Origin of the sequence: Mycobacterium sp. ENV421 (genome assembly GCF_002887815.1) — a bacterium.
Classification (GTDB): domain Bacteria; phylum Actinomycetota; class Actinomycetes; order Mycobacteriales; family Mycobacteriaceae; genus Mycobacterium.
Window position 1 is genome coordinate 1 of sequence record NZ_PDHO01000022.1, and the last position, 57,671, is coordinate 57,671.

Below are 57,671 nucleotides of genomic sequence, written 5' to 3' on the forward strand. Positions count from 1 at the left end.
CAGTGGTGGTCTTGACCGTCACCGGCCGATACCCGTTGCGTGAGCCGCCGTTAGCGTCGGGACAGTCCGCGGCGCGTTGGTAGCGTTCGCGACCGAGGAACTCGGTGACCTCGGCCTCCAGGGCCGCCTGCATCAACAGTTGAGCGCCCAGACGGGCGACTTCTTCGAGGGTCTCCGAAAGATCCCGATCCTCGGCAAACAGAGCGTCGATCTTGGTGCGGATGCGATCGGTAGCTGATACTCGAACAGGCACGGGCGTGACTCCTTCTTCGCAGACTTGCAGGTCGTGAAGCGGAACCTACGCCCGTGCTCCCCATTTACACCGGATCCCGGACACGACCGACGTGGACCCGGCGGGCGGAACTGGCTACGCCCTCTTGCAGCGCCAGCTGAGCGAGGCGAATGCCAAGGTGGCTGCGTTGATTACCGCCGTGGAGTCTGGCGTGGCCGTTGAGGATCTAACTGCTGCGTTGCGTCAACGTATCGCCGAGCGCGACGAGCTGAGGGCACGCCTTGAGGGAGCGGAGCGGCCCCGCGCCATGTCTGCCGCCCAGATCAGTGAGTTAGTCGAGGAGTTAGGCGGACTGTCAGCGGTCCTCGGCGCGGCAACCGGAGCTGAGCGCGCCGAGGTGTACGCAAGCTTGGGCCTGCGCCTCGACTACGACCCGCATCTTCGACGAGTCACGGCGACTGCCGACTTAAGTCGTGTCGCCGGATGTGTCCGAGGGGGGACTTGAACCCCCACGCCCGTTAATAGGGCACTAGCACCTCAAGCTAGCGCGTCTGCCATTCCGCCACTCGGACCTTCCCCTGAAGACCAGCCCAGGGGCGCTTAAGGCTAACGGATCAGTGACCCGAGTCCCAAATGAGGGCCTCACGGTTCGAATCCCTCGCCGAGCGTGACGCCAGGGTGACGTACGCCGCCGAACCGCGCCCTGGCGTTACGTTGGGCGCGTCAGCGACTCACGCGCTCGGCAGCCGGCCGGCGATCTGGCCGGCGATCGCGCTGGCCGCCGCCGTCGGCCCGTCCAGGCTGCATGCCTCCACATCGACCGCGACATTGCTGTGCACCGTCAAGGCGCGCTGACAGGCCCACCGCTGCGGGCTCTGCTGTACCCGTGACACCGCGAGCACGTCGCGGTCGGTGCTGGTCTGTCCCACCGACCACACCTGCGGGGGTCCGATCGGCTGGGCGTAGTTCAGCTCGCGGTTCGAGCACTCCGCCCAGCCGCGCTGCGACGCGGCGAAGAAGTCCGACGCCGCCTGCGCACTGGGGAACGACACCACCGCCTGGACGGCGTAGTGCTCCCACGCCGGGGCCGTCGGCGCCTCGCGCAGCACCTGACCGTGCACCGCCGTCGACCCGCTGCTCGAGTACACCCCCTGCTGGGCGGCGCCGGCGATGGCCAGGCAGTTCACGTCGGCGAAGTGGGCGCTGTCGTTCCACGCTTTGCTCACGTCGGTGGTGACGACGACATCGTCGCTGGCCAGTGCCGCGCCGACATCGGGTGCCGACAGCAGGAGCGCCGGCAGGGCGTCCGGGCTGGTCAGCGGCGCACGGTCGGCCGGCTGCGCAATGCCTGCAGTGACAGCAGAGCAGCCGCTGACCGACAGGCACAGCAGCGCCGCGATTGCGGGCAGGCGGGGAGTCATCCGCTAAATCAAACCCTAAATCGGCGTGTTGCGCGAGTGGTTCTTGGGAAACATGTGGTAGAGGACGACCTCCGCGCCCCCGGTCACCCGGCGCCAGTGGTAGGAAAGGGGACTGTGACACAAGCCGTCGACGAGGTGGTTGATCTCGTCAGTTCCCTGATCCGGTTCGACACCTCCAACACCGGCGATTTGGCGACCACCAAGGGCGAGGCGGAATGTGCCCTGTGGGTGGCCGAGCAACTCAGCGCGGTCGGCTACGCCACGGAGTACGTCGAATCCGGAGCGCCGGGCCGCGGCAACGTCTTCGCCCGCCTGCCCGGCGCCGACCGCAGCCGCGGCGCACTACTGATCCACGGCCATCTCGACGTGGTGCCCGCCGAGCCCGCGGACTGGAGCGTGCACCCCTTTTCCGGGGCCATCGCCGACGGGTACGTGTGGGGCCGCGGTGCGGTCGACATGAAAGACATGTGCGGCATGATGATCGCGGTCGCCAGGCACTTCAAACGGGCCGGCATCGTGCCACCCCGGGACCTGGTGTTCGCGTTCGTCGCCGACGAGGAGCACGGCGGGACCTACGGCGCGCAGTGGCTGGTGAACAACCGGCCCGACCTGTTCGAGGGCATCACCGAAGCCATCGGTGAGGTGGGCGGCTTCTCGCTCACCGTGCCCCACAAGGACGGCGGGGAACGCCGGCTGTACCTCATCGAGACCGCGGAGAAGGGCCTGTCCTGGATGCGGCTCACCGCCCGCGGGCGCGCCGGGCACGGCTCGATGGTGCACGACGACAACGCCGTCACCGCGGTCGCCGAGGCCGTCGCCCGTCTGGGGCGGCACCAATTCCCGCTGGTGCTCACCGATTCCGTGCAGCAATTCCTCACCGCGGTCGCCGAGGAGACCGGCTACAGCTTTGATCTGGACTCGCCGGATCTGGACGGCACGATCGCCAAACTCGGCGGCATCTCGCGCATCGTCGGCGCGACCCTGCGCGACACCGCCAACCCCACCATGCTCAAGGCCGGGTACAAGGCCAACGTCATCCCGCAGACGGCCGAGGCGGTCATCGACTGCCGGGTGTTGCCCGGCCGCAAGGAAGCCTTCGAGCGGGAGATCGACGAGCTGATCGGCCCGGACGTCACCCGCGAGTGGGAACGGGACCTACCGTCGTATGAGACCACGTTCGACGGTGACCTCGTCGACGCGATGAACGACGCGCTGCTGGCCGTCGACCCGGAAGCGCGCACCGTGCCATACATGCTCTCCGGTGGAACGGATGCGAAAGCCTTTGCCCGACTGGGCATTCGGTGCTTCGGCTTCATCCCGTTGCGGCTGCCGCCCGAGCTGGACTTCGCGGCACTGTTCCACGGCGTCGACGAGCGGGTACCCGTGGACGCGCTGCACTTCGGCACCCAGGTGCTCGAACACTTCTTGAAGAACTGCTGACAACCGAAAGGAAGCCCGTCACATGGCATTTCCCTACAACCCCTACGAATTCCTGCCCCAGCTGCCCAGTTTCACCCTCACCAGCACCGACTTCGCCGACGGTGAGCCGTGGAAGAACGCTCAGGTCAGCGGCATCATGGGCGCCGGTGGTGAGGACGTCTCGCCGCAGCTGAGCTGGTCGGGATTCCCCGAGGAGACGCGCAGCTTCGCCGTCACCGTCTACGACCCGGACGCTCCGACCGCCTCCGGCTTCTGGCACTGGGCGGTGGCCAACCTCCCGGCGACCGTCACCGACCTGCCGTCCGGTGTCGGGGACGGTTCGGTGCTTCCCGGTGACGCCCTGACACTCGTCAACGACGCCGGCATCCGCCGCTTCCTGGGCGCCGCCCCGCCGCAGGGGCACGGTTACCACCGCTACTACGTGGCCGTGCACGCGGTGAAGGTGGAGAAGCTCGAGCTCACCGAGGACGCCAGCCCGGCCTACCTCGGGTTCAATCTGTTCATGAATTCCATTGCGCGCGCGGTCATTCACGGCACGTACGAGCAGAAGTAAGCTCCGCGCGGCGCTGGCAGTCGTCGCGTTGGTAGCCGGCTGCAGCACGGCGGTCGAGGGCAAGCCCCAGGCGACGACGCCGGCACTGGGTCCACCGGTGCCGGTGGCGTGGTCGCCGTGCCGCACAGCCGGCGCCGAGTGCGGCGACGTCGAGGTGCCCGTCGACTACGCCGAGACAGGCGGCGCCATCGCGCAGTTGGCGCTCATCCGGTTTCCGGCGACCGGCCAGAAGATCGGTTCGCTGGTCGTCAATCCCGGCGGTCCCGGCGGGTCAGGTGTCGACGCGGCAATCAAACTGGTCAATTCGCTACCGCCGCAGGTACGTCAGCACTTCGACTTCGTCGGATTCGACCCTCGTGGAGTGGGCTCCTCGACTCCGGCGCTGTGGTGTAACTCCGACGCGGACAACGACGCGGCCCGGACCGACCCGCAAGTGGACTACAGCCCCTCGGGCGTCGCCCACATCGAGGACACCCGCAAACAGTTCGCCCAGCGCTGTGTGGACAAGACGGGCACGAAATTCCTGGCCAACGTCGGTACCGTCAACGTCGCCCGGGACCTCGATCGCATCCGGGTTGCCCTCGGCGACGAGAAACTGACCTACCTCGGGTACTCGTATGGCACCGAGATCGGTGCAACCTATGCCGAGGCCTATCCCGACAAGGTGCGGGCGATGATTCTCGACGGTGCGGTGGACCCCGACGCCGATCCGATCCAGGCCGCCGTCGATCAGGCCGCGGCGTTCCAGAAGGCATTCAACGATTTCGCGGCGGACTGCGCCGGCGACGGCGGCTGCCCGCTCGGCGCCGACCCCGCCAAGGCCGTTGACGTCTACCACGAGCTGGTGGATCCGCTGGTCGCCGCCCCCGCGGGGACCGATGATCCGCGGGGGCTGGGTTACAGCGACGCGTTGACCGGGACGATGATGGCGCTGTACTCACCGAAGATGTGGACGACTCTGAGTCGCGGCCTGGCCGAACTGGCTCAGGGGCGTGGCGACATCCTGCTCACGCTGGCCGACGCGTACCTGGGCCGTGACGACCAGGGTCACTACCCGAACACCAACGACGTTCAGACCGCGGTGAATTGCGTCGACGTGGCACCCAACACCGACCGGGCCAAAGCCGCCGACAAGGACCGGCAGCTGCGACAGGTGGCACCGTTCGGTACCTACGGGCCGTTCACCGGCAACGCGCCCCTCGACGTGTGTGCGTTCTGGCCGGTGCCGCCGTCCAGTGGGCCGCACACGGTGTCCGCGCCGGGCCTTCCGCCCGTGCTGGTGGTCTCCACCACCGGCGATCCGGCCACGCCCTATCAAGCCGGCGTCGAGCTCGCCAGACAGCTCGGGGGAGTGCTGCTGACGTTCGACGGCACCCAACACACCACGGTGTTTCGGGGCGAACCCTGTGTCGATTCCTATGCGGCGGCGTACCTGATCGACCTCACCCTTCCACCAAGGGACGCCCGGTGCTGACAGTGGACAGACTCTTCGCCACGGTGGCAGCCGCCGCGGTCGTCGCCGGATGTGGTTCTGGCGCAACCACTACGCCCCCGGCCAGTAGCCAGAGGGCCGCGACGTACGACGCTTACCGGCAGAGCTACACCGTGCCGTGGGTCGGGTCGCCGGACTTCGCGAACCTGCGAACCACACTCAAGGTCGACGCGTCGGTCAACGGTGGCCCGGTGTCGCCGTTCACGGTGGACACCGGATCGGTGGGCGTGGTGGTACCGGCCTCGGAAGTGCCGAATATTCCGGCCGACTCGCCGCCCGGCAGCCTCACCTACAACTCGAGCGGGTTGGAGCTGACCGGAGTGTGGGTGCCGGCATCGGTGTCGTTCCCGCAGGCCGTCGACGCCACCGGTGCCGGCGTGGCAGCGCAGGCAGCAGTGCCGGTGCTGGCGGTGACCAGCTCGAGATGCCGTGGCGGCGGCGTGAATTCGGGCCGCTGCACGGCGGCGATCCCGCACATGCTGGGCGTCGGATTCGGTCGCGGAAACACCGCCCGCGCCGCGCCCACCCATAACCCGTTCCTGAACCTCACCGCGATGACGGCAGGGACGATGCGGCGCGGGTACCTGATCGGCCGGGCCGGCCTGTCGCTGGGCCTGACCGCTGCCAACGTCACCGGATCGTGGACCATGCAGCGGCTGACCAGTGCCGGCTCCCCGGTGGAGGGGCCCCACAACGACTGGCTGACCCCGACGGGCGGCTTCCAATCAGGCTCAGGGCCAATGCATTCCGGCAAGGTTCTGGTCGACACCGGTCTGCTGGACATGATCGTGGAGGCCGACGATCTGCCGTCGAGTGGGACCATGCCGGTCGGCACCGCGATGACGATCACCGTGGGCGATCTGAGCTACAGCTTCGCGGTCGGCGACGGCGGACCGCAGACGCCGACCGTGGTGCACCGCGCGCCCGCCCGAAACGGCACGTTCGTGAACACCGGGCTGCGGGCACTGGGCCACTACGACCTGCTCTACGACGCGGACGGCGGAATCTTGGGATTGCGCCCGGAGTGAGCCGACCCGACGGCCTCCGCCAGCGATGAGAAGCCGCCGGCGCGCAGTCGGGCGGCGATGCCGTCGTGAATCTCCTTGGCCCACAAGCCGCCGCCGTAGATGAACCCGGTGTAGCCCTGCAGCAGGGACGCTCCGGAGGTGATGCGCTCCCAGGCGTCGTCGGCGGTTTCGATGCCGCCCACACTGATCAGCACCAGGTCGTTGCCGACCCGGCTGTACAACCGCCGCAGGATCGCCAGGGACCGGCGCGCCACCGGCGGTCCGGAAATGCCGCCCGGGCCCAGCTCGTCGACGCCGGGAGTGCGCAGGCCGGCTCGCGAGACCGTGGTGTTGGTGGCGACGATGCCGGCCAGCCCCAGCTCGACGGCCAGATCGGCGACCGCGTCGACGTCCTCGTCGGACAGGTCCGGCGCGATCTTGACCAGGACGGGGGCCGAGGTCTCGGACAGCACCGCCGACAGGATCGGGCGCAGCGATTCGACGGCCTGCAGGTCACGCAGTCCGGGCGTGTTCGGGGAGCTGACGTTGACCACCAGGTAGTCGGCCAGCGGGCCGAGTAGCCGCGCGCTGGCGCGGTAATCGTCGGCGGCCAGCTCGGGCGGGGTGATCTTCGACTTGCCGATGTTGACCCCGATCGGCGAGTCGGGCCGGTAGCGGGCCAGCTGCAGAGCCAACTGTCCGGCGCCGTGGTTGTTGAAGCCCATCCGGTTGAGCAGGGCCCGGTCCTCGGGAAGGCGGAACAGCCGCGGCAACGGATTGCCCGGCTGAGCACTCGCGGTCACCGTGCCGACCTCCGCGTAGCCGAATCCCAGCGCGTCCCAGGTCTTCAGCCCGAGGCCGTCCTTGTCGAACCCGGCGGCCAAGCCCATCGGACCGGGGAACCGCACCCCGAACACGGTGCTGGCCAACACCGGATCGCGGGGTGCGAGCCTGCGGCGCAACGGTCCGCGGGTGGCGTTGGTGGCCGTGACGGCGCGTAGCGAGCCGAACACGAACGTGTGGATGCGTTCGGCCGGCACCAGGAAGAATGCCCGCCGCAGCGCGTCGTACATCACAGCTCGGGCTGATCGGTGATCTGGCCGTTGATTCGAGACTTCTTGCGTCGCAAGAGGATTCGACGGCTGCCGTCGGTGTAGAGGCGCACCCGGGTCAACTCCCAGCCTCGGTACTCGGCTTCGATCGACAGTCGGGTCGACGCGCTGATGCGGGTGACGTCGGGCGGCAACCGCAGCGGAATCCACTCGTAGTCATCGGAGAGTTCGACTTCCCAACTCGCCGGCATCCGGCCGCGGTACGCCGCGCTCACCGGGCGCCCGCCGCATTGCGGATCACCTGCACACCCGCGCCGGCGCCCGACACCACATAGAGCGTGTCGGAGTTGTCGTCGAAAGCCAGCGAGTTCGGTTGCTGCACGGTCGGGTAACGCACTTTCTCCACAGGAATACCAGTCGTCAAATCGTAACCAACAACCATGTTCGACGCGGTCTGCGAAACCCAGGCCAGATTGCGTGATCCGGCCAGCCCGTACGGCGCATCCGGCACCGGGTAGGCCTGCCGCTCGATCAGCGGATCGACACCGAACACCAGCAGTTGTCCGCCGCGGGTGTCGGTCACCAGGACGCGGCCCAGCGGGTCGGCCACCATCGTGGTGGCGCCCAAGCCGGCGCGCAGGGCCTGCTGGGTGCGGCCCTCGGCGTTCAATGAGGTCACCGAGGTCTGACCGCGGTCGAGAACCACGGCATTGTTGCCCTCGGCGACCACGGCGTCCACCCGCGCGAAGATCTTCACCTTCTCGGCGACCGCGGTGTCCGATCCCAGGGTGTAGGCGGTCCCGTCGGCACTGCCGAGCACCAGCCGACCGTCCGCGCGGCGGGCGATCGCGGTGAAGTCGGTGTCGGTCTCCTCGTTGATCGACACCGGACTGGCCGTGCCCGCGGCCAGATCGACGGTGACATAGCCACCTCGGGTGGACAGGAACGCCGAGCCCTGTCCGTCGCCGGTGATCGCGGTGGCCGGACCGGGCAGGGTGAGCTCGCGCGGAACGCCGCTGGAGTTGAACATCGTCAGTGTCGCGGCGGCCTGGGGGTCGGCGCCCGGGGTCAAAACAGCCAGTGACCCGGTGCGATCGTCGAAGATCGCGGCGTCGGGATTTCCGCCGAGCGGCAGGATCTCACCGGCGGGGCGGGTGGCCGGCGGCGGGGACGCCGCGGGAGCGGCCGGCTCGATCGTCGGAGGCGGCGCTGCCAGCGGGTTGGTCGAGCAACCGGCCATGACGGTGGCGCAGGCCAATAAGATGGCGGTTGACCTGCGCAAACCGGCGCGGTTTACGATTTTTGCCAACGGGTAGCCCCCGGTTGTGTTCAAGATCGAGCGACCGAATCGCCCACTGTCGATCAGGAAGTCTAGGCGGGCGGGAGGAAGACAAAATGGTCAGATTGTCTTCTCAAGTCCCGTAACTCGCGTTATGGTGATTTCATGACGCTGGCCGTGACTCGGGATTCCGATAGGCGAGAGTTCGCTATCGAGGACATCTCCACTGGTGTGTTCGCCAGTGGTTTCGGCCATCTCGGGGACGGTCGCAGTTTCTCGTTCCAGGTCCGTCGGGGGCAGCTCCTCGTGGAGGTCTATCACCCGCGGCTGGCCGGTCCGGTGCCGCTCGAGGAGGACGTGGTCGCCACGGCGGCCCGCAGCCTCACCGACTTCGATATCGACGACGAGCGCAGCCTGACCGCCGCCGTGCGGGACGCGGTCGCACACGCTGCGCCGGTAGCCCGCCCTTCACGCTGAACCAGCAGCTCTATCCAGTACGGTCGGCGACGTGAGTGTCGCGTCGATGTCGTGGTTGCAGGTCGTGGTCCTGTCGATCGTCCAGGGTCTGACCGAGTTCTTGCCGATCTCGTCGTCGAGCCACCTCGCGATCGTGTCGAGGGTCTTCTTCTCCGCCGACGCCGGTGCGTCGTTCACGGCGGTGTCCCAGCTGGGCACCGAAGCCGCCGTGGTCATCTACTTCGCCCGCGACATCTGGCGGATACTCAAGGCCTGGTTCAACGGGCTCTTCGTCAAGGCTCACCGGGACAACATCGATTACCGGATGGGCTGGTACGTCATCATCGGCACGCTGCCGATCGTGGCGATCGGCCTGGCGTTCAAGGAAGCGATCCGCGGTGAGGTTCGCAATCTCTGGGTGATCGCCACCGCGATGCTGGTCTTCTCGGCCGTGATCGCCGCTGCCGAGTACTTCGGGAAGCAGACCCGCCACCTGGAGCAATTGACGTGGAAGGACGGCCTGACAGTCGGCGTGGCGCAGTGCCTGGCCCTGGTGCCGGGGGTGTCCCGGTCCGGTTCGACGATCAGTGCCGGCCTGTTCCTCGGACTTGATCGTCCGCTCGCTGCGAGATTTGGCTTCCTGCTTGGCATTCCGGCTGTGCTGGCCTCCGGCATCTTCTCGCTTCCCGATGCTTTCCATCCGGTGACCGAAGGAATGAGCGCCACGGGGCCGCAATTGCTGGTGTCGGTGGTCATCACGTTCGTCGTCGGCTACGTGGCGATCGCCTGGCTGCTGCGCTTCGTCGCCAACCACGCCATGTACTGGTTCGTTGGCTACCGGGTGGTGCTGGCACTCGTCGTGATGGCGCTGCTGGCGTCGGGTGTGGTGGCGGCCTCTTGACCGTCATCCTGCTACGCCACGGCCGCTCGACGTCCAACACCGCGCACACGCTGGCCGGCCGGACCGAGGGGGTCGAACTCGACGACAAAGGGCAGGACCAGGCCGGCGCGCTCGTCGACCGGGTCAAGGGCCTGCCGATCAAGGCGCTCGTCCGGTCCCCGCTGCTGCGGTGCCGCCTCACTCTGGAGCCGCTGGCCGCCGAGCTGGGCATCGAGCCGATGGTCGACGACCGCCTCGCCGAGGTGGACTACGGGCAGTGGACCGGCCGGGCGCTGAAGGATCTGGTGAAAGAGCCGCTGTGGGCGGTGGTTCAGCAGCAGCCCAGCGCGGCTGTCTTCCCCGACGGGGAGGGCCTGGCACAGGTTCAGGCCCGCGCGGTGGCCGCGGTACGCGAGCATGACCGCCGCCTCGCCGACGAGCACGGTCACGACGTGCTGTGGATCGCCTGTACGCACGGCGATGTGATCAAGGCTGTCGTCGCGGACGCACTCGGTGCCCATCTGGACAGCTTCCAGCGGATCACCGCCGACCCGGCGTCGATGAGTGTCATCCGTTACACGCCGTTCCGCCCATTTGTCGTGCACGTCAACCACACCGGCGCCGAACTCGCGTCGGCGCTCAGCGCGCCGCCGCCCGCCGAGGGCGACAAGACCGCCGGGGACGCCGTCGTCGGTGGGACCACCGACTGACCCGGCTGCCGCCGATTACGGCTGGCTGCTTTCAGCCGGTATTTTGGACATAACATGGCCCGCGCAATTCACGTCTTCCGCACACCCGACCGCTTCGTCGCCGGGACCGTTGGGCAGCCCGGAAATCGCACGTTCTATCTCCAGGCCGTCCACGACACCCGGGTCATCTCCGTGATCCTGGAGAAACAACAGGTCGCGGTGTTGGCCGAACGTATCGGCGCGCTGCTGGTCGAGATCAACCGCCGGTTCGGCACCCCGCTGCCGCCGGAGAAGGACGTCGACGACCTGAGCCCGCTCGTCACACCGGTCGACGCGGAGTTCCGGGTCGGCACGATGGGCCTCGGGTGGGATTCCGAGGCGCAGACCGTCGTCGTCGAACTGCTGGCCGTCAGCGACGTCGAGTTCGACGCGTCGGTGGTGCTCGACGACGCCGAGGAGGGCCCGGACGCGGTGCGGGTGTTCCTCACGCCCGAGTCGGCCCGCCAGTTCGCCTCCCGCTCGACCCGGGTCATCTCGGCCGGCCGTCCGCCCTGCCCACTGTGCGACGAACCGCTGGATCCGGAAGGTCACATCTGCGTGCGCACCAACGGATATCGGCGCGGGGCGTTCGGCGAGACCGACGACGACTTCGACTCGTGACAGCCGCCGACGAGGCCTCGGCCCGCGACGCGCTGCGCTGCGGTGAGCTGACCATCCTCGGGCGGATCCGCTCGGCAAGTAATGCCACCTTCCTGTGCGAGGCCACCGGGCCCGCGGGGCCCGACCATCCGGTGCACTGCGTCTACAAGCCGGTCTCCGGCGAGCAACCATTGTGGGATTTCCCGGACGGCACCCTGGCCGGCCGGGAAGTGGGCTCGTATCTGGTCTCGGCCGCACTCGGCTGGAACATCGTGCCGTACACCATCATTCGGGACGGCCCGGCCGGTCCGGGGATGGTGCAGCTGTGGGTCGACCAGCCCGGCGACAGCGACGACGCCGAATCCGAAGGACCTGACCTGGTCGACATCTGCCCGCCGGGATCCATTCCGCCTGGCTATCTTTCGGTGCTGCGCGCATACGACTACGCGGGCAACGACGTCACGCTGGTGCACGCCGACGACACGCGGCTGCGGCGGATGGCGGTGTTCGACGTGATCGTCAACAACGCCGACCGCAAGGGCGGCCACATTCTGGCCGGCATCGACGGCCGGGTGTACGGCGTCGACCACGGGGTGTCACTGCATGTTCAGGACAAGCTGCGCACCGTGCTCTGGGGCTGGGCCGGAAAGCCGATCGACGACGAGACGCTGGCGGCGATCGCCGGACTCGGCGAGCAGCTGGCCGGCCCGCTCGCCGACCAGCTACGCGAGCTCGTCACCCCGGCGGAGGTGGCGGCGTTGCGGCGGCGGGTCCGGATGCTGGTCGCCGAGCCCGTCATGCCCGCACCCGATCGGCACCGGCCGATTCCCTGGCCGGCCTTCTGAGCCCTGGTCCCGCGGGACGACCGACGGGACTGATCATGATTCGGCAATACTGACTCAGGTGAGCATGACCGACGCGGCGCTGGCCGCCGACCTCGCCGAGGAGGCGGGCCGGCTACTGCTGTCGGTACGTGACGAGGTCGGTTTCGACTTCCCGCCCGCACTCGGAGACGCCGGCGACGTGCGCGCCAATGCCCTGATTCTGCGCAGGCTGCGTGCCGAGCGTCCCGGTGACGCCGTGCTGTCGGAAGAGGCCTACGACGACCTCAAGCGGCTTCAGGCCGACCGGGTGTGGATCATCGACCCGCTCGACGGCACCCGCGAATTCTCCATGCCCCGCCGCACCGACTGGGCGGTCCACGTGGCCCTCTGGCAGCGCACCGGCGGACCGGACGGCACCATCACCGATGCCGCCGTCGCGCTGCCTGCGATGAGCGAGGTGTATCGCTCGGACACCGTGACCGCCCCGCCGCCACCGCCGCCCGGCCCGATTCGGATCACCGCCAGCTCGAACCGCCCGCCCGCGGTGCTGTGGCGGCTGCGGGACCGCCTCGACATCGAGTTTCTGCGGATCGGATCGGCCGGCGCCAAGGCGATGGCGGTGGTGCGCGGCGACGCCGACGCCTACATCCACGCCGGCGGTCAGTGGGAGTGGGACTCGGCCGCACCCGCCGGGGTGGTGCAGGCCGCCGGTCTGCACGCCACCCGCATCGATGGGTCGCCGCTGCGCTACAACCGGCCGGACCCCTACCTGCCCGATCTGCTGATGTGCCGGGCCGACGTCGCCGACCTGCTGCTCGACGCCATGTGGCTGGCGAGTTAGGGAATCAAACCTGTCGCCGCGTTGTCTGAAGTAACGCGAGACAGCCGGTCACCACACCACCTGAGAGCGCCGTGAACAGCGAACCCCCTAGAGTCGAGGCCATGCAGTCCTGGTCGGCCGTCGACATCCCACAGCTGCCCGGTCGTGGGCCGGCCCTGCGGTTGTACGACACCGCCGACGGCCAGGTCCGTCCGACGTCGCCGGGGGAGACCGCGACGATGTACGTCTGCGGCATCACGCCCTACGACGCGACGCACCTGGGCCACGCCGCGACGTACCTGACGTTCGATCTGGTCTACCGGGTCTGGCGCGACGGCGGCCATCAGGTTCATTACGTGCAGAACATCACCGACGTCGACGACCCGCTGTTCGAACGGGCCAATCGCGACGGCGTGGACTGGCGGGAGCTGGGCGCGCGGGAGATTCAGTTGTTCCGCGAGGACATGGCCGCGTTGCGGGTACTGCCGCCGCGCGACTATGTCGCCGCCACCGACGCGATCGGCGAAGTGGTCGAGTTGGTGGAGAAGATGCTGGCGTCCGGGGCGGCGTATGTGGTCGACGACGACGAGTTCCCGGATATCTATTACCGCGCCGACGCCACCACCCAGTTCGGTTATGAATCGGGCTACGACCGCGACACGATGATGCGGCTGTTCGCCGAACGCGGCGGCGACCCGGATCGGGCGGGCAAAGCCGACCCGCTCGACGCACTGCTCTGGCGTGCAGCCCGCCCGGACGAGCCGAGCTGGCCCGCGCCGTTCGGCGCCGGACGGCCGGGGTGGCACGTGGAGTGTTCGGCGATTGCTCTGAGCCGCATCGGTTTCGGCTTCGACGTGCAGGGTGGCGGCAGCGACCTGATCTTCCCGCACCACGAGTTCTCCGCCGCGCACGGTGAATGCGTGATCGGAGAGCGCCGGTTCGCGCGGCACTACGTGCACGCCGGGATGATCGGCTGGGACGGGCACAAGATGTCCAAGAGCCGCGGCAACCTGGTGCTGGTGTCCCGGCTGCGCGCGCAGGGGGTGGACCCGGCGGCCATCCGCCTTGGCCTGCTGGCGGGACACTATCGCAGCGACCGGTCCTGGAGCGACACGGTGCTCGACGATGCCAACACCCGCCTGCACCGGTGGCGGTCAGCTGCGGCTTTGCCCGCCGGCCCGGATGCCGCCGACGTCATCGGACGGCTGCGGCAGTACCTGGCTGATGACCTCGACACGCCCAAAGCCCTTGCCGCCATTGATGGTTGGGTCACCGACGCACTGGAATACGGTGGCCATGACGACAGCGCGCCGACCGCGGTTGCGGCCGCGGTCGACGCGCTGCTGGGCGTGTCGCTCTAGTTCCTACAGAGCGACGGCGCCGTAGCTGCCCACCTGCGAGCTGAGGAATCGCAGCTGATCGGTGGCCGACCCGAGGGTCTGGTCGATAGCGGTGAGCCGTGCGGCGTAGTGGGCCACCGGGTATTCGGCGGTCACGCCGATACCTCCGTGCATCTGGATCGACTCCTGGGCGATGTGCTTACCCGACCGTCCGATCTGCAGCTTGGCCCGGGCCGCGACCATGGGATCCAGCCGGCCGTCGCTGATGCACATCGCGGCGTAGTAGTTCATGCTGCGAGCCAGCTCGAGCGACACGTACATGTCGGCGGCACGCTGGGTGAGCGTCTGGAACGTCTTGAGCGGCACGCCGAACTGCTTGCGTGCGTTCAGATACTCCGTGGTCATCCGCAGCGATTCATCCATGGCGCCAACGGCTTCGGCGCACAGGGCCGAGGAGTAGCGGATCAGCGTTGCGTGGATGCGTTCGCTGGCATCGCCGCCGTCGCCGAGCGGCTGCGCCGGGGCGTCGGTGAAGTCGATCTCGGCGCCGCGCTGCCCGTCGAAGGTCCGGTATCCGCGGCGGGTGGTTGACGCGGCGTCGACGAGGAACGCGCCGATGCCACCGTCGGGCAGGGCGGCGGTGACGACCAGCGCATCGGCGCTGTCGCCGGCCAGGACCGGGTTCTTGCGGCCGGTGATGGTCCAGGAGTCACCGGTTTTGGTTGCGCGCGTCGACAATTCGTCAAGGCCGCGCAGGCCCTTCTCGGTGTGCGCCAACGCGAGCAGCCGCTCACCGGCGGCGACGTCGTCGAGCTGAGCGCGCTGAGAGTCGCTGCCCAGTTCGGCGATCAGGCCGCCCGGGATCAGCGCGGCCGCGGCCACCGGCTCGGGTGCCAGACGGCGGCCGAGCTCGGTCATCACGACGATGATCTCGATCTGGCCGGCTTCCTCGGGCTCGAAACCCAGTCCGAGGATGCCGATCTCGGCCAGCTGACGCCACACGTCGCGGCTCCAGCCGAGCTCGGAGTCGACGGTTTTGTTGCGGGTCTCGATGTCGTAGGTGCGGGAGAACACCTCGCGCGCGGTGTCGCGGAGCAGTTCTTGTTCGTCGGTCAAATCAAAGTTCATGGCTGGCCGTCCCTCACAGTCCCAGGATCGTCGAGGAGATGATGGTGCGCTGGACCTCGTTGCTTCCGCCGTAGATCGAGGTCTTGCGGTAGTTCAGATACTTCGGCGCGGCGTGCTGCGCCCAGAGCGGGGATTCGATATCGGCGCCGCCGTCGAACGGCAGCGCATCCGGTCCGGCCACCTCCACGGCCAGCTCGGTGACGGCCTGCTGCAACTGGCTGCCGCGCAGCTTCAGAATCGACGACGCCGGGTTCGGTTTGCCGGTGCCCTCGTCGCCGCTGACCCGCAGCTGCGTGAGTTCCAGTGCCAGCAGCTCGTTTTCGATCTCGGCGACCTTGGCGGCGAACAACGGATCGTCGAGCAGGCTGCCCGCGCCGACCTTGGTCTGGGCGGCGTTCTCCTTGACGTCGGCGAGCCACAGCTTGGTGGTGCCGATCCGGGCGATGCCGGTGCGCTCGTTGGACAGCAGGAACTTGGCGTAGCTCCAGCCCTGGTTCTCCTCGCCGACAAGCTGATTGGCGGGCACCCGGACGTCTTCGAAGAACACCTCGTTGACCTCGTAGCTGCCGTCGATCAGCTTGATCGGCCGCAGCGTGATGCCGGGGGTGTTCATCTCGACGAGGATGAAGGAGATGCCGGCCTGCTTCTTCGGGGCATCCGGGTTGGTGCGGGCCAGCACGAAGATCCAGTCGGCGTACTGGCCGAGCGTCGTCCAGGTCTTCTGGCCGTTGATGACGTAGTCGTCGCCGTCGCGCACCGCGACGGTCCGCAGCCCGGCCAGGTCGGAGCCGGCTTCGGGCTCGGAAAAGCCTTGGCACCACCAGATGTCGAGGTTCGCCGTCGGCGGCAGGAAGCGTTCCTTGATCTCCTGCGAACCGAAGTGCGCGATCACGGGCCCGACCATGCTGGCGTTGAAGGCCAGCGGCTCGGGAACGCACGCCATGCGCATCTCGTCGGCCCAGATCTGGCGCTGCAGCGGGGTCCAGTCCTTGCCGCCCCACTCCACCGGCCAGTTGGGCACACCCAACCCGGCCTTGTTCAGGATGCGCTGGGTCGTGATCGCGTCATCGGGGAAGTTCAGGCTGTCCGTGCGAGCCCGTTCGCGGATGTCGGCGGGGACTTGGGTGGTGAAGAACTCGCGGAGTTCATCGCGGAACTTTGCGTCCTCGTCACTGAGTGCCAGCTTCACGAGCGCAACCTCGATTCTTGTTACTCGGCAGTATCTATTGCTCGATCCATTGCACGGTAGCGCAGCCCTACCAACTGGTCGGCAGGAGACCTCCCGGCGCCGCTGTGGGCGCCCGCCTGATACTGTCAGGACAGTCGTACAGGGCGATCGTCCTAATTCTGCGCGAGAGGTGGTCGACGGTGGTGAGTTCCCCAGCGTCAGAACGGGGCCGTGAGGTGCGTCAGCGGCTGCTGGCCGGGGCGGTCGAACTCATCGCCGAGCGTGGCTGGACCGCGGTGAGTACCCGCACGCTGGCCGAGCGGGCCGGCGTCACCCCGTCGGTGGTGCACTACCACTTCCCGTCCATGCAGGCACTGCTGCGCGAGGCGGTGACGACGGGGATGCGTGCGGCGGTGAGTGAACTCGACGCGTATCTGGACGGCGCCGGCGGCGCCGGAGATCTGGTCGAGGCCATGTTGGCGTCGGTGGCCTCGTATTCGGGCACCGATCCGACGTCGATGTTGTTCATCGAGGCCTATCTCGCCGCCACCCGCGATGACACGCTGCGCGATGACATCGCCGATGCACTGCATGGCCTGCGGGTCAGCCTCGGTCGCCGGCTGGCCGACCGCGGGGTTGCGGATCCGGACGGCACCGCCGCGGTGCTGCTCGCCGCCCTCGACGGAGTCCTGCTGCATCGGGGTCTCGGCGGCGGGGTGGGTGGGCCGGCTGCGGCGGCCATCCTGCGCCGGTTGGTCACCTGACCGGCGGACGCACGCGGCCCCGACCCGAACAGAAAAGCTCAACCACATGAAAGGAGATGCCCATGAAGGTGGCGATTTGTGGAGCGGGAATGGCCGGGCTGGCGCTGGCCAACCGGATCCGGGCGATGGGCGCGGAGGTGGTTCTCTTCGAACGCGCACCGGCACCCCGCACGCAGGGCTACATGATCGATTTCTTCGGACCGGGGTTCGACGCCGCCGAGGCGATGGGGCTGGTGCCCGCGATCGATGAGATCGCCTATCCGGTGGACGAGGTGAGCCTGGTCGACGAGCGGGGGCGTCGTCGGGCGGGATTGCCCTACCGGCAGTTCGCCGCCGCTGTCGGCGGACGGCTGCGCAGTGTGATGCGCCCGGATTTGGAGCACGTACTTCGCAACAGCCTCGACGACGGTGTGGACATTCGGTTCGGTTGTGCCGTCGTGGGTTTCGACGATCACGGCGACGGCGTGACGGTGCATCTCGAGGACGGCACCAGCCTGGCGGCCGACCTCCTGGTCGGTGCCGACGGGATTCACTCGACGGTACGGCGGCTGGCGTTCGGCGACGAGGCGAAGTTCGTGCGCTACCTCGGCTTCCATACCGCGGCGTTCGTGTTCGACGACCCACAGTGCCGGGAGGTGACGGCGGGCCGCTTCGTCCTGACCGACACCGTGGGCGAGCAGATGGGTTTCTACACGCTGCGCGACGGGCGCATCGCCGCGTTCGCGGTGCACCGCCAGGCCGATCCGGCATTGCCCGACGATGTGCGCTCGGCGGTTCGGCGCGCCTACCGACACCTGGGCTGGCTGGCTCCCCGTGCCCTCGACCGGTGCCCACCGGCCGAGGACATCTACTACGACCAGGTCGCCCAGATCCAGCTGCCACGCTGGAGTCGGGGCCGGGTGGTGCTGCTGGGTGACGCCTGCTACGCGGTGTCGCTGCTGGCCGGCCAGGGCGCCTCGTTGGGCATCGCCGGAGCGTATGTGCTGGCCGACCGGCTGCAGCGGTCACCGTCGATCGAGCAGGCGCTCGCCGATTACGAGCGGTTGTGGCGACCGGTCGCCGAGGAGAAGCAGGCCAGCGGCCGCCGGGCGGCCCGCTGGTTTCTGCCCAAGTCGGCGCTCGGGCTGTGGGTGCGCCGCACCGCGCTCGCGGCGGCCGCCCGGCTGCCGCTGGCGAATCGCTACGTCGGCGCCGCTCTGGCCGGCAAATCCAGCGGGCTGATCTCCCAGCTCCGCCGTAAAGACCACTCCTGGCAGGAGGTTGTCAAGTGAGGCAATGGAATCCGGGGCGGCTCACCCGCGCGCTGTTCCGGGCGCCCACCTGGCTCTACGGCCGCGGCCTCGGCTGGCTGCTGACCGGCCGGCTGATGTGCCTGACCCATGTCGGCCGGCGGTCGGGCCGGCATTACCGCACCGTGCTCGAAGTCGTCGGCCGACGAGGCGAGGAGATCTACGTGGTCTCGGGCTTCGGCTCATCCTCTGACTGGTATCGCAACGTCACGGCCAACCCGCCGGTCGAGGTGATCAACGGTCGGCGCCGGTTCACGCCGGTGTGCCGGACATTGGAGCCGGCCGAAGCGGCGTCGGTGATCGCCGACTACGAACGGCGCAACCGGCTGATCACGCCGGTGGTCCGCAAGGGACTGTCCAAACTGGTGGGCTGGGATTACGACGGCACGCCGACCGCGCGCGAACGTCTGGTCCACGAGGTTCCGCTGCTGGGCTTCCGCCCGGCGTGAGGTCGGGCTAGCTGCGAAAACCCGGACCGCGCCGGCGCAAGTACCGCTCGAACTCGGCGGCCAGCGCGTCGCCGTCGACCTTGGAGAGCGCCTCGTTGACGTCGACCTCGGCGTCGCCGCGCTGTTCCAGGGAGGCCACGTACTCGGCGATCTCCTCGTCCTCGGCGGTCATCTCGGTGACGGCCTGCTCCCACTCCTCGGCCTGCGCGGGCAGATCGCCCAACGGCACCTCGATGTCGAGCACATCCTCGACGCGCCGCAGCAGCGCGACGGTGGCCTTCGGATTGGGCGGTTGCGACACGTAGTGCGGCACCGCGGCCCAGAACGTCACCGCCGGGATGCCGGCCGCCACGCAGGCATCCTGGAACACGCCGGCGATCCCCGTCGGGCCCTCGTAGCGGGTTTCCTCGAGACCGAAGAACTTCGCGGATTCGGGGGAGTAGGCCGCTCCGGAGACCGGAACGGGCCGGGTGTGCGGGGTGTCGGCCAGCAGCGCGCCCAGGATCACCACGGTGTCCACGTTCAGCTTGTCGGCGATCGCGAGCAACTCGGCGCAGAACGTGCGCCACCGCATGTTGGGTTCCACGCCGTGCATCAGCACGATGTCGCGGTCCGAGCCGGGCGGGCGGCAGTGTGAGATTTGCATCGACGGCCACACCAGTTCGCGGGTCACGCCGTCCACCTGCCGGATCACCGGACGATTCACCTGATAGTCGTAATATGCCTCGTCGTCGATCTCGACGATCGTGTCGGCCTCCCAGATCGCGTCCAAGTGCTCGAGCGCGTCGCTGGCGGCATCGCCGGCGTCGTTCCAGCCCTCGAAAGCCGCGACGATGATCGTGTTCTGCAATTCGGGCAGATCCGGGCCTTTCGCGCCGCTGAAATTCGACGGGGTCACAACTTCAGCCTAAGGGTTGCTCGGCTTCGATGAGCCTTCTCGGACCGACTACCCTGGTGTCGTGGCGTGTGCTAGTAGACGCGTCATCGGCACGTGGTTGCGGGCCCGGGCGTCCTCGGTGCGAAATACGTTCGGCTGCAATCTGGTTAACCCGACGGGTTAGGCGTCCAGAAGTCGATTGCAGGACGACGTAGACTTTTCACCGTCGAGAGGCGTTGCAACGGGTCCGGCCGGCTGCCGGTATCCGCCACGCTCGGCAGAGTTAAGGACGCCTTCCGTCATGGAAGGAACGTTTGTGAGCACCCCTGAGTCGAACGGCTTCATGCCGAACATCCGCCCGGACTGCACTGATGCGTTGGCAGCGGCCATGCGCGAGCGGATCCTGGTGATCGACGGTGCGATGGGAACGGCGATTCAGCGTGACCGACCGGATGAGGCCGGGTATCGCGGCGAGCGGTTCAAGGACTGGCCGAGCGACCTGGTCGGCAACAACGACCTGCTCACCCTGACCCAGCCGCACATCATCGAGGGCATCCACCGCGAGTACCTCGACGCCGGCGCCGACATCCTGGAGACCAACACGTTCAACGCGAACGCGGTCTCGCTGTCCGACTACGGCATGGCGGAGCTGGGCTACGAGCTGAATTACGCCGGTGCGGCGCTGGCCCGCACGGCCTGCGACGAGTTCAGCACGCCCGACAAGCCGCGCTACGTCGCGGGTGCGCTGGGTCCGACGACCCGGACCGCGTCGATCTCCCCGGACGTCAATGACCCCGGCGCCCGCAACGTCTCCTACGACCAGCTGGTCGCCGCCTACCTCGACGCCGCCAACGGGCTGGTCGACGGCGGTGCCGACATCCTCATCGTCGAGACGATCTTCGACACTCTCAACGCCAAGGCGGCGATCTTCGCCATCGAGACGCTGTTCGAGGAGCGCGGCCGCCGCTGGCCGGTGATCATCTCGGGCACCATCACCGACGCGTCCGGGCGGACGTTGTCCGGTCAGGTCACCGAGGCGTTCTGGAACTCGATCCGGCATGCCAAGCCGCTCGCGGTTGGTCTCAACTGCGCCCTCGGCGCACCCGAGATGAGGCCGTACCTCGCCGAGATCTCGCGCATCGCGGACACCTTCGTGTCCTGCTATCCGAATGCCGGTCTGCCCAACGCCTTCGGCGAGTACGACGAATCCCCGAAGCGTCAGGCCGGATACGTCGAAGAATTCGCCGACGCCGGTCTGGTCAACATGGTCGGCGGCTGCTGCGGAACGACACCGGCGCACATCGCCGAGATCGCGAAGGTCGTCGAAGGCAAGACGCCCCGTGAGGTACCGCAGATCGCGGTCGCCACCCGGCTGGCCGGCCTGGAACCGCTCAACATCACCGACGAATCGCTGTTCGTGAACATCGGTGAGCGCACCAACATCACCGGCTCGGCCCGGTTCCGCAACCTCATCAAAGCCGAGGACTACGACACCGCGTTGTCGGTGGCGCTGCAGCAGGTCGAGGTCGGTGCGCAGGTCATCGACATCAACATGGACGAAGGCATGATCGACGGCGTCGCCGCGATGGACCGGTTCACCAAACTGATCGCCGCCGAACCCGACATCAGCCGCGTCCCGGTGATGATCGACTCCTCCAAGTGGGAGGTCATCGAGGCCGGCCTGAAGAACGTGCAGGGCAAGCCGATCGTCAACTCGATCTCCATGAAGGAGGGCGAGGAGAAGTTCATCCGCGAGGCCCGGCTGTGCCGCAAGTACGGTGCCGCCGTCGTGGTGATGGCCTTCGACGAACAAGGGCAGGCCGACAACCTGGAACGCCGCAAGGAGATCTGCGGGCGCGCCTACCGGGTCCTGACCGAAGAGGTCGGCTTCCCGGCCGAGGACATCATCTTCGACCCGAACTGCTTCGCCCTGGCGACCGGCATCGAGGAGCACGCCACCTACGGCATCGACTTCATCGAGGCCTGCGCCTGGATCAAGGAGAACCTGCCGGGAGTGCACATCTCCGGCGGCATCTCGAACGTGTCGTTCTCGTTCCGGGGCAACAACCCGGTCCGCGAGGCGATCCACGCGGTGTTCCTGTTCCACGCCATCAAGGCCGGCCTGGACATGGGCATCGTCAACGCCGGCGCACTGGTGCCGTACGACTCGATCGACCCCGAGCTTCGCGACCGCATCGAGGATGTCGTGCTGAACCGTCGCGAGGACGCGGCCGAACGCCTCCTCGAGATCGCCGAGCGGTTCAACAGTTCGGAGAAAGCTGACGATCCGGCCGCGGCCGAATGGCGGTCTCTGCCGGTCCGCGAGCGGATCACGCATGCTCTGGTGAAGGGCATCGACGCGCACGTCGACGACGACACCGAGGAGTTGCGGGCCGACATCGCCGCCGCGGGCGGTCGCCCGATCGAGGTGATCGAAGGTCCGCTGATGGACGGCATGAACGTCGTCGGTGACCTGTTCGGTTCCGGCAAGATGTTCCTGCCCCAGGTGGTGAAGTCGGCCCGGGTGATGAAGAAGGCCGTCGCCTACCTGCTGCCGTTCATCGAGAAGGAAAAAGAAGAGTCCGGCGCCGCGGCCGGTAAGGACACCAACGGCACGATCATCATGGCCACCGTGAAGGGCGACGTCCACGACATCGGCAAGAACATCGTCGGGGTTGTGCTGCAGTGCAACAACTTCGAGGTGATCGACCTCGGTGTGATGGTGCCCGCGGCCAAGATCCTGGAGGCGGCCAAGGAGCACGACGCCGACATCATCGGGCTGTCCGGTCTGATCACCCCGTCCCTGGACGAGATGGCCAACTTCGCCGTCGAGATGGAACGCCAAGGCCTGCAGATCCCGCTGCTGATCGGTGGCGCGACAACCTCGCGCGCCCATACGGCCGTGAAGATCTCACCGCGCCGCAGCGGCCCGGTGGTGTGGGTGAAGGACGCGTCCCGCTCGGTGCCGGTCGCCGCCGCGCTGCTCGACGACAAGCAGCGGCCGGCTCTGCTGGAGGCCACCGAGAAGGACTACGCGTCACTGCGGGAACGGCACGCGCAGAAGAACGAGCGGCCGATGCTCACCCTGGAGAAGGCCCGCGCCAACCGGACGCCGATCGAGTGGGACGGCTACACACCGCCGGTGCCGGCCCAGGGCCTCGGCGTGCGGGAGTTTCTCGACTACGACCTCGCGGAGCTCCGCGAATTCATCGACTGGCAGCCGTTTTTCAACGCCTGGGAGATGAAGGGCCGGTTCCCCGACATCCTGAACAACCCGGCCTCCGGCGAGGCGGCTCGCAAGCTGTACGACGACGCCCAGCAGATGCTCGACACCGCGATCAAGGAGAAGTGGCTGACCGCCAACGGGGTGATCGGCTTCTTCCCCGCGAACGCCGTCGGCGACGACATCGAGGTGTACACCGACGAGACCCGCACCGAGGTGTTGACCAGGTTGCACAACCTGCGCCAGCAGGGCGAGCACCGCGACGGCATCCCCAACCGGAGCCTCGGCGATTTCGTCGCGCCCAAAGACACCGGCCTGGCGGACTACGTCGGCGCCTTCGCCGTCACGTCAGGGCTCGGCGGCGGCGAGAAGATCGCGGAGTTCAAGGCCGCGCTCGACGACTACAGCGCGATCCTGCTGGAGTCGATCGCCGACCGGCTGGCGGAGGCGTTCGCCGAACGCATGCATCAGCGGGTCCGCAAGGAGTTCTGGGGTTATCAGCCCGACGAGCAGCTGGACAACGACGCGCTGATCGGCGAGAAGTACGTCGGAATCCGTCCCGCGCCCGGCTATCCCGCCTGCCCGGAGCACACCGAGAAGATGACGCTCTGGGAGCTGATGGACGTCAAGGAGCGCACCGGTATCGAGCTGACCGAGTCGATGGCGATGTGGCCTGGCGCCGCGGTCAGCGGCTGGTACTTCTCGCACCCGCAGTCGCAGTACTTCGTGGTCGGCCGGCTGGCCCAGGATCAGGTTGCCGACTACGCCAAGCGCAAGGGCTGGACCCTGGCCGAGGCCGAGCGCTGGCTGGCGCCGAACCTCGGCTACAACCCGGAGGACTAGGTCCTAGCGCCGGAAGTACAGGCTGCCCCGGAACTGCAGCAGCACAGCGACGGTCGCGGTCCAGCCGGTCTGGTGGCTGGCGCCGAGGCCGCGGCCGGTGTCGCCGTCGAAGTACTCGTGGAACGGGATCAGGTCGCGCCAGTGCGGGTCGCTCTGGAAGTACTCGTTGGTCCCGAACACTGCTCGCCGGCCGTTCTCGTCGCGGACCAGGAGGCCGGTGAGCTGGCGAGCCAACCGGTCGGCCACCACGTGCAGGGTGACCTCGTCGGCCGACCCCGCGGGATCGGGAACGCGATACGTTTCGCCGAGGAACCGGGCGTAGGAGTTCAGCGCCTGGACGACGAGGAAATTGGTCGGCAGCCAGACCGGGCCGCGCCAGTTCGAGTTGCCGCCGAACATCCGGCTGCGTGATTCGGCAGGCTGATAGTCCACGACGTAGTCGGCGCCGTCGACGTGGTAGGTGTATGGGTGGTCCCGGTGATACCGCGACAGTGACCGGATTCCGTTGGGGGACAGGAACTGCTCGGGGTCGAGGAGCCGTCGCAGGATATGGGTGAGCCGGTCCTCGTGGATGACGCCGATCATCAGATGCGTGCCGTCGCCGCCACTCATCACCAGTTTGACGTCGTCGTCGGTGTGCTCGTAGGTCTTGGCCAGCGCTTCGAGACAATGCCGCAGGGTCGAGGTCACCTCGGTCGCGCTGGTCGGGATGGCGATCGCGGCGAACAGTGGAACGATCGCCTGAATCGAGAACACCTCCAGCGATCTGCTTGTTCCGTCCGGCATTTCGATGACGTCGTGATAGAAGTTCGTCTCGTCGTTCCAGAAGCTGACCCGGTAGGTGCCCTTCTCCAGCGAATTGGCCACCAGCCAGGCGTCCCACACCCACCGGCTGAACATGTCGGTGTAGCTCGGATCCGTTTGGGACAGTTCGATCGCCATCTCCAACAGATGGAAGACCAGCGCCGCCATCCACGCGGTGCCGTCGACCTGGGCGAGTTCGCCGCCGGTGGGCAGCGGCTCGTCGCGGTCGAACACCCCGATGTTGTCCATGCCGAGGAACCCACCGCCGAACACGCCGCGGTTGGTCTCGTCCTTCTGATTCAGCCACCACATCGCGTTGAGGGTGGCTGATCGGTACGCGGTGGCCAGGAAATCGAAATCGCCCACACCGCTGCGGAGCTGATCGAGTTGGTAGACCTGCCACGCCGCCCAGGCATGCACCGGGGGATTGGTGTCACCGAACTTCCATTCGTAGGCCGGGATCTGGCCGTGCGGATGTTGTGCGGTGGAGCCGTGCAGGACGAGTACCTGTGCCTTGGCGAACTCGGGATCGATGAGCGCCACGGCGACACAGTGAAAGGCCAAGTCCCAGGCGGCGAACCACGGGTACTCCCAGGCGTCGGGCATCAGGATGACAGCGCTGACCGCGAAGTGCTGCCAGTCGTGGTTGCGTGCGCTCCAGCGTTCGCGCGGCGGTGGCGGCTGCTCCGGGTCGCCCTTGAGCCAGCGCCGCACCGCGTAGTTGTAGAACTGTTTGCACCACAGCAGCCCTGCGAAGGCTTGTCGCTGGACCAACCGCTCGTCGTCGCTCAGGTCCGGTGCCGCCACCGCGTGATAGAACTCGTCGGCCTCACGCTTGCGGTCCGCCAGCACGGCATCGGCGTACCCGGGCGGGCGAACAGCATCCGTGGTAGCGAAACACACTGTGACGGTGCAGCTTTCACCGGGCTGCAAAGTAGCGGAGACGATCGCGGCGACCTTGCTGCCCTCGGCGGGGTCGACGGCTCCGGCGATGCCGTCCACCAAATAGTCGTTGATGCCGTCTTTGGTGGTGGCCGATGCGTTGGGCGAGGAGAACAGCAGGCGGTTGTTGGTCTCGTTCTCGCAGAACACCAGTCGCGGAGTGTCGGTGCAGGAGCTGGTGACCGTGTACCACCGCTGCCCGAGCCTGCGGTGCCAGGTGCGCGCCGCCCCGTCGCCGCAGGCGGTGATCCGTGGCCTGTCCTGGTCGGGATCCCAGGACCAGGTGTTGCGGTACCACAGCTGCGGCAGCACGTGGATCGGCGCGGCGTCCGGTCCGCGGTTGGTCACCGTGATGCGGCAGAAGACGTCCTCGGGACCGTCCTTGGCGTAGGCCACCTCGACGTCGAAATAGCGCTGCCGCAGCCATTGTTCGCGCAGTGCCTCGAACAGTTCGTACTCGTCGTCCGCCGGCCCGCGCTGCTGGTTCGTGCGCAGCAGGTCGTCATAAGGGAATGCGGCCTGCGGGTATTTGTAGACCAGCGACGCATAGGCGTGGGTGGGCAGGTTGTCGGTGTAGAACCAGTAGTCCTTGACGTCCTCGCCGTGGTTGCCCTCCTCGTTGGCCACCCCGTAGGGCCGCTCCTTGAGGATGCGGTCGTGACCGTTCCACAGCGCTACGCCCAGACAGATGGTCTGCTCGTCATCGCACCAGCCCGCCAGGCCGTCGTCGCTCCACCGGTACGCCCGGCTGCGGGCGTGATCGAACGGAAAGTAGGCCCAGGCATCGCCGTCGGCGCTGTAGTCCTCTCGCACGCTGCCCCAGGCGCGTTCGCTCAGGTAGGTTCCCCAGCGGCGCCAGGGTGCCACCCCGGTCGTGGCCTCGTCGAGACGGGTCTGTTCAGCCGTGCTCACTGGTGGTCGGGCAGCCAGGGCTGACGCCAGGCCGGATAACCCGCCACCAGTGCGTCGGCTCCCTTCGGTCCCCACGAACCCGGTTGGTACACCTCGACCGGCGGTGGTGAATCCAGCAGCGGCTCGACGATCCGCCAGGTTTCCTCAACACCGTCTTCCCGGATGAACTGGCTCGAGTCGCCGTGCATGGCGTCTCCGAGCAGTCGCTCGTACGGCTCGGGGGCGGCGGCCATTTCGTCGGCGAACACCAGGCAGAGGTTGACGGCGCGGGAGGCGTCGGCGCCCGATTCCTTGGCCTGAAGCACGAGGTCGACGCCAGGGCTGGGGTCGATCCGGAAGATCAGTTCGTTCTGCTCGTCGATCTCGGGCAGGAACGGCAGTGGGGGCGGTCGCTTGAAGATGACGCGAATCTCGGTGGCCCGCACCGGAAGAGCCTTGCCGGCCCGGATGAAGAACGGCACGCCCGACCAGCGCCAGTTGTCGATGTACAACTTCAGCGCCGTGTAGGTCTCGGTCTGCGAGTCAGGCGCGACACCGTCGATCTCCCGGTAGCCGGCGTACTGACCGCGCACGTAGTGCTTGGGGTCGGCGGGACGGATGGACTTGAACAGCTCGACCCGCTTGTCCCGGAACCCGTCCGGGCCGCCGCTCGACGGTTCGGAGGCGATCAGCCCGATGAGCTACAGTAGATGATTCTGTACGACGTCGCGCAACGCCCCGACCGGGTCGTAGAAGTGGCCGCGATCCTCGACGCCGAAGTTCTCGGCCATTGTGATCTGCACGGCCTCGATCCGGTCGCGGTTCCACAGCGGCTCGATGATCGAGTTGGAAAACCGGATGTAGCGGATGTCCATCGCCGGTTCCTTGCCGAGGAAGTGGTCGATGCGGTAGATCTGCCACTCCTGCAGGTGTGCGCTCAACTGGTCGTTGAGGGCCTTCGCCGACGAAAGATCGTGTCCGAACGGCTTTTCCACCACCACGCGGGCATTGTCGGTGAGGCCGGCGCCGGCGAGGCCGTCCACCACCCGCCCGAACAGTGCCGGCGGGATCTCCAGATAGAACACCGGATCGGTGCGTCCTTTGATGGCGTCCGCCACCTTGGTGTAGGTCGCGGCGTCCGCGAAATCGCCGGAGACCATCGACAACCGCGCCGCGAATCGGGCGAACACGTCGTCGTCCACCGGCTCGCCGGTGGCCTCGATAGCGGCTCGGGCGTGCTCCCGCAGGGTGTCGGCGGACCAGTCGTCCAGCGCCACCCCGACGATCGGGCACCCGAGCAGGCCGCGCCGCTCCAAGCGGTACAACGACCGGAACGTCATCTTCCTGGCCAAGTCGCCGGTGATGCCGAAGATCACCAGAACATCTGCGGCGGAACCGCTTTGAGCGGCCATCACTTCTTCTCCGCGTGGCCACCGAATTCGCTGCGCATCGCCGAGCAGATCTTGTCGGTGAACTCGCCCAGCTGCCGGGACTGGAAACGCTCGTAGAGGGCGGTGGTGATGACCGGGGCGGGGATACCTTCGTCCACCGCGGCGAGCACCGTCCAGCGTCCTTCGCCGGAATCCGATACCCGCCCGGAGAACTGGTCGAGGCCGGGTGAGGCCGCGAACGCGTCCGCGATCAGGTCCACCAGCCAGGATCCGACCACCGATCCGCGGCGCCAGACTTCGGCGACCTCGCCGACGTTGATGTCGTACTGATAGGCCCACGGGTCGCGCAGCGGAGTGGTCTCGGCGTCGACCACCCGATCGACCGTGCCGGCGTTGGCGTGCTTGATGATGCTCAGCCCTTCGGCGATGGCGGCCATCATCCCGTACTCGACACCGTTGTGAACCATCTTCACGAAGTGCCCGGCGCCGTTGGGGCCGCAGTGTAGGTAGCCCTCGGGGGCGGTTCCGGCGGCGTCCGCGGGCCGGTTCGGGGTCGGCTCCGCGGTACCGATCCCCGGTGCGATGGTCTTGAAGATCGGATCGAGGCGATCGACCACGTCGGTCTCGCCGCCGATCATCAGGCAGTAGCCGCGGTCCAGCCCCCAGACTCCGCCGCTGGTGCCGCAATCGACGTAATGCAGACCACTTTCGGCGAGCTTCCGCGCCCGGGTGATGTCGTCGCGGTAGTACGAGTTGCCGCCGTCGATCACGGTGTCGCCGGACGAGAGCAGCGGGACCAGTGCGTCAAGAGTCGAGTCGACGATCGCGGCGGGCAGCATCAGCCATATCGCGCGCGGACCGTCGAGTTGTGCGACGAATTCTTCGAGGCTGGCCGCTCCGGTGGCGCCCTCGCCTTCCAGCTCGCTGACCGCGGCGGGGTTCACGTCGTACACGACGCACGTGTGCCCGCCCCGCATCAATCGGCGAACCAGGTTCGCGCCCATTCGTCCCAAACCAACCATGCCGAGTTGCATGACGCCCACCCTAGTGATCCGTCGCAGCAAACTCGCCGGATTCGAGGTCAGGGCCTGGTACATGGCACAATCGTGGGCGTGCGAGCGGTGTTATGGGACATGGACGGCACTCTCGTCGACTCCGAAAAGCTCTGGGACGTCGCGATCAAGGAGCTGTACACCCGCCACGGCCGGGTGTTGTCTCCGGAGGTCCGCGACGCCACAGTGGGCGGCTCGGCCGACGGGGTGATCCGGATCGTGTTCGCCGACCTCGGTCTGGATCCGCACCCGGGGCACATGGCCGAGGTCGCCGACTGGATGCACGAGTACGTCGGAGAACTGTTTTCCACCGGCCTGCCGTGGTGCCCGGGTGCCCGGGAACTCCTCGACGCGCTGCGGGCCGCCGACGTGCCGATGGCGCTGGTGACCAACACTCGTCGGGACCTCACCGAGAATGCGTTGAACAGCATTGGCAGGCATTATTTTTCGGCCACCGTATGCGGCGATGAGGTGCCTGAGGGCAAGCCCGCCCCGGACATCTACCTGCGCGCCGCCGAGCTGCTCGGGTTTGCCGCAGGTGAGTGTCTGGCTATCGAGGACTCGGTCACCGGCACCGCTGCCGCCGAAGACGCCGGATGCCCGGTGCTTGTGGTACCCAACGAGATCCACGTGCCCGCCACCCCTGGCCGGCAGCACGTTTCGTCGCTCGCCGGGTTGGGCATCCCGCAGCTGCGTCAGATTCACACGGACCTGCGGCTAGGACTCGGCGAACGCTCGGCGTGAACGGCTGACCGATATCTGCGTGTTGCGGCTGCGACTGTGCAATCGTAGTTGTGATCAGGATCGCAGTGCTGCGGAAAGGACGCCTCATGGCCGGCCAGGGACCCACCAGCGACACACCCACAGGACTCGAGGACGCGGACTTCTCCTCGGGCGGCACGGCGGTCCGGATAGCCTCGGTAGCCGCTCTGGGCGGCCTGCTCTTCGGCTACGACAGCGCGGTCATCAACGGTGCGGTCGACTCGATCCAGTCGGACTTCGGCATCGGTAACACCGAGCTCGGCTTCGCCGTCGCGTCGGCGTTGCTCGGAGCCGCCGCCGGTGCGATGTCCGCGGGCCGGATCGCCGACCGCATCGGCCGCATCTCGGTCATGAAGATCGCGGCGGTGTTCTTCCTCATCAGCGCCATCGGCACCGGGCTGGCACCGAATGTCGTGACGGTTGTCATCTTCCGGATCGTCGGCGGCATCGGCGTCGGCATCGCCTCGGTGATCGCGCCTGCGTACATCGCCGAGACCTCCCCGCCGCGCATCCGCGGCCGGCTCGGCTCACTACAACAGCTGGCCATCGTCTCCGGCATCTTCCTGTCGTTCGTCGTGAACTGGCTACTCCAGCACGCCGCCGGGGGCCCGAACAAGGAACTGTGGCTGCACCTCGACGCCTGGCGGTGGATGTTCCTGGCGATGGCGATTCCCGCGATCCTGTACGGGGCGTTGGCGTTCACCATCCCGGAGTCGCCGCGATATCTGGTGGCCAGTCACAAGATTCCCGAGGCTCGCCGGGTGCTGAGCATGCTGCTGGGCGAGAAGAACCTCGAGATCACCATCAGCCGCATCCGGGAAACCCTGGAGCGCGAGGACAAGCCCTCCTGGCGGGATCTGCGCAAGCCCACCGGTGGGCTGTTCGGCATCGTCTGGGTTGGCTTGGGACTGTCGATCTTCCAACAGTTCGTCGGCATCAACGTGATCTTCTACTACTCGAATGTGCTGTGGCAGGCCGTCGGCTTCGACGCCGACCAGTCGGCCATCTACACCGTGATCACGTCGGTGGTGAACGTGGCGACCACGCTGATCGCGATCGCCCTGATCGACAAGATCGGCCGCAAACCACTCTTGCTGATCGGCTCGTCCGGCATGGCGGTCACCCTCATCACGATGGCCGTCATCTTCGCCAACGCCACTCTGGTCGACGGAAAGCCGGACTTGACGGGCGCATCCGGAGTCGTCGCGCTGATCGCCGCGAACCTCTTCGTGGTGGCGTTCGGTATGTCCTGGGGGCCGGTCGTCTGGGTGCTGCTGGGCGAGATGTTCCCGAACCGCATCCGTGCGGCCGCACTCGGCCTGGCGGCGGCGGGACAGTGGGCGGCGAACTGGTTGATCACGGTCACGTTCCCCGGCCTGCGCGAGCACCTGGGTCTCGCGTACGGGTTCTACGGGCTGTGCGCGATCCTGTCGGGACTGTTCGTCTGGAAGTGGGTCATGGAGACCAAGGGTGTCTCGCTCGAGGACATGCACGCCGAACTCCTGCACGAGGACAAGCCGGCACGCTCGGGTTAGCCGTGCTCAGGGGACGTCGGTGTATTGCCAGTTCGCGCCGGTGTTGGAGAACGTGAATCCCTTGCCGGTCTGTTCACTCAGGCACGAGATGCCGGTCTGCTGCTGAATGTTGCAGCGAAATCCGGCGGCAGCGAGGATCTTGTTGAACGGCAACGTCTTCGGAGCGCCCGACGGCTGTGTGAATTGCTCAGCTGGTACCGAGGCGAACTGGGGATCGTCTTGGGTGAACACCATGATGGAGTTGGGTGCGACGCTCTGCCCGTCGGCGTCGGTCACCGTATCGGGCGCACCCGTCACGCCGATGCGACCGGTTCCCGAGGTCGACTGGCAACCGGCCCAGGTGCGGGGGACGATCACGCAGCGCCAGCTGCCGCTCGGACTGGTGAAGTAGTAGCCCGAATGCACGTCATCGGTCCGGGTGTAGAAGTCGAACGCATTGACCAGCTTGTCATTGCTGGGACGCGCTGAAGTAGTGGTGGCCGCGGGTGGCGCCGTTTGCTCCCCGGACTCCTTGGTGGTGACGATCGGGCTGGAACAGCCGGCCAGCGCCGCGACGGCGGCGCCCAGGACGAACAGTGGCCGGGATACTCGCACGAGAAGCCAGCCTAGTGGCCGACCGGAAACCGCCGTGACGGCGGCTGCACCCGCATGGAACAATCGCAGGCCGTGAAGACCTTCGAGGAACTGTTCGCCGAACTGGGGGAGCGAGCCCGCACCCGACCGGCGGGCAGCGCCACCGTCGCCGCGCTGGACGGCGGTGTGCACGCCCTCGGCAAGAAGATCCTCGAAGAAGCCGGCGAGGTGTGGCTGGCCGCCGAGCACGAATCCGACGAGGCGCTGGCCGAGGAGATCAGCCAGTTGTTCTACTGGGCGCAGGTGATGATGGTCGCCCGTGGCCTGACCCTCGACGACATCTACCGGAAGCTCTAGGTGGCTGCCATGTTGCGCGTTGCCGTCCCGAACAAGGGGGCGCTGTCCGAATCCGCAGCCGAGATCCTCTCCGAGGCCGGCTACCGGCGGCGCACCGATCCCAAGGATCTCACCGTCATCGACCCGGCCAATGGCGTCGAGTTCTTCTTCCTGCGTCCCAAGGACATCGCGATCTACGTCGGCTCCGGTCAGCTCGACTTCGGGATCACCGGCCGTGATCTGGCCGCCGAGTCCGACGCCCCGGTGACCGAGCGGCTGGCTCTGGGCTTCGGCTCGTCGAGCTTCCGGTACGCCGCACCGGCTGGACGGCAATGGGCAGTTTCCGACCTGGCGGGCAAACGGATCGCCACCGCGTACCCGAACCTGGTCCGGAAAGACTTGGCGAGCAAGGGAATCGAGGCCACCGTCATCCGCCTCGACGGGGCGGTCGAGATCTCGATCCAGCTCGGCGTGGCCGACGCGATCGCCGACGTGGTCGGTTCGGGCCGAACGCTGCGGCTGCACGATCTGGTGGCTTTCGGTGAGACGCTGTGTGATTCGGAAGCAGTGCTGATCGAACGGGCCGGCAACGGCGACGACTCCAACCGGGCCGCGCGCGATCAATTGGCGGCCCGCGTCCAAGGTGTGGTGTTCGGCCAGCAGTACCTGATGCTCGACTACGACTGCCCGCGTTCGGTGCTCGATCGCGCCACCGCGGTCACCCCCGGTCTGGAGTCACCCACGATCGCGCCGCTGGCCGACCCGGACTGGGTTGCGGTGCGCGCCCTGGTTCCGCGCCGCGATGTGAACGCGATCATGGATGAGCTCGCGGCCATCGGGGCCAAGGCGATTCTGGCCTCCGACATCAGGTTCTGCCGCTTCTGAGGTTGGCCCGCCGCTGCGGCGGCTGCGTGTTAGCGTCCCTTTAGTTGCCACCGGCCCGAAGGACCGTCATGACGCACGCTCTCGTTCTGTTGCTGGCCCTACTGATCGGTGTGATCGCCGGATTGCGCGCGCTGACCGCGCCCGCGGTCGTGGCATGGGGCGCATTTCTCGGGTGGATCGACGTCACCGACAAGTGGTCGGCCTGGGTGGGCAGCTGGATCACCGTGGCCGTGCTGACGGTCCTGTTGCTCGTCGAGCTCGTCACCGATCAGCTGCCGAAGACGCCCAGCCGCAAGACCACCGCGCAGTTCCTGACCCGCCTGCTCACCGGTGCGTTCGCCGGTGCGGTGATCGGCAGCGCGTTCTTCCATACGTTCAGTTCACTCGGGGCCGGCATCATCGGCGCGGTGCTCGGCACCCTCGGTGGCTACGAGGCACGCTCACGGCTGGTGGCGGCCAATGGGGGCCGTGATCTGCCGGTGGCGATCGGCGAGGACGTGATCGCAGTGGGCGGCGGCTTCCTGGTTGCCTACCTGGTCAGTCTTCTGTGACTCACGTAGACGCGATCATCGTCGGTGCCGGGCAGGCCGGCCCACCCTTGGCCGGGCGACTGACAGACGCCGGTAACACCGTCGCGGTGATCGAACGCAAACTCGTCGGCGGAACGTGCGTCAACTCCGGCTGTATACCGACCAAGACCCTGGTCGCCAGTGCGCACACCGCCCACACCGCCCGCCGCGGAGCCGATTACGGGGTGTCCACCGGTGACGTGTCGGTCGACATGGCAAAAGTGAAGGCGCGCAAGGACGGAATCGTGCTCGGCGATCGCAGCGGCGTCGAATCGTGGATCGAGGGCATGCCGGGTTGCACTCTGATTCGCGGCCATGCCCGGTTCGAGGATCCGCACACCATCCGCGTCGGGGACGAGGTCCTGACAGCCGACCGGATCTTCCTCAATGTCGGGGGCCGGGCGGTGGTGCCGGAGCTGCCCGGGCTCGGCGACATCGACTACCTGACCAATGTCGGCATCCTCGAACTCGACGTGGTGCCTGACCATCTGGTGATCGTCGGCGGCAGCTACATCGGGCTGGAGTTCGCCCAGATGTATCGCCGGTTCGGCGCTCGGGTCACCGTGCTCGAACGGGGGCCCAGGCTCACGCCGCGCGAGGACGAGGACGTCTCGGCGGCCATCGAGGACATCCTCACGGCCGAGGGCATCACCGTCGTCACCGGCGCATCCGGTCTACGATTCACCAAGCGCGACAACGGTTTCGAGGTGATTCCGTACGACGGAGCCGAGCCCATCGCCGGTTCACACCTGCTGGTGGCCGTGGGCCGCCAGCCGAACACCGACGACCTCGGCCTCGACCGCGCCGGTGTCGAGGTCGACGGCCGCGGCTACATCGTCGTCGACGACCAACTTCGCACCACCGCCGAACACATCTGGGCGATGGGCGACTGTAACGGCAAGGGCGCCTTCACCCACACCTCCTACAACGACTTCGAGATCGTCGCGGCCAACCTGCTCGACGACGATCCGCGCCGAGTCAGCGACCGGGTACCGACCTACGCTCTCTACATCGACCCGCCACTCGGCCGGGCCGGCCTGACCGTCGACCAGGTGCGCAAGTCCGGCCGTCGGGCCCTGGTGGGCCGGCGGCCGATGACCAGGGTCGGCCGGGCGGTGGAAAAGGGCGAGACGCAAGGCTTCATGCAGGTCGTCGTGGACGCCGACACCGAGGAGATCCTCGGCGCGGCGATCCTCGGGGTCGGCGGCGACGAGGTCATCCACTCGATCCTCGACATCATGTCCGCCAAGAAGCCCTACACGGCGATATCGCGCACCATGCACATCCACCCGACCGTCAGCGAGCTGGTGCCGACCGTGCTGCAGGAGCTGGAACCGCTCACGTAGCGGCGGGGGCCGGCGCGATCCGGGCGCAGATTCTTGCTCTTCTGGGTTGGGCCCGGCTCTGGCATGCTGTGGGGCATGACTGAGCCGCAGTTCGGAGGCACCGAGGGCGCGCCGCCGCCCAACTACCAGGCCCCGCCGAATTACCCGATGCCGCCGCAGTATCCGGGCCCGGGTGGCTACGTGGATCCCGCCGCCCCGTTCGGCCGCCATCCGGTCACCGGTGAGCCGCTGTCTGACAAATCCAAGATCGTCGCCGGGTTGCTGCAGCTGCTCGGCTTGTTCGGCCTGGTGGGGATCGGCCGCATCTACCTCGGCTACACCGGACTGGGGATCGCCCAGCTGCTGGTCGGGCTCGTCACGTGCGGCGTCGGCGCGGTCATCTGGGGGATCATCGACGGCGTCATGATCCTCACCGACAAGGTGCGCGACCCGCAGGGACGTCCCCTGCGTGATGGGTAGCGTCGACCAGCCACCCAGAACCCGGCTCTACACCGGGCTCGCCACGGGTGCGCTGGGGATCGGTGCGCTCACCTATGTCGGCATCGCCGACCCGCACCGGCCCGGCTCACTCTTTCCGCCGTGCCCGTTCCGGTTGCTCACCGGCTGGAACTGCCCGGCGTGCGGTGGCCTGCGAATGACCCACGACCTGCTGCACGGCGACGTCGCAGCCGCTGTCGTCGACAATGTGTTCCTGCTCGTGGGTTTGCCGCTGCTGGCACTCTGGGCGATCTGGCGGATCCGGCGAGGGGAGCGGCCGTTTCCGCTTTCGGTGATCAGCGTGATCGCCGTCGCGGCGATCAGCTGGACGGTCATCCGGAACCTGCCGGGCTTCCCGCTGGTGCCCACATTAATCGGGCAGTGATGCCCACACCGCGCTGATACACTCGCAACTGAAAATCATCGGGCCGGTGCAGTCCCAGACATCACACGTCAGACTGCGGTAAGGCCAATCACCACGCGCATCGCGCACACCAGCTTTCCGCCGCATGACCGACCGCGGAGGAGCGTGGAATGCTGTTCTCGGCACTTCCCGAAGCGCAGGGTCTCTACGACCCCCGGCACGAGTCCGACTCGTGCGGTGTGGCGATGGTGGCCGACATCCAGGGCCGACGGTCACACCAGATCGTCGCCGACGGACTGACGGCACTCGAACACCTCGAACACCGCGGTGCCGCCGGGGCCGAACCCAACAGCGGAGACGGCGCCGGAATCCTGCTGCAATTGCCGGTCGAATTGCTCTCCGCTGTGGCGGAATTCGATCTTCCCACACCAACGATCAACGGCTGCAACAGCTTTGCCGCCGGCATCTGCTTCCTGCCGACGGACCCGTTCGCTCGGCAAGCCGCTGTCGGCCGGGTCGAGGCAATCGCCGAGGAGGAGGGCCTGGAGGTCCTCGGGTGGCGGGCCGTGCCGGTCGACCCTGACGGCGCCGAAGTCGGCGCCACCGCGCTGGGCTGCATGCCGCACATGTCGATGCTGTTCGTGGCAGCTCCCGAACGAAACGGCCACCGGGCCGGCGGGATCGATCTCGACCGCCTGGTGTACCCGCTGCGCAAGCGCGCCGAGCAAGGGCCCGACAGCGTCTACTTCCCGTCGCTGTCCAGCCGCACCATCGCCTACAAGGGCATGCTCACGACAATGCAGCTGCCGCAATACTTTCCCGATCTGCGCGACGAACGCTGCCGCAGTGCGATCGCGATCGTGCACAGTCGATTCTCCACCAACACCTTTCCGTCCTGGCCGTTGGCGCACCCCTTCCGGTTCGTGGCGCACAACGGCGAGATCAACACCGTGCGGGGTAACCGCAACCGGATGCACGCCCGGGAAGCGATGCTGGCCAGCACCATGATTCCCGGTGATCTGAGCCGGCTTTCGCCGATCTGCACTCCCGATGCGTCGGACTCCGCGTCCTTCGACCAGGTGCTCGAGCTGCTGCACCTCGGCGGCCGCAGTCTGCCGCATGCCGTGATGATGATGATCCCCGAGGCGTGGGAGAACAACACCACCATGGATCCGGCCCGCCGGGCGTTCTGTCAGTACCACGCCTCGCTGATGGAACCGTGGGACGGACCCGCGTGTGTGACGTTCACCGACGGCACCGTGGTGGGAGCTGTCCTGGACCGCAACGGCTTACGGCCCGGCCGGTGGTGGCGCACCATCGACGACCGGGTGATCCTGGCCAGTGAGAGCGGCGTGCTGGACATTGCGCCGGGTGAAGTGGTGGCCAAGGGTCGGTTGGAGCCGGGCAAGATGTTCTTGATCGACACCGCCGCCGGTCGGATCGTCAGCGACGACGAGATCAAGGGTCAGCTCGCCGCCGAAGCGCCGTACGCCGAATGGCTGCACGCCGGTCTGCTCGATCTGGCGACTCTGCCTGCCCGGACCCGGGTCTCGCCGAACCACGAATCGGTGGTGCGGCGCCAGGTCGCGTTCGGCTACACCGAAGAAGACCTGCGGATCATGCTCACCCCGATGGCGGCCTCCGGCCAGGAGCCGCTGGGGTCGATGGGCACCGACACCCCGGTGGCTGTGCTGTCCCAGCGCCCCAAGCTGATCTACGACTACTTCGTCGAACTGTTCGCCCAGGTGACGAACCCGCCACTGGACGCGATCCGCGAGGAGATCGTCACCTCGATGGCCCGCGTCATGGGCCCCGAACAGAACCTGCTCGAACCGACGGCCGCGTCCTGCCGCCAGATCTTGCTGCACTGGCCGGTTCTGGACAACGACGAGCTGAACCGGATCGTCCACATCAACGACGACGGCGAGCAGCCCGGCCTGAAGTCAGCCGTCCTCAAGGCGCTCTACGATGTCGAGCGCGGCGGGGAAGGCCTGGCCGAGGCCATCGAGGACCTGCGCCACCGGGCGTCCGACGCGATCGCCAAAGGCGCACGCACGCTGGTCATCTCCGACCGCGACTCCGACCACACCCGTGCGCCGATCCCGTCGCTGCTGGCCGTCGCCGCGGTGCACCACCATCTGGTCCGGACCAAACAGCGCACCATGGTGGCGCTGGTGGTGGAAAGCGGTGACGCCCGCGAGGTCCACCACATCGCGCTGCTGATCGGATACGGGGCGGCCGCGGTCAACCCGTATCTGGCGTTCGAGTCGATCGAGGACCTGATCCGGGAGGGTGAACTCACCGGCATCGACCCGGGCACCGCCGTGCGCAACTACCTCAAGGCGCTCGGCAAGGGCGTCATGAAGGTGATGAGCAAGATGGGCATCTCGACCGTCGGCTCATACACGGCTGCACAGGCTTTCGAAGCCATCGGGCTGTCCAAGGATGTGGTCGACGAATACCTCACCGGCACGGTCAGCCAACTCGGCGGCGTCGGACTCGACGTGCTGGCCGAGGAGGTCAAGCTGCGGCACCGCCGTGCCTATCCGGAGAACCCCACCGAGCGGGTGCATCGCCGCCTCGAGGTCGGCGGAGAATACCAATTCCGCCGCGAAGGTGAACTGCACCTGTTCACCCCGGAAACGGTTTTCTTGCTTCAGCATTCGACCCGCACCGGGCAGGGCGAGGTGTTCGCCAGGTACTCCGCGGAGGTCAACCGGCTGTCCCGTGAGGGCGGTACGCTGCGCGGACTGTTCGGCTTCAACAAGGGTCTGCGGCCACCGGTTCCGCTGCACGAGGTGGAATCCGTCGAGGCGATCTGCAGCCGCTTCAACACCGGCGCCATGAGCTACGGCTCGATCTCGCAGGAAGCCCACGAGACCATGGCCATCGCCATGAACGCCCTCGGCGGGCGGTCCAACAGCGGTGAAGGCGGCGAAGACGAAGACCGGCTCTACGACCCCCGCCGGCGCAGTGCCGTCAAACAGGTGGCGTCCGGCCGGTTCGGTGTCACCAGTGACTATTTGGTCAACGCCACCGATATCCAGATCAAGATGGCCCAGGGCGCAAAGCCCGGTGAGGGCGGGCAGCTGCCCGGCTTCAAGGTGTACCCGAACATCGCCAAGACCCGGCACTCCACGCCCGGGGTGGGCTTGATCTCGCCGCCACCGCACCATGACATCTACTCCATCGAGGATCTGGCGCAACTGATCCACGACCTCAAGAACGCCAACTCCCAAGCCCGGATCCACGTCAAACTGGTCAGCTCGGTCGGGGTCGGCACGGTCGCGGCCGGGGTGTCCAAGGCGCACGCGGATGTCGTGCTGATCTCCGGATACGACGGCGGCACCGGCGCGGCGCCGCTGACCAGCCTCAAGCATGCCGGGGCGCCGTGGGAGATCGGTCTCGCCGACACCCAGCAGACGTTGGTGCTCAACGGACTTCGCGATCGCATCACCGTGCAGTGCGACGGCGGTCTGCGCACCGCCCGCGACGTCATGGTCGCCGCACTGCTCGGCGCTGAGGAATTCGGTTTCTCCACCGCGCCGCTGGTGGTGGCCGGTTGCATCATGATGCGGGTCTGCCACCTCGACACCTGCCCGGTAGGGGTGGCCACCCAGAACCCGGAACTGCGAGCACGTTTCAACGGCAAACCGGAGTTCGTCGAGAACTTTTTCCGGTTCATCGCCGAGGACGTCCGGGTGATGCTGGCCGAGTTGGGCTTCCGGAGCATCGACGAGGCCGTCGGCCACGCGGAGGTGCTCGACACCGACGACGGGGTGGCGCACTGGAAGACCAAGGGCCTGGACCTGAGCCCGATCTTCGCGGTGCCCACCGACGCGCACGGCGGCGCGTTGCCGCAGCGACGGCGGCTGCGGGATCAGGAGCACGGCCTCGAGCACGCTCTGGACCAGACCCTGGTTGCGCTGGCCGAAGGTGCGCTGGAGGACGCCCACCCGGTTCGGCTGGAACTGCCGGTCCGCAACGTCAACCGCACCGTCGGCACCCTGCTGGGTTCGGAGGTCACCCGCCGCTACGGCGCCCAGGGCCTGCCGGATGACACCATCCACATCACGCTCACCGGCTCGGCGGGCCAGTCCATCGGCGCATTTCTGCCGCCCGGTATCACCCTCGACCTCATCGGTGACGCCAACGACTATGTGGGTAAGGGACTTTCCGGTGGCCGGGTGATCGTCCGGCCGCCCGACGACGTCCTGTTCCTGCCCGAGGACAACGTGATCGCCGGCAACACCCTGCTGTACGGGGCGACCTCGGGCGAGGTGTACCTGCGCGGCCGGGTCGGTGAGCGGTTCGCCGCCCGCAACTCCGGTGCGCTCGCGGTGACCGAAGGGGTGGGGGACCACGCCTGTGAGTACATGACCGGCGGGCGCGTCGTGGTGCTGGGCCGCACCGGACGCAACATGGCAGCCGGAATGTCCGGCGGCATCGCCTATGTGCTGGGTCTCGACCCGGCCATGGTCAACACGGCGATGGTCGAGCTGCACGCGCCGGACCCCGACGACCTGGAATGGCTGCACGACGTCGTGGCTCGCCATGCCCGGTGCACCGGCAGCACGCTGGCCCGTTCGGTGCTCTCGGACTGGCCAAGGCGCAGCGCACAATTCACCAAGATCATGCCCACCGACTACCGGAAGGTGCTCGAGGCCACCCGGATGGCCAAGGCGGAGGGGCGTGACGTGGACACCGCGATCATGGAGGCGACACGTGGCTGATCCCACCGGGTTTCTGAAAGTGCCGAAGATCGAGGCCGCCAAGCGGGCCGTCGACGAGCGGGTCGGCGACTGGCGCGAGGTGTACGAGCGCCAGAATCCCCAGGAGCGCGCCGGCGAGGTGGCCCAGCAGGCGCGCCGCTGTATGGACTGCGGAATCCCGTTCTGCCACTCCGGAACTGCGGGGTGCCCGTTGGGCAACCTGATCCCGGAATGGAACGACCTGGTGCGACGCGGTCGCTGGGACGCCGCAAGCGAACGCCTGCACGCCACCAACAACTTCCCGGAGTTCACCGGCCGGCTGTGCCCGGCGCCGTGCGAAGCGGCCTGCGTGCTGTCGATCGGCGAGGAGCAGACCGGCGGCAGCGTGACGATCAAACGGATCGAGAACACCATCGCCGACCAGGCCTGGCGGCTCGGCATCGTCGAAGCGCAGCCCGCCGCGATCGGCACCGGCCGCAACGTGGCGATCGTCGGCTCCGGACCCGCGGGGCTGGCCGCGGCCCAGCAGCTGACCCGCGCCGGTCACCACGTCACCGTCTACGAACGCGACGACCGACTGGGCGGTCTGCTCCGGTACGGAATCCCCGAGTACAAGCTCGAGAAGGCCACGCTGAACCAGCGGTTGGCCCAGATGCGCGCCGAGGGAACACGTTTCGTCACCGAATGCGAAGTGGGCGTGGATATCTCGGTCGAGGAGCTGCGCAACCGGTTCGACGCCGTCGTACTGGCGGTCGGTGCGTTGCGCGGCCGTGACACCGACGTCGAGGGCCGTCAGCTGGCCGGTGTCCACCTCGCGATGGAGCATCTGGTCCCGGCCAACCGGGAATGCGAGGGTGACGGGCCGTCGCCGCTGTCGGCCAAGGACAAACATGTGGTGATCATCGGCGGCGGCGACACCGGAGCCGACTGCCTGGGCACCGCACACCGCCAGGGCGCGGCATCGGTGACCCAGCTCGACTACAACCCGCAACCGCCGGACGTCCGCAACGATGAGCTGACCCCGTGGCCCACCTGGCCGCTGGTGCTGCGCACGTCGCCCGCGCACGCCGAGGGCGGCACCGTTCACTATCAGGTCGCGGTGCAGCGGTTCGTCGGTGACGGCGGGGGCAACCTGCGCGCACTCGAGATCGCCGAGGTGAAGGTCGAGCGGGTCGACGGCCGGCGGGTCATCACGCCGGTGGGTGAGGCCATGGAGATTCCGTGCGATCTGGCGCTGCTGGCGATCGGCTTCGAAGGTGTCGAACACATGACACTTCTGGACGACCTCGGCGTCGCGTTGAGTCCGCGCGGGGTCATCAGCTGCGGATCGGACTGGCAGACCGACGCGCCCGGCGTCTTTGTTTGCGGCGACGCCCACCGCGGCGCCTCGCTGGTGGTGTGGGCGATCGCCGAGGGGCGCGCCGCCGCTCACGCGGTCGATGCGTATCTCATGGGTGAGTCGGATCTCCCCGAGCCGGTACGGCCGCACCAATTGCCATTGGCCGTCGGCTGAGTGAATACCGTGCTGCCGCCATCTGGATCGGTCGAGATGCCCATGAACCGCGACTATGCTGAGGCGTCGTGAGTAGACGCGGGAAGATTGTCTGTACCCTCGGCCCGGCCACCAGCACCGATGAGTCGGTGAGAGCTTTGGTCGACGCCGGCATGGACGTGGCCCGCCTGAATTTCAGCCACGGCGACTATGTCGATCATGAGGCGGCCTACAAGCGGGTTCGCCTGGCATCCGATGTGACCGGACGTGCGGTCGGGATCCTGGCGGACCTGCAGGGACCCAAGATCAGGCTGGGCCGCTTCGCCGACGGACCGACGTATTGGGCCAACGGTGAGACGGTGCGGATCACCGTCGAGCACTTCGAGGGCAATCACGACCGGGTGTCGACCACCTACAAGAACCTGGCCAGGGATGCTCAGCCGGGTGACCGTCTGCTGGTCGACGACGGCAAGGTGGCGCTCGTCGTCGAACACATCGACGGCGACGACGTGGTGTGCATGGTCACCGAGGGCGGTCCGGTCAGCAACAACAAGGGCCTGTCCCTGCCCGGCATGAACGTGTCGGTGCCTGCGCTGTCCGAGAAGGACATCGAGGACCTCGAGTTCGCGCTGCGCCTGGGAGTGGATCTGGTGGCGCTGTCGTTCGTGCGCTCACCCGCCGACGTCGAGCTGGTGCACGAGGTGATGGACCGGGTCGGCCGTCGCGTCCCGGTGATCGCCAAGCTGGAAAAGCCGGAAGCGATCGACAATCTCGAGGCGATCGTGCTGGCCTTCGATGCCGTCATGGTGGCCCGCGGCGATCTCGGCGTCGAGCTGCCGCTCGAAGAAGTCCCGCTGGTGCAGAAGCGGGCCATCCAGATGGCCCGGGAGAACGCCAAGCCGGTGATCGTGGCCACCCAGATGCTCGAGTCGATGATCGAGAATTCCCGGCCCACCCGGGCCGAGGCCTCCGACGTCGCCAACGCGGTGCTGGACGGTGCCGACGCGGTCATGCTGTCCGGGGAGACCTCGGTCGGCAAGTACCCGCTGGAGTCGGTGCGGACGATGGCTCGCATCATCGGTGCGGTCGAGGAGAACTCGACGGCGGCCCCGCCGCTGACCCACGTGCCGCGCACCAAGCGCGGCGTCATCTCGTATGCCGCTCGTGACATCGGTGAGCGCCTCGACGCCAAGGCCCTGGTCGCGTTCACCCAATCCGGGGACACCGTTCGGCGGCTGGCCCGACTGCACACCCCGCTGCCGCTGCTGGCGTTCACCGCGCTGCCGGAGGTGCGCAGCCAGCTGGCGCTGACCTGGGGCACCGAGACCTTCATCGTCGGGCACATGGAAACCACCGACGACATGATCCGCGAGGTCGACCGCTCGATGCTGGAGCTGGGCCGCTACAAGCGCGGTGACCTTGTGGTCATCGTCGCAGGTGCTCCGCCGGGCACAGTAGGCTCGACAAACCTGATCCATGTCCACCGGATCGGGGAGGACGACCACTAGGGGAGAGAACTCTTGGCCAACGCGGACCTCGACGAGCTGCTGGCCATCCTCGATCTCTCCCCAGTCGGCGACGACGTGTTCGCTGGGGCGCATCCGCACAAGAACCCGCCGCGCACCTTCGGCGGGCAGCTGATGGCCCAGGCCTTCGTGGCGGCCACCCGCACTCTTCGGCACGAGATCGCACCCAGCGCGTTGTCGGTGCATTTCATCGCAGGCGGCGATCCGGAGGCCGACATCGAATTCCATGTCGTCCGGCTGCGCGACGAGCGGCGGTTCGCCAACCGGCGTGTTGACGCCGTCCAGAACGGCACACTGCTCGCCACCGCGCTGGTGTCCTACCTGTCGGCGGGAAGCGGCCTCGAACACAACACCCCGATGCCCGACCTGCCCGCGCCGGAGACGCTGCCCACGATCGACGAGCTGCTCGTCGGGTACGAGAAAGTGGTGCCCGGATTCGTCGCGGCGCTCCGCCCGATCGAGTGGCGCTACACCAACGACCCGTCGTGGATCATGCGCGAGAAGAACGGCATGCTGACCGCAAATCAGGTGTGGCTCAAGGCCGACGGCCCAATGCCCGACGACCCGACGCTGCACACCGCCGCGATGATCTATTCGTCCGACACCACGATCCTGGATTCGATCATCACCACCCACGGTCTGTCCTGGGGCTGGGACCGCATCTTCGCGGTCACGGTCAACCATTCGCTGTGGTTCCACCGGCAGGTCGACTTCTCCGAGTGGGTGCTCTATTCGACGAATTCGCCGGTCGCCGCGGAGTCCCGCGGCCTGGGCACCGGCCACTTCTTCAACCCGACCGGGGAGGTGGTGGCAACTGTCACGCAGGAGGGCATCGTCAAGCACTTCCCCGGAAATGCCTGATAGAAGGCGTATCGTCGGTCACGTGACCGAGCCGCCGGTTCAGGTCGCGCATCGTGTGCGCGCAAGGGAACGGGTTGTCGTCAATGTCGACACCCTGGCCGCGCGCTGGGTGGGCGCGCTGGCACTGCTCATCGCCTGCAGTTGGCTCACCGTGCTGATGGTCCGCGCGCACCGCCACCACACCGACTGGCAGACCGACAGCCGGGTGGCGTGGTCGCTGACGATCCTGGCTGCCGTCGCGTTGATCGCCCGGGGCATCTTCCTCGGCCGCCCGGTGACCGCCGCGCATGCGATCGCCGCCGCCGCGGCGGTGCTCGCCGGATTCGCCGCCCACCTACTGGCCTTCGACCTCACCGGCGACGTGCTGATCGCCTCCTCGGGGTTGCTGCTGATGTGGCCGACGACCGCGCGACCCGATCCGTCCCAGCTGGCCAGGGTGTGGGCCCTGGTCGACGCCACCAGTGGTGACCCGGTGGCGCCGTTCGCGATGCAGAACCTCAAGAGCTACTTCTTCAGCGCCGACGGCACCGCCGCGGTCGCCTACCGGACCCGGCTGGGTTACGCCGTCGTCAGTGGCGATCCGATCGGTGACGAAGGCCGTTTCGAGGAGCTGATCGGCGACTTCACCGGCATGTGCCACACCCACGGCTGGCGCGTGGTGGTCCTGGGCTGCAGCGAGCACAGGCTCGGGCTGTGGCGAGATCCCGCGGTGATCGGGCAGGCCTTGCGACCGGTTCCGATCGGCCGCGACGTGGTGATCGACGTGCCGTCCTTCGACATGGTGGGCCGCAAGTTCCGCAACCTGCGGCAGGCGGTGCAGCGCACCCACAACTTCGGGATCAGCACCGAGATCGTCGCCGAGTCCGAACTCGACGACCATCTGCTGGCCGAGCTCACCGACGTGCTGCTGTCGTCGGCCAAGGGGTCGCGCACCGAGCGTGGTTTCTCGATGATTCTCGATGGCACGCTGACCGGTCGCTACCCCGGCGTCCTGCTGATCATCGCGCGTGACCGGGCGGGCCGGGTGCAGGGATTTCACCGCTACGCGGTCGCCGGTGCCGGCAGCGACATCACCCTCGACGTTCCGTGGCGGCGCCGCGGCGCCCCGAACGGCATCGACGAGCGGCTGTCCGTGGACATGATCGACGCGATGAAAGCCGAGGGAGCTCAACGCCTTTCGCTGGCATTCGCGGCGTTCCCGGAGATCTTCAACGAAAAGCAGCGGGGAGCGCTCAGCGCATTCTTCTACACGGCGATCCATCTGGGCGACTCGCTGATCGCACTGGAGTCGCTGTACCGGTACCTGCGCAAGTTCCACGCCCTCGGTGATCGCCGGTACGTGCTGCTGTCGCTGAGGCAGGTGCTGCCGCTGCTCGTGGTGTTGCTTTCGCTGGAGTTCTTCCCGAGGCGGCGGCAGCTGCCCACGGAGTCCGGGGAGGGCGACCGATAGGTCCTACGGCGTCGGCGTCAAGGTGACGCTGAACTTGTTCTCCACGGACTGCTTGAACTCGTCGGCGCACTGCTGAACCTGCTGCTGGTCCTGGCCGGCCTTCTGCAGGCAGTCGATGTAGTCGGTGGCGCCGACCTCTTTGAACACGCCGACCCACACGGCGATGAACGCGAGACCGACGATGATCGCCAGAAAACCGAGGATGACGCCGGCCAGTGCGACGCCGCCGTTGTTGGCTTCACCGCGCTTGACCCGGCTGCGGCCGGCGAAGCCGATGATCACCGCCACGATGCCCAGAATGACGCCGCCGACCACGGAGAACGACGACAGAAGTGCGACGATCGCGATCACCAGGGCGGTGACGCCCAAGCCGTTGCGAGGCCCGGTGGGCGGTGGCGTGTAACCGGCATACGGCTGCGGCGGGGCAGGGGGATAGCCGCCGGGATACTGGCCGTACGAGGGAGCGGGATAGCCGGGGGGAGGAGGTGGTGGCGCCCCGTACGGGGGCGGGGTGGGCTGCTGAGGTGCCTGCTCTGGGGGCTCAGTCATGGATTGCACGTTACCTGCCGTCGCCGATCGATAGTCGCGGACAGGTGATGTCGATACCAAGTTGATGGCTGGCGACCACCACGGTGCGGTGTGCGCCGAGCAGGCTGCCGTCGAGCAGGGCGGTCAGGATGCGTTGACCGTCGGCGGCATCGAGGTGTTCGCTCGGTTCGTCGAGGAGCACGATCGGTGCCGGACACAGCAACACCCGGGCCAGCAGCAGCCGGCGTCGCTGCCCGGCCGACACCGCGGCCGCACCGCCGATCAGCACCGTGCCCAATCCGTCGGGCAGCGCGGCCAGCCAATCGTCGAGGCCCACCGCGGAGAGTGCGGCGGTGAGCTCGTCGTCGGTGCAATCGCCGCGCGCCACCAACAGGTTGTCCCGGACGGTGGTGTTGAACAGGTGTGCGTCTTCGGCGAAATAGCTTATGGTGCTCCGCAATTGAGATTCGTTGAGCTCGGTCGTCGCTTTCCCGTCGATGGTCACTGCGCCGTCGACCGGTGGCAGCAGGCCGGCCAGCGTCATCAGCAGTGCGGTCTTTCCCGCACCGCTTCGCCCGGTGATCGCCAGCCGGGCACCGGGTTGCAGCGTCACAGCGACGTGCTCACCGGTCGGCCCGCCGGGATAACCGGCACGCAGGTCGGCCGCCAGCACCGGTGTCGTGGCGAGAGTGGTGACGACGACGTCGGATTGGACGGCCCCCGACGGCAGCAGCTCGCGCAGGCGCGCGGCGGCGATCCGGCCGCGAGTCAGAGCGACCGCTGCGGCCGGCAGGGCGACGGTGGCCTCGAACGCCGAGAGCGGCAACAACATCAGCACCGCGAGTGTGGTGGGGGCGGTGTGCGCGGCGATGCCGATGCCGGCGACGACGGCCCCGATCGCGCTGGCTCCGATCGCCAGGGTCGGCACGGCGGCCGCCGCGGCGGCGGGTGCTGCCGCGCGGTCGATCGCCGAGCCCCAATCCCGCTGGCGCTGTTCGGCTTCGGTGATCAGGGCCGGTAGCCTCCCGGCCACCCGCAGTTCGGCGGCATGATCGAGCGCGGTGAGGGCGGCGATGTCGCGGTCCGATTGTTGAGCGCGGGCAACAGCTTCCTGTGCCCGCGCGGCGCGTGCGGCCAATACCGGTGCGAGCACACCCGCGACGAGCAGGCACAGCGCCAGGACCACGGCGGCGGCCGGCGAGATCATCGCGATGACGGCCGTGGCGGCGACGCCGAGCACGGCCGCGACGCCGATCGGGACCGCGGCGCGAACCGCGACATCGGCGAGCGTGTCCACGTCGGCGCCGACCCGGGTGAGCAGATCACCGCTGTGCAGCCGAGCCGTGATGTCGGCTGGGCCATGGGCCAGACGGCGATAGATCTCGGCTCGGGCACCGGCCGCCGCCCGCAGCGCGGTGTCGTGGGACGCCAACCGTTCGCAGTAACCGAAAACCCCCCGCGAGATGCCCAACGCGCGCACTGCCACCACGGCGATGGACAGGTCCAGCACCAGCGGCATCTGCCACGCGCGGGTGATCAGCCAGGCCGACACCCCGGCCAATGCCAGTGCGCTGCCCAGCGCCAGCGTGCCGAGCGTGATGGCCAGCAGCAGCCGGAGTCGGTCAAACGCGGGCATGGTGATCGGCCTCCACCGCGATGACGTGGTCGGCGATCCGGACCACACTGTCTCGATGTGCGACCACCACGACGGTGGATCCTGCTGCTGCGCGATCGCGGATCGCCTGCAGCACAGTCTCTTCGGTGGCCTCGTCCAGATGCGAGGTCGGCTCGTCGAGCAGCAGCACGGGCGCGCGGGACCCGAGTACCCGGGCCAGGCCCAGCCGCTGGCGTTGCCCCAGCGACAACCCCACGCCGCCGCGGCCGAGCACCGTGTCCGGTCCGTGGGGCAGTGCGGCCAACACCTCGGTGAAACCGGCTGCGTCGCAGGCGGCTTGATGGTCGGCGAGCGCGCCGAACAGATCCAGGTTCTCCGCGACCGTGCCCGGGATGATCACCGGGCGTTGAGCCAGCCAGGCCAGCTGCGGCCACCAGGCCGACCGGTCCATCTCGTCGACGTCGAGACCGCCAACGGTGATCCGGCCGTGGGTGGGACTGACCAGTCCCGCTATCGCGAGCAGGGTGGTGGACTTGCCGGCGCCGTTGGCGCCGGTGAGCACGGTGACGCTGCCGGGCAGTATGCGCCCGGACAGTAGGTGCGGTGACATTCCGTCGCGGCCGGCGACACCCAGGGCGTCGATGACGATCTCCGCGCCGGCCGCGTCCACGGTGCCGGTGCCGTGCAACGGCGCGGGATTCTGCTCGATCAGTGCGAACGCTTTGTCGGAAGCCGCCTTTCCGTTCTGTGCGGCGTGGAATTCGACACCGACCCGGCGCAGCGGCCAGAACACGTCGGGCGCCAGCAACAACACGGTCAGCCCCGCGGCCAGACTCATTTCGCCGTACACCAGTCGCAGACCGATGCTGACCGCGACCAGCGCGACGCCCAGGGTGGCGATGAGTTCGAGTACCAGTGCCGACAGGAACGCGATGCGCAGGGTGGCCATGGCCGAACGACGATGGGCGGCACTGAGTGTGGTGATGCGTTGTGCCGGGCCGTCGGCACGGCCGAGGGCCCGCAAGGTGGGGATGCCGGCGATGAGATCCAGCAGCCGGGCCTGCAGTGTGGTCATCGCGGCCAGCGCCGCCGCTGATCGCTCCGCGGTGGCCAGCCCGATCAACACCATGAAGATCGGGATCAGTGGCAGGGCGACGAGGACGATCAGTGCGGACTGAAAATCGTTGAACGCGATCACCACAACGGTGGCCGGCGTGAGGATCGCTGCCAGAAACAGCGCCGGGAGATACGCGGTGAAATATGGCCGCAGACCGTCGAGCCCGGTGGTGATGATCGTTGCGGCGTCGTCGTGCTGGGCGTCGCGAGCAGCGGGTGGCAGCGCGGTCACGGTCCGCAGCACCCGGCCGCTGAGGTCGGCGATCACCGCACTGGCGCCCCGCTGACCGAGCCGGCCCTGCAGCAGGAGGATAAGCGCCCGAAACAGCCAGAGCCCGGCCAGGATCGCCAGTTCGGTGCGCCAGTGGCCGAGGCTGCGGGTGGCCGGGTCGGTGATGACGCCGGCCACCAGATGGCCGAGGATCACGGCGCCGGCGATCGCGCAGCCCGCGATCAGCGTTCCGCAGCCGACTGTCGCGACCAGATACCGGCGCACAGCCGAAGAGGCCCGCCACAGACGTGGATCCAGCGGGCCCGACCGGCGCTGGGAGCTCAGGGCACGCGCCTCAATGGCAGGCCGACGGACTTGGGAATGGACTCGGCGAAGACACGTTTGCGGAACACCCAGTAGGTCCAACCCTGGTAGATCAGCACGATCGGAGTGAATATCGCAGCCGCCCACGTCATCACCTTCAGGGTGTACGGACTGGACGAGCCGTTGTAGATCGTCAGGTCGTAGGCCGGGCTGATGGTCGACGGCACCAGGTTGGGGTACAGCGACCCGAACAGCAACGTCACCACCGCGGCGACGACGATCGTCGTCGCCAGGAATGCCCAGCCCTCCCGGGCGGCCCACGCCGCCGCGACGGCGGCCAGTTGGGCGATAACGGCGATGGCCAGGACCGCCCAGGTCCACGGCTTCCCGTGTGCCAGTTGCGTCCACACGCCGAACGCGGCGACCAGTACCGTCGCGGGCACGCTGAGCGTGCGGGCCAGCCCGACGGCATCGCTGCGTACCGCGCCGCCGCTCTTGAGGGCCAGGAACACCGCGCCGTGGAACAGGAACAGCGCACAGGTGGCCAGCCCACCGAGCAAGGTGTACGGGTTCAGCACGTCGGACACGGCGAGGTCGGCGACGTTCTTGTCCGGCCCGACGGGCAGTCCGTTGACCAGGATCGCGAACGCGACACCCCACAGGATCGCCGGCAGCCACGACCCGGTCGCGATGCCGATGTCGCACCAGCGGCGCCACTTCGGATCGTCGATCTTGCCGCGCCATTCGATGGCCACGACGCGCGCGATCATCGACAGCAGGATCACCAGCAGCGGGAGATACAGCGTGGAGAACACGGTGGCATACCAGTGCGGAAAGGCCGCGAACATGGCGCCGCCCGCGGTGATCAGCCACACCTCGTTGCCGTCCCATACCGGGCCGATGGTGTTCAGCACCGCCCGACGATGAGATTCTGCGTCTCCCTTACCGATCCGGCCCAGCCAGGTCATCACCATGCCGACGCCGAAGTCGAAGCCCTCCAGGACGAAAAAGCCCAGGAACAGCACCGCCACGATCACGAACCAAATCTGTTGCAGCCCCATGGTTGGCTCCTCAGTAGGCGAACGACAGGGGTGCGACTTCGTCGTCCCCGGGCGGGGTGGGCGGCGCCGGCTCGGCGTCGTGCTCGAGCGGGCCCGCGGTCACATATCTGCGGACCAGGTAGAACCAGATCACCGCCAGCACCGCGTAAATCAGGGTGAACGAGATCAGCGATACCCACACCAGGCCCGGTCCGTGCAGTGACACGCCTTGTCGAACGGTCAGCCGGACCAGTTGATCGCCGTCGGGGTTGGGCGCGACCACCCACGGCTGGCGGCCCATCTCGGTGAACACCCAGCCGGCGATGGCAGCCAGGAACGGTGTCGGGATGGTCCACAGCGCGAAGCGGGAATACCACTTTCCTTCCCGTGTGCCCGGCACCCGGCCGCGCCGCGTCAGCCACAGTGTGGCCAGTGCGAACAGCAGCGGCACCGCCATCAAGCCGATCATCGCGCGGAACGCCCAGTAGGTGACGAACAGATTGGGCACATACCACCCGGGACCGAACTTCTGTTCATATTGCTGCTGAAGGTCTTTGGTGCCCTGCAACGTCACTCCGCTGAACTTGCCCTCAGCCAGGAACGGCAGTGCGAAAGGCACCTCGATGACGCGGGTGATGCTGTCACAGTTGTTGTGCGTCCCGACGGTCAGAAGCGACAGGTTGGGATCGGTTTCGGTGTGGCACAACGATTCCGCGGCAGCCATCTTCATCGGCTGCTGGTGGAACATCAGCTTGCCTTGCACGTCGCCGGTGAAAAACAAGCCGACGCAGGCGACCAGAGCGACCAGTGAGCCCAGGATCGCGCCCGGACGGTACATCGCGACGGCGTCGGGGCTGGCTTTGGACCGCACCATCCACCACGCGCAGACGGCAGCCACGAACGTCGCGGCGGTGAGGAACGACGCGGTGACCGCATGCCAGAAGGCCGCGACTCCGGTGTTGTTGGTGAACAACTCGACGATGCTCTGCAGTTCGGCGCGACCCGTCTGCGGGTTGAACCGGGTGCCCACCGGGTGCTGCATCCACGAATTCGCGGTGATGATGAAGAAGGCCGAAAGGTTGACCGCGATGGCCACCAGCCAGATCGACGTCAGGTGCAGCCAGCGGGGGAGTCGGGTCCAGCCGAATATCCACAGCCCGATGAACGTCGACTCCAGGAAGAACGCAACCAGGCCCTCCAGCGCCAGCGGCGCGCCGAACACATCGCCGACGAAGCGGGAGTATTCGCTCCAGTTCATCCCGAATTGGAACTCCTGCACGATGCCGGTCGCGACACCGATGGCGAAGTTGATCAGGAAGATCTTGCCGAAGAATTTGGTCAGCCGATACCAGGCCGGGTTGTCGGTGAGGACCCAGATCGTCTGCATGACAGCGATCAGCGGCGCCAGCCCGATCGTGAGCGGTACGAATATGAAGTGGTAGACCGTCGTGATTCCGAATTGCCATCGGGACACGTCAAGAGCGCTCATCGCGGAACTCTCCAACCAACGCGAAAGGCGCGGATCGCCTATCTACGACAAAGTGTAGTAGCGATCCGCGCCGTTCGCGCTAGAGCCTTTTGGCCTTTGTGACGAGAATCCTAGGGCGTCGTGGCGGCGATTCGGTCGCCGAGGTTCTTCGACGCCTTGCGGATTCCGAAGGAGGCCACCACTTCGAAAACGCCGATGACGACCAGCCAGATACCCACCACGAGGGTCAGCGTGGCCAGCGACGGGAACGGTGACGCCAGCACGACGATGCCGGCGATGAGGCTGATCACGCCGACGAAGATCTCCCAGCCGCGGCCGGGGGTGTCCGGGTCGCTGATCGCGGACACCGCGGTGGCGACGCCACGGAAGATGAAGCCCACACCGATCCAGATCGCCAGCAGCAGAATGGAGTTCTGGATGCTGCGGAAGCAGAGCACCGCGAGGATCAGGGCAGCGGCACCGCTGATGAACAACATGACCCGGCCGCCGGCCGACACATGCAGGGTGAAGGCGTGGAACACCTGCGAGATGCCCGTCACCAGAAGGTAGGCGCCGAAGAAGATCGCGGCGACGAGGATGGAGATTCCCGGCCAGACGAGTACCAGGATTCCGAGAACGAGCGACAGAACGCCCGACAGCAGGACCGACTTCCACAGATGCGGCAGAAGCGGCGGGGCAGAGGTGGTTGTCATGGCCGGAAGTGTTGCACAGCGGGTTGACGATCGACGTCATTTGACCACTTCAACGGGTGAATTGACGTCAAAGAGTGTCCTCGTCGTCACCGCGTTCGCGCAGCGACAGCCAGTACAGCATGGTGATCAATCCGAATATCAGGAGCGCGGCGATCAGGTCGGACCACTGGAACGGGTAGACGGCTCCGTCGATGGACAGCACCATCACGGTTTCGGCGACGGCGAAGAACAGAAAGAAGACGCCGAGGAACCGGCGGGCCGGCGACCGGTGCAACCGGGTCCGGCGGACTTCCACCATCAGGCTCAGCAGCAGCACCGGCAGCACTTGCGCGAGGGTCGCGGCCGTGGGGCCGTCCATGATGGCGAAATGGATTCGATTCAGGTCAGGCACGGCGGGCCACACTAGCTGCGCGTACCTGTGGATCCGCTGCCAGATGGTTACGGTGCTACTACTGTTCCGTTACCGGGAGTACAAAACCCGGATCAGGCCATTAGTTTCGGGCAGGACGGCCCGGGATGCAGTCGAGAGAAAGAGGCAACCGTGCTCACTGGATGGTGTCGCGTAGTTGGAGTGATTGGCATAGCCGGTGCCTTGGCACTGTCCGGCTGCAGCAGCAAGAGTGACTCTGGCGCAGGGCCGTCGACGGCGACCACGGCGGCCAAGGCAGAGAAGGTCGACGAGATCGCGGCGACGGTTCCCGACGACATCAAGAAGTCGGGCAAGTTGGTCGTCGGCGTCAACATTCCTTATGCGCCCAACGAATTCAAGGATTCCAGCGGCAAGATCGTCGGCTTCGACGTCGACCTGATGAACGCCATCGCCTCCACGATGGGCTTGACCGCCGACTTCCGCGAAGCGGACTTCGCCAAGATCATCCCCTCGATCCAGCAGGGCACCTTCAACGTCGGCATGTCGTCGTTCACCGACACCAAGGAGCGCCAGCAGTCGGTGGACTTCGTCGACTACTTCAACGCGGGCATCATGTGGGCGCAGCGGCCCGGGTCGCCGATCGATCCGAACAACGCGTGCGGCAAGAAGGTCGCCGTGCAGGCGACCACCACCGAGGAAACCGACGAGCTCCCCAAGAAGAGCAAGGCGTGCACGGACGCCGGGAAGCCGGCCATCGAGATCCTGAAGTTCGACGGGCAGGACGCCGCCACCAACGCGGTGGTTCTCGGCCAGGCCGACGCGATGTCGGCGGATTCGCCGGTGACCGCGTACGCCATCAAGCAGAGCAACGGCAAGCTCGAGGCTGCCGGCGAGATCTTCGACTCCGCGCCCTACGGCTGGCCGGTCGCCAAGGGTTCGCCGTTGGCCGCTTCCCTGCAGAAGGCGCTCGAACACCTCATCGAGACCGGTGATTACAAGACGATCGCCAGCAACTGGGGTGTTGAAGCCGGGATGATCACCAAGCCGGTCATCAACGGGGGGACCAGCTAACCGATATGGCTGTCGACGAGTCGGCTCCACCTGCCATCAACGCGGTACCGCTTCGTCATCCGTGGCGGTGGGTGGGGGCGGCCGTCATCATCGTTCTGGTTGGCCTGTTCATCTATGGCGCGGCCACCAACCCGGCCTACGGCTGGTCGACGTACGGCGAGTATCTGTTCAACGACCGGATCATGCTCGGTGTCTTCAACACACTGCAGCTGACGGTGTACGCGATGGTGCTCGGCGTCGTGCTGGGTGTGATCCTGTCGGTGATGCGACTGTCGCCGAACCCCGTATTCGGTTCGGTGGCATGGGTTTTCCTGTGGATCTTCCGCGGCACACCGGTGTACGTGCAGCTGGTGTTCTGGGGGCTGATCCCGACGATCTATCAGCACATCCAGTTGGGCGTGCCGTTCGGGCCGTCGTTCTTCCATCTAGACCTGCAGAACCTGTCCATCCCGTTCCTGCTGGCGGTCATCGGTCTCGGACTCAACGAGGCCGCGTACATGGCCGAGATCATCCGGGCAGGCATCACGTCGGTGCCCGAAGGGCAGTCGGAGGCATCGACCGCGCTGGGTATGTCGTGGGGAATGACGATGCGCCGCACCGTGCTTCCGCAGGCGATGCGGGTCATCATCCCGCCGACCGGCAACGAGGTCATCAGCATGCTGAAGACCACATCGCTGGTGACGGCCGTGCCGTATTCCTATGACCTGTACAGCATTGCCTCGCGGGAGATCGCGGCCCGGACCTTCGAACCGGTTCCGATGCTGCTGGTGGCGGCGACCTGGTACCTGGTGATCACCAGTGTGCTGATGGTGGGGCAGTACTACCTCGAGAAGTACTTCTCCCGCGGCATCTCCCGGCAGTTGACCTCCAAACAACTCGAGGCCTTGGCCAAGGCACAGACCGGTACGGAGGCGGGACACGTATGACCGGCGAACCCATGGTGCGCGCCGAGCGGGTGTGCAAGGACTTCGGCGCCCTGTCGGTGCTCAAAGGTGTGACGCTGTCGGTGGACCCCGGCAAGGTGCTCGTGCTTGTCGGGCCGTCGGGCTCCGGCAAGTCCACATTCCTGCGCTGCATCAATCACCTCGAAACTGTCAGTGCCGGAAGGCTTTACGTCGATGGCGATCTCATCGGGTATCGCGAGCGTGGCGACAAGCTCTATGAGATGCCCCCGCGCGAGGCCGCCAAACAGCGCCGCGACATCGGGATGGTGTTCCAGCACTTCAATCTTTTCCCGCACCGCACGGCGCTGGCCAACATCATCGAATCGCCGGTGCACGTCAAGCGGATGAAGAAGGCTGCCGCGCTCGATCGGGCTCGGGATCTGCTCAATCAGGTGGGCCTGTCCGAGAAGGCCGACGCCTACCCGGCGCAGCTGTCGGGCGGCCAACAGCAGCGGGTGGCGATCGCACGGGCACTGGCGATGGACCCCAAGCTGATGCTGTTCGACGAGCCGACCTCGGCGTTGGACCCCGAACTCGTCGGCGAAGTGCTGGGCGTGATGAAAAAACTTGCCAGCGAGGGCATGACGATGATCGTGGTGACGCACGAGATGGGTTTCGCCCGCGAGGTCGCCGACGAACTGGTGTTCATGGACGGTGGGGTGATCGTCGAAAGCGGGCCGCCTCGGGAAGTCCTGAGTAACCCGCAGCACGACCGGACGAAGGCCTTCCTGTCCAAAGTCATGTAGCGCCCGGCGTGACGAGGATGACAGCGAATCGGGGCAGGTTTACCGGTCACATCCTGTTGAACACTGCATGACGACAGCGACTGGACAACGACGAAACCCCGCAGAAGTAACCGGATTCCAGGCCTCGGCAGATTTGGCAGGCAACCTGCAGCGAGTCCTGGTGGACCTCATCGAATTGCATCTGCAGGGCAAGCAGGCGCACTGGAACGTCGTCGGAACCAACTTCCGCGATCTGCACCTGCAGCTCGACGACGTCGTCGACTTCGCCCGCGAATCCAGTGACACGATCGCCGAGCGGATGCGTGCGCTGGACGCGGTGCCCGACGGCCGCTCCGACACCGTCGCGGCGACCACCAGCGTCCCGCAGATTCCCGGGTACGAGCACAACACCAGCGAGGTGGTCGAGCTGATCACCACGGCGATCTACGCCGTCGTCGCCACGCTGCGCGACGTGCACGACGCCGTCGACGCCGAGGACCCTACGACAGCCGACCAGCTGCACCAGATGATCGACGGGCTCGAGAAGCTGGCGTGGCTGCTCAAGTCGGAGAACCGCAAGGTCTAACCGGTTGGACTTTCGACCCGCCCAGTCTCTTCCTGGGCGGGTCGATCGCTGCCCGGACTGGTGGTGGCTCGGCGGTCGACCAGGTACCAGGTGTGCATGAGGCCCTTGCCCTTCACGTCGACGTCGCCGCGCTCCTCGAGGACGAACCGGTCCCGCAGCCGTTCGTAGACATCCTGGGGGACCTGAATGCGGCCCTCGGGGTCGGTGGTCTCCATGCGGGAGGCGACGTTGACCGCGTCGCCCCACACGTCGTAGAAGAACCTGCGGGCGCCGACCACGCCGGCGACCACCGGGCCGGCGGCCATCCCCATCCGCAGCGGCACGAGTTGACCGTTGGGATCGCGCAGATCCCGCACGGCCTTGGCCATGTCGAGTGCGAGGTTCGCCAGCGCGTCGGCGTGATCGTCGCGAGGCTCCGGCACGCCGCTGACGACCATGTAGGAGTCGCCGGTGGTCTTGATCTTCTCCAGGCCGTGCTTGTCGACCAGGCGATCGAACGTGGTGTACAGCCGGTCGAGGAAGCGCACCAATTCGGCGGGTGCGATCTGGCTGGCCCGCTCGGTGAAGCCGGCGATGTCGGCGAACAGGATCGAGGCGTCGTCGTATCGGTCGGCGATCGTGCCGCGGGCCGGGTCTTTCAGGCGCGCCGCGATGGTGGCCGGAAGGATGTTGGCCAGCAGTGCTTCGGAGCGCAGGTACTCGAATTCCATTGCCGCCTCGGCGCGGGAGACTTCCCGCATGGCGTACCAGACCGTCGCGAAGATCATCACGCAGGCGGACACCGTGGTGATCACGAAGCCGGCGTTGACCAGCCAGCGCGGCTGGATTCCGGTGTCGCCGGGCACCAGGAACTGCGATGCGATGGTCAGCCCGGCGCCGATCGCCACCACCATCGAGGCCAGCACGACATGCTCTACGCCGAGCACGAGGACGGCCAGCGACGCCGACACCAGATAGTAGAACTGGATGCCGGAGTCGGTCCCGACCTGCCAGCCGACGATTGTCAGGGACAAGAACGCGAAGAAGATGAAGGCCAGCGCGGCGATGCTCTCGCCGAAGCGGTGCAGTAGCGGGATGACCCCGAAGATGGCCGCGGTGCCCAGATTGACCAGCCCGATCGCCACCAA

Annotated in this window: 51 protein-coding genes, 1 tRNA gene and 1 pseudogene (1 of these 53 running past the window's edge); 32 read left to right on the top strand and 21 right to left on the bottom strand. The window is 67.3% G+C overall.

Annotation, left to right across the window (positions count from 1 at the left end; translation table 11 throughout):
* The 3 genes from CRM90_RS21685 to CRM90_RS21700 form a co-directional block, all read right to left on the bottom strand.
* On the bottom strand, nucleotides 1-253 hold a 253-nt coding region (locus CRM90_RS21685; RefSeq protein ID WP_199189991.1), incomplete at its 3' end, for a transposase.
* 465 nt (nucleotides 254-718) lie between these two features.
* Nucleotides 719-804: transfer RNA gene (locus tag CRM90_RS21695), tRNA-Leu, on the bottom strand.
* Between the two features lie 159 nt (nucleotides 805-963).
* Complete coding sequence (locus tag CRM90_RS21700; RefSeq protein WP_102809006.1) at nucleotides 964-1,653, bottom strand: sensor domain-containing protein; 690 nt, start codon at nucleotides 1,651-1,653, stop codon at nucleotides 964-966.
* A gap of 96 nt (nucleotides 1,654-1,749) precedes the next feature.
* Here CRM90_RS21700 and CRM90_RS21705 point away from each other — a divergent pair, with 96 nt between their 5' ends.
* Genes CRM90_RS21705 through CRM90_RS21720 form a run of 4 tightly spaced genes read left to right on the top strand, consistent with a single transcriptional unit; the run spans nucleotide 1,750 to nucleotide 6,166 of the window.
* Entirely contained in the window at nucleotides 1,750-3,093 is a 1,344-nt protein-coding gene (locus CRM90_RS21705; protein ID WP_102809007.1) for a M20/M25/M40 family metallo-hydrolase, read from the top strand.
* A 22-nt stretch (nucleotides 3,094-3,115) separates the two neighbouring features.
* Nucleotides 3,116-3,646, top strand: coding sequence for a YbhB/YbcL family Raf kinase inhibitor-like protein (locus CRM90_RS21710; RefSeq protein WP_102809008.1), 531 nt, complete (start codon nucleotides 3,116-3,118; stop codon nucleotides 3,644-3,646).
* The gene (locus tag CRM90_RS21715) at nucleotides 3,606-5,120 is read left to right on the top strand and encodes an alpha/beta hydrolase (RefSeq protein ID WP_199189992.1); all 1,515 of its coding nucleotides are present in this window, start codon (nucleotides 3,606-3,608) and stop codon (nucleotides 5,118-5,120) included. Before CRM90_RS21710 ends, CRM90_RS21715 begins: the two co-directional genes overlap by 41 nt.
* Entirely contained in the window at nucleotides 5,114-6,166 is a 1,053-nt protein-coding gene (locus tag CRM90_RS21720) for a hypothetical protein (protein WP_102809009.1), read from the top strand. The genes CRM90_RS21715 and CRM90_RS21720 overlap by 7 nt, the downstream gene beginning before the upstream one ends.
* On the opposite strand, the gene CRM90_RS21725 is transcribed toward CRM90_RS21720, so the two are convergent.
* The 3 genes from CRM90_RS21725 to CRM90_RS21735 are packed head-to-tail and all read right to left on the bottom strand — an operon-like array spanning nucleotide 6,124 to nucleotide 8,437.
* Entirely contained in the window at nucleotides 6,124-7,218 is a 1,095-nt protein-coding gene (locus CRM90_RS21725) for a quinone-dependent dihydroorotate dehydrogenase (protein WP_102809010.1), read from the bottom strand. The two genes, CRM90_RS21720 and CRM90_RS21725, sit on opposite strands and share 43 nt — an antisense overlap.
* Nucleotides 7,218-7,472, bottom strand: a complete 255-nt coding sequence (locus CRM90_RS21730) for a DUF5703 family protein (protein WP_102809011.1) — start codon at nucleotides 7,470-7,472, stop codon at nucleotides 7,218-7,220. Before CRM90_RS21730 ends, CRM90_RS21725 begins: the two co-directional genes overlap by 1 nt.
* Nucleotides 7,469-8,437, bottom strand: coding sequence for a YncE family protein (locus tag CRM90_RS21735; protein WP_233209447.1), 969 nt, complete (start codon nucleotides 8,435-8,437; stop codon nucleotides 7,469-7,471). The genes CRM90_RS21730 and CRM90_RS21735 overlap by 4 nt, the downstream gene beginning before the upstream one ends.
* A gap of 204 nt (nucleotides 8,438-8,641) precedes the next feature.
* On the opposite strand from CRM90_RS21735, the gene CRM90_RS21740 reads away from it, so the two are divergent.
* The 7 genes from CRM90_RS21740 (at nucleotide 8,642) to mshC (ending at nucleotide 14,145) form a co-directional block, all read left to right on the top strand.
* Nucleotides 8,642-8,953 (top strand): hypothetical protein, encoded by a 312-nt coding sequence (locus CRM90_RS21740; protein ID WP_102809012.1) that lies wholly within the window; start codon nucleotides 8,642-8,644, stop codon nucleotides 8,951-8,953.
* A 46-nt stretch (nucleotides 8,954-8,999) separates the two neighbouring features.
* Complete coding sequence (locus tag CRM90_RS21745; RefSeq protein WP_102809069.1) at nucleotides 9,000-9,833, top strand: undecaprenyl-diphosphate phosphatase; 834 nt, start codon at nucleotides 9,000-9,002, stop codon at nucleotides 9,831-9,833.
* The gene (locus CRM90_RS21750) at nucleotides 9,830-10,522 is read left to right on the top strand and encodes a histidine phosphatase family protein (RefSeq protein ID WP_102809013.1); all 693 of its coding nucleotides are present in this window, start codon (nucleotides 9,830-9,832) and stop codon (nucleotides 10,520-10,522) included. Before CRM90_RS21745 ends, CRM90_RS21750 begins: the two co-directional genes overlap by 4 nt.
* Before the next feature lie 54 nt (nucleotides 10,523-10,576).
* A complete protein-coding gene (locus tag CRM90_RS21755; protein WP_102809014.1) occupies nucleotides 10,577-11,161 on the top strand; it encodes a DUF3090 domain-containing protein in 585 nt (194 codons plus the stop codon).
* Nucleotides 11,158-11,985 carry an SCO1664 family protein gene (locus CRM90_RS21760; RefSeq protein ID WP_102809015.1) on the top strand — a complete coding sequence of 276 codons (828 nt, stop codon included), beginning with the start codon at nucleotides 11,158-11,160 and terminating at the stop codon, nucleotides 11,983-11,985. The genes CRM90_RS21755 and CRM90_RS21760 overlap by 4 nt, the downstream gene beginning before the upstream one ends.
* Nucleotides 11,986-12,043: 58 nt before the next feature.
* Entirely contained in the window at nucleotides 12,044-12,805 is a 762-nt protein-coding gene (locus tag CRM90_RS21765) for a 3'(2'),5'-bisphosphate nucleotidase CysQ (protein ID WP_102809016.1), read from the top strand.
* Between the two features lie 101 nt (nucleotides 12,806-12,906).
* A complete protein-coding gene (gene mshC / locus CRM90_RS21770; protein ID WP_102809017.1) occupies nucleotides 12,907-14,145 on the top strand; it encodes a cysteine--1-D-myo-inosityl 2-amino-2-deoxy-alpha-D-glucopyranoside ligase in 1,239 nt (412 codons plus the stop codon).
* Between the two features lie 3 nt (nucleotides 14,146-14,148).
* On the opposite strand, the gene CRM90_RS21775 is transcribed toward mshC, so the two are convergent.
* Both CRM90_RS21775 and CRM90_RS21780 read right to left on the bottom strand, forming a co-directional pair.
* Entirely contained in the window at nucleotides 14,149-15,252 is a 1,104-nt protein-coding gene (locus tag CRM90_RS21775) for an acyl-CoA dehydrogenase family protein (protein ID WP_102809018.1), read from the bottom strand.
* A gap of 13 nt (nucleotides 15,253-15,265) precedes the next feature.
* Entirely contained in the window at nucleotides 15,266-16,441 is a 1,176-nt protein-coding gene (locus CRM90_RS21780; RefSeq protein WP_102809019.1) for an acyl-CoA dehydrogenase family protein, read from the bottom strand.
* Between the two features lie 182 nt (nucleotides 16,442-16,623).
* Between CRM90_RS21780 and CRM90_RS21785 the strand changes: the two genes are divergently transcribed.
* The 3 genes from CRM90_RS21785 to CRM90_RS21795 all read left to right on the top strand — a co-directional run bounded on the left by CRM90_RS21785 (nucleotide 16,624) and on the right by CRM90_RS21795 (nucleotide 18,922).
* Nucleotides 16,624-17,184: a TetR/AcrR family transcriptional regulator gene (locus CRM90_RS21785; RefSeq protein WP_102809020.1), complete on the top strand. Its 561-nt coding sequence runs from the start codon at nucleotides 16,624-16,626 to the stop codon at nucleotides 17,182-17,184.
* 62 nt (nucleotides 17,185-17,246) lie between these two features.
* Nucleotides 17,247-18,455, top strand: coding sequence for an FAD-dependent monooxygenase (locus CRM90_RS21790; RefSeq protein ID WP_102809021.1), 1,209 nt, complete (start codon nucleotides 17,247-17,249; stop codon nucleotides 18,453-18,455).
* Entirely contained in the window at nucleotides 18,452-18,922 is a 471-nt protein-coding gene (locus CRM90_RS21795; protein WP_199189993.1) for a nitroreductase family deazaflavin-dependent oxidoreductase, read from the top strand. Before CRM90_RS21790 ends, CRM90_RS21795 begins: the two co-directional genes overlap by 4 nt.
* Before the next feature lie 7 nt (nucleotides 18,923-18,929).
* Here CRM90_RS21795 and CRM90_RS21800 read toward each other — a convergent pair whose 3' ends face one another.
* The gene (locus tag CRM90_RS21800) at nucleotides 18,930-19,820 is read right to left on the bottom strand and encodes a PAC2 family protein (RefSeq protein WP_102809022.1); all 891 of its coding nucleotides are present in this window, start codon (nucleotides 19,818-19,820) and stop codon (nucleotides 18,930-18,932) included.
* Between the two features lie 280 nt (nucleotides 19,821-20,100).
* Here CRM90_RS21800 and metH point away from each other — a divergent pair, with 280 nt between their 5' ends.
* Nucleotides 20,101-23,865, top strand: coding sequence for a methionine synthase (gene metH / locus CRM90_RS21805; RefSeq protein ID WP_102809023.1), 3,765 nt, complete (start codon nucleotides 20,101-20,103; stop codon nucleotides 23,863-23,865).
* Between the two features lie 3 nt (nucleotides 23,866-23,868).
* On the opposite strand, the gene CRM90_RS21810 is transcribed toward metH, so the two are convergent.
* From CRM90_RS21810 to gnd, 3 genes and pseudogenes are all read right to left on the bottom strand, one after another.
* Entirely contained in the window at nucleotides 23,869-26,523 is a 2,655-nt protein-coding gene (locus CRM90_RS21810; protein ID WP_102809024.1) for an MGH1-like glycoside hydrolase domain-containing protein, read from the bottom strand.
* Nucleotides 26,520-27,914 (bottom strand): annotated as a pseudogene (gene zwf, locus CRM90_RS21815) (glucose-6-phosphate dehydrogenase). Before zwf ends, CRM90_RS21810 begins: the two are co-directional and overlap by 4 nt.
* A complete protein-coding gene (gene gnd / locus CRM90_RS21820; protein ID WP_102809071.1) occupies nucleotides 27,914-28,927 on the bottom strand; it encodes a phosphogluconate dehydrogenase (NAD(+)-dependent, decarboxylating) in 1,014 nt (337 codons plus the stop codon). Before gnd ends, zwf begins: the two are co-directional and overlap by 1 nt.
* A 78-nt stretch (nucleotides 28,928-29,005) precedes the next feature.
* Between gnd and CRM90_RS21825 the strand changes: the two genes are divergently transcribed.
* Nucleotides 29,006-29,689 (top strand): HAD family hydrolase, encoded by a 684-nt coding sequence (locus CRM90_RS21825; protein WP_102809025.1) that lies wholly within the window; start codon nucleotides 29,006-29,008, stop codon nucleotides 29,687-29,689.
* Between the two features lie 86 nt (nucleotides 29,690-29,775).
* On the top strand, nucleotides 29,776-31,242 hold the full coding sequence (locus CRM90_RS21830; RefSeq protein ID WP_102809072.1) for a sugar porter family MFS transporter: 1,467 nt from the start codon (nucleotides 29,776-29,778) through the stop codon (nucleotides 31,240-31,242).
* Between the two features lie 6 nt (nucleotides 31,243-31,248).
* Here the strand turns inward: CRM90_RS21830 and CRM90_RS21835 are convergent, their stop codons facing one another.
* Entirely contained in the window at nucleotides 31,249-31,836 is a 588-nt protein-coding gene (locus CRM90_RS21835; protein ID WP_102809026.1) for a hypothetical protein, read from the bottom strand.
* 54 nt (nucleotides 31,837-31,890) lie between these two features.
* On the opposite strand from CRM90_RS21835, the gene CRM90_RS21840 reads away from it, so the two are divergent.
* The 11 genes from CRM90_RS21840 (at nucleotide 31,891) to CRM90_RS21890 (ending at nucleotide 45,833) form a co-directional block, all read left to right on the top strand.
* Entirely contained in the window at nucleotides 31,891-32,172 is a 282-nt protein-coding gene (locus tag CRM90_RS21840; RefSeq protein WP_036344717.1) for a phosphoribosyl-ATP diphosphatase, read from the top strand.
* A 9-nt stretch (nucleotides 32,173-32,181) separates the two neighbouring features.
* On the top strand, nucleotides 32,182-33,036 hold the full coding sequence (gene hisG / locus CRM90_RS21845; protein WP_102809073.1) for an ATP phosphoribosyltransferase: 855 nt from the start codon (nucleotides 32,182-32,184) through the stop codon (nucleotides 33,034-33,036).
* Between the two features lie 68 nt (nucleotides 33,037-33,104).
* Nucleotides 33,105-33,587, top strand: a complete 483-nt coding sequence (locus CRM90_RS21850) for a DUF4126 family protein (protein ID WP_102809027.1) — start codon at nucleotides 33,105-33,107, stop codon at nucleotides 33,585-33,587.
* Complete coding sequence (locus tag CRM90_RS21855) at nucleotides 33,584-34,951, top strand: FAD-containing oxidoreductase (protein ID WP_102809028.1); 1,368 nt, start codon at nucleotides 33,584-33,586, stop codon at nucleotides 34,949-34,951. The genes CRM90_RS21850 and CRM90_RS21855 overlap by 4 nt, the downstream gene beginning before the upstream one ends.
* Nucleotides 34,952-35,014: 63 nt before the next feature.
* Nucleotides 35,015-35,410 carry an NINE protein gene (locus CRM90_RS21860; RefSeq protein ID WP_102809029.1) on the top strand — a complete coding sequence of 132 codons (396 nt, stop codon included), beginning with the start codon at nucleotides 35,015-35,017 and terminating at the stop codon, nucleotides 35,408-35,410.
* On the top strand, nucleotides 35,403-35,813 hold the full coding sequence (locus CRM90_RS21865) for a DUF2752 domain-containing protein (protein WP_102809030.1): 411 nt from the start codon (nucleotides 35,403-35,405) through the stop codon (nucleotides 35,811-35,813). The genes CRM90_RS21860 and CRM90_RS21865 overlap by 8 nt, the downstream gene beginning before the upstream one ends.
* A gap of 149 nt (nucleotides 35,814-35,962) precedes the next feature.
* The gene (gene gltB, locus CRM90_RS21870; protein WP_102809031.1) at nucleotides 35,963-40,525 is read left to right on the top strand and encodes a glutamate synthase large subunit; all 4,563 of its coding nucleotides are present in this window, start codon (nucleotides 35,963-35,965) and stop codon (nucleotides 40,523-40,525) included.
* Nucleotides 40,518-42,017 (top strand): glutamate synthase subunit beta, encoded by a 1,500-nt coding sequence (locus CRM90_RS21875; protein ID WP_102809032.1) that lies wholly within the window; start codon nucleotides 40,518-40,520, stop codon nucleotides 42,015-42,017. Before gltB ends, CRM90_RS21875 begins: the two co-directional genes overlap by 8 nt.
* Nucleotides 42,018-42,085: 68 nt before the next feature.
* On the top strand, nucleotides 42,086-43,504 hold the full coding sequence (gene pyk / locus CRM90_RS21880) for a pyruvate kinase (RefSeq protein WP_102809033.1): 1,419 nt from the start codon (nucleotides 42,086-42,088) through the stop codon (nucleotides 43,502-43,504).
* A 12-nt stretch (nucleotides 43,505-43,516) separates the two neighbouring features.
* Entirely contained in the window at nucleotides 43,517-44,383 is an 867-nt protein-coding gene (locus CRM90_RS21885; RefSeq protein ID WP_102809034.1) for an acyl-CoA thioesterase, read from the top strand.
* On the top strand, nucleotides 44,376-45,833 hold the full coding sequence (locus CRM90_RS21890) for a bifunctional lysylphosphatidylglycerol flippase/synthetase MprF (RefSeq protein ID WP_102809035.1): 1,458 nt from the start codon (nucleotides 44,376-44,378) through the stop codon (nucleotides 45,831-45,833). Before CRM90_RS21885 ends, CRM90_RS21890 begins: the two co-directional genes overlap by 8 nt.
* Nucleotides 45,834-45,836: 3 nt before the next feature.
* Here the strand turns inward: CRM90_RS21890 and CRM90_RS21895 are convergent, their stop codons facing one another.
* The 7 genes from CRM90_RS21895 to CRM90_RS21925 form a co-directional block, all read right to left on the bottom strand.
* On the bottom strand, nucleotides 45,837-46,382 hold the full coding sequence (locus CRM90_RS21895) for a DUF4190 domain-containing protein (protein WP_102809074.1): 546 nt from the start codon (nucleotides 46,380-46,382) through the stop codon (nucleotides 45,837-45,839).
* A gap of 10 nt (nucleotides 46,383-46,392) precedes the next feature.
* Nucleotides 46,393-47,997: a thiol reductant ABC exporter subunit CydC gene (gene cydC / locus CRM90_RS21900; RefSeq protein ID WP_102809036.1), complete on the bottom strand. Its 1,605-nt coding sequence runs from the start codon at nucleotides 47,995-47,997 to the stop codon at nucleotides 46,393-46,395.
* Nucleotides 47,984-49,588 (bottom strand): thiol reductant ABC exporter subunit CydD, encoded by a 1,605-nt coding sequence (gene cydD / locus CRM90_RS21905; RefSeq protein ID WP_102809037.1) that lies wholly within the window; start codon nucleotides 49,586-49,588, stop codon nucleotides 47,984-47,986. The genes cydC and cydD overlap by 14 nt, the downstream gene beginning before the upstream one ends.
* 56 nt (nucleotides 49,589-49,644) lie before the next feature.
* Nucleotides 49,645-50,688: a cytochrome d ubiquinol oxidase subunit II gene (gene cydB, locus CRM90_RS21910; protein WP_102809038.1), complete on the bottom strand. Its 1,044-nt coding sequence runs from the start codon at nucleotides 50,686-50,688 to the stop codon at nucleotides 49,645-49,647.
* Nucleotides 50,689-50,698: 10 nt separating this feature from the next.
* Nucleotides 50,699-52,156 (bottom strand): cytochrome ubiquinol oxidase subunit I, encoded by a 1,458-nt coding sequence (locus CRM90_RS21915; RefSeq protein ID WP_102809039.1) that lies wholly within the window; start codon nucleotides 52,154-52,156, stop codon nucleotides 50,699-50,701.
* 110 nt (nucleotides 52,157-52,266) lie between these two features.
* A complete protein-coding gene (locus tag CRM90_RS21920; protein WP_102809040.1) occupies nucleotides 52,267-52,848 on the bottom strand; it encodes an HdeD family acid-resistance protein in 582 nt (193 codons plus the stop codon).
* A 67-nt stretch (nucleotides 52,849-52,915) separates the two neighbouring features.
* Entirely contained in the window at nucleotides 52,916-53,239 is a 324-nt protein-coding gene (locus tag CRM90_RS21925) for a hypothetical protein (protein WP_233209449.1), read from the bottom strand.
* A gap of 180 nt (nucleotides 53,240-53,419) precedes the next feature.
* Here CRM90_RS21925 and CRM90_RS21930 point away from each other — a divergent pair, with 180 nt between their 5' ends.
* The 4 genes from CRM90_RS21930 to CRM90_RS21945 all read left to right on the top strand — a co-directional run bounded on the left by CRM90_RS21930 (nucleotide 53,420) and on the right by CRM90_RS21945 (nucleotide 56,544).
* On the top strand, nucleotides 53,420-54,289 hold the full coding sequence (locus CRM90_RS21930; protein WP_102809042.1) for an ABC transporter substrate-binding protein: 870 nt from the start codon (nucleotides 53,420-53,422) through the stop codon (nucleotides 54,287-54,289).
* 5 nt (nucleotides 54,290-54,294) lie between these two features.
* The gene (locus CRM90_RS21935; RefSeq protein ID WP_102809043.1) at nucleotides 54,295-55,215 is read left to right on the top strand and encodes an amino acid ABC transporter permease; all 921 of its coding nucleotides are present in this window, start codon (nucleotides 54,295-54,297) and stop codon (nucleotides 55,213-55,215) included.
* Entirely contained in the window at nucleotides 55,212-55,979 is a 768-nt protein-coding gene (locus tag CRM90_RS21940) for an amino acid ABC transporter ATP-binding protein (protein WP_102809044.1), read from the top strand. Before CRM90_RS21935 ends, CRM90_RS21940 begins: the two co-directional genes overlap by 4 nt.
* A gap of 67 nt (nucleotides 55,980-56,046) precedes the next feature.
* Nucleotides 56,047-56,544: a Dps family protein gene (locus CRM90_RS21945; RefSeq protein WP_102809045.1), complete on the top strand. Its 498-nt coding sequence runs from the start codon at nucleotides 56,047-56,049 to the stop codon at nucleotides 56,542-56,544.
* Here the strand turns inward: CRM90_RS21945 and CRM90_RS21950 are convergent.
* On the bottom strand, nucleotides 56,541-57,671 hold the 3' portion of the coding sequence (locus tag CRM90_RS21950; RefSeq protein WP_199189997.1) for an adenylate/guanylate cyclase domain-containing protein. 141 nt of this gene lie beyond the right edge of the window; only the last 1,131 of its 1,272 coding nucleotides appear in the window; the start codon falls outside the window, past its right edge — the gene reads right to left on this strand; the stop codon is at nucleotides 56,541-56,543. The genes CRM90_RS21945 and CRM90_RS21950 overlap by 4 nt on opposite strands.

Coding starts and splice junctions, on each gene's coding strand:
- hisG (WP_102809073.1), top strand. CDS start 32,182: ATGTTGCGCGTTGCCGTCCCGAACAAGGGGGCGCTGTCCGAATCCGCA.
- CRM90_RS21865 (WP_102809030.1), top strand. CDS start 35,403: ATGGGTAGCGTCGACCAGCCACCCAGAACCCGGCTCTACACCGGGCTC.
- CRM90_RS21840 (WP_036344717.1), top strand. CDS start 31,891: ATGGAACAATCGCAGGCCGTGAAGACCTTCGAGGAACTGTTCGCCGAA.
- CRM90_RS21940 (WP_102809044.1), top strand. CDS start 55,212: ATGACCGGCGAACCCATGGTGCGCGCCGAGCGGGTGTGCAAGGACTTC.
- CRM90_RS21790 (WP_102809021.1), top strand. CDS start 17,247: ATGAAGGTGGCGATTTGTGGAGCGGGAATGGCCGGGCTGGCGCTGGCC.
- CRM90_RS21895 (WP_102809074.1), bottom strand. CDS start 46,382: ATGACTGAGCCCCCAGAGCAGGCACCTCAGCAGCCCACCCCGCCCCCG.
- metH (WP_102809023.1), top strand. CDS start 20,101: ATGGAAGGAACGTTTGTGAGCACCCCTGAGTCGAACGGCTTCATGCCG.
- CRM90_RS21710 (WP_102809008.1), top strand. CDS start 3,116: ATGGCATTTCCCTACAACCCCTACGAATTCCTGCCCCAGCTGCCCAGT.
- CRM90_RS21860 (WP_102809029.1), top strand. CDS start 35,015: ATGCTGTGGGGCATGACTGAGCCGCAGTTCGGAGGCACCGAGGGCGCG.
- CRM90_RS21725 (WP_102809010.1), bottom strand. CDS start 7,218: ATGTACGACGCGCTGCGGCGGGCATTCTTCCTGGTGCCGGCCGAACGC.
- CRM90_RS21935 (WP_102809043.1), top strand. CDS start 54,295: ATGGCTGTCGACGAGTCGGCTCCACCTGCCATCAACGCGGTACCGCTT.
- gnd (WP_102809071.1), bottom strand. CDS start 28,927: ATGCAACTCGGCATGGTTGGTTTGGGACGAATGGGCGCGAACCTGGTT.
- CRM90_RS21775 (WP_102809018.1), bottom strand. CDS start 15,252: ATGAACTTTGATTTGACCGACGAACAAGAACTGCTCCGCGACACCGCG.
- gltB (WP_102809031.1), top strand. CDS start 35,963: ATGCTGTTCTCGGCACTTCCCGAAGCGCAGGGTCTCTACGACCCCCGG.
- CRM90_RS21850 (WP_102809027.1), top strand. CDS start 33,105: ATGACGCACGCTCTCGTTCTGTTGCTGGCCCTACTGATCGGTGTGATC.
- CRM90_RS21755 (WP_102809014.1), top strand. CDS start 10,577: ATGGCCCGCGCAATTCACGTCTTCCGCACACCCGACCGCTTCGTCGCC.
- cydB (WP_102809038.1), bottom strand. CDS start 50,688: ATGGGGCTGCAACAGATTTGGTTCGTGATCGTGGCGGTGCTGTTCCTG.
- CRM90_RS21945 (WP_102809045.1), top strand. CDS start 56,047: ATGACGACAGCGACTGGACAACGACGAAACCCCGCAGAAGTAACCGGA.
- CRM90_RS21700 (WP_102809006.1), bottom strand. CDS start 1,653: ATGACTCCCCGCCTGCCCGCAATCGCGGCGCTGCTGTGCCTGTCGGTC.
- CRM90_RS21890 (WP_102809035.1), top strand. CDS start 44,376: ATGCCTGATAGAAGGCGTATCGTCGGTCACGTGACCGAGCCGCCGGTT.
- CRM90_RS21830 (WP_102809072.1), top strand. CDS start 29,776: ATGGCCGGCCAGGGACCCACCAGCGACACACCCACAGGACTCGAGGAC.
- CRM90_RS21920 (WP_102809040.1), bottom strand. CDS start 52,848: ATGACAACCACCTCTGCCCCGCCGCTTCTGCCGCATCTGTGGAAGTCG.
- mshC (WP_102809017.1), top strand. CDS start 12,907: ATGCAGTCCTGGTCGGCCGTCGACATCCCACAGCTGCCCGGTCGTGGG.
- CRM90_RS21735 (WP_233209447.1), bottom strand. CDS start 8,437: ATGGCCGGTTGCTCGACCAACCCGCTGGCAGCGCCGCCTCCGACGATC.
- cydC (WP_102809036.1), bottom strand. CDS start 47,997: ATGCCCGCGTTTGACCGACTCCGGCTGCTGCTGGCCATCACGCTCGGC.
- CRM90_RS21745 (WP_102809069.1), top strand. CDS start 9,000: ATGTCGTGGTTGCAGGTCGTGGTCCTGTCGATCGTCCAGGGTCTGACC.
- CRM90_RS21740 (WP_102809012.1), top strand. CDS start 8,642: ATGACGCTGGCCGTGACTCGGGATTCCGATAGGCGAGAGTTCGCTATC.
- CRM90_RS21915 (WP_102809039.1), bottom strand. CDS start 52,156: ATGAGCGCTCTTGACGTGTCCCGATGGCAATTCGGAATCACGACGGTC.